Annotated in this window: 53 protein-coding genes, 5 tRNA genes and 1 pseudogene (1 of these 59 running past the window's edge); 25 read left to right on the top strand and 34 right to left on the bottom strand. The window is 66.1% G+C overall.

The annotated features are described in order from the left end of the window. Window positions 1-221, top strand: partial view of a DUF695 domain-containing protein gene (locus tag GQ56_RS0110480; protein WP_031398607.1) — the 3' portion only. Its footprint begins 523 nt before the window's first position; 221 of the gene's 744 nt are visible here — the last part of the coding sequence; its start codon lies beyond the left edge, outside the window; its stop codon occupies window positions 219-221. Window positions 222-1039: 818 nt separating this feature from the next. Here the strand turns inward: GQ56_RS0110480 and GQ56_RS0110475 are convergent. Beyond that, window positions 1040-1426: a hypothetical protein gene (locus GQ56_RS0110475; RefSeq protein ID WP_031398606.1), complete on the bottom strand. Its 387-nt coding sequence runs from the start codon at window positions 1424-1426 to the stop codon at window positions 1040-1042. 325 nt (window positions 1427-1751) lie between these two features. Here GQ56_RS0110475 and GQ56_RS0110470 point away from each other — a divergent pair, with 325 nt between their 5' ends. Further along, entirely contained in the window at window positions 1752-2216 is a 465-nt protein-coding gene (locus GQ56_RS0110470; RefSeq protein ID WP_031398605.1) for a plasmid fertility inhibition factor family protein, read from the top strand. Window positions 2217-2301: 85 nt separating this feature from the next. Here GQ56_RS0110470 and GQ56_RS47025 read toward each other — a convergent pair. Continuing rightward, window positions 2302-2817: pseudogene (locus GQ56_RS47025) on the bottom strand (N-acetyltransferase family protein). A 669-nt stretch (window positions 2818-3486) separates the two neighbouring features. Between GQ56_RS47025 and GQ56_RS0110455 the strand changes: the two are divergent. Next, the gene (locus GQ56_RS0110455; RefSeq protein ID WP_031398604.1) at window positions 3487-4005 is read left to right on the top strand and encodes a VUT family protein; all 519 of its coding nucleotides are present in this window, start codon (window positions 3487-3489) and stop codon (window positions 4003-4005) included. A gap of 55 nt (window positions 4006-4060) precedes the next feature. Here the strand turns inward: GQ56_RS0110455 and GQ56_RS0110450 are convergent, their stop codons facing one another. The 9 genes from GQ56_RS0110450 to ssuD form a co-directional block, all read right to left on the bottom strand. After that, window positions 4061-4999 (bottom strand): phosphatase PAP2 family protein, encoded by a 939-nt coding sequence (locus GQ56_RS0110450; protein ID WP_081894886.1) that lies wholly within the window; start codon window positions 4997-4999, stop codon window positions 4061-4063. 801 nt (window positions 5000-5800) lie between these two features. Then, window positions 5801-5876 (bottom strand) — tRNA-His (locus GQ56_RS0110440). A gap of 56 nt (window positions 5877-5932) precedes the next feature. Continuing rightward, window positions 5933-6919 carry a tRNA dihydrouridine(20/20a) synthase DusA gene (dusA, locus tag GQ56_RS0110435; protein ID WP_031398602.1) on the bottom strand — a complete coding sequence of 329 codons (987 nt, stop codon included), beginning with the start codon at window positions 6917-6919 and terminating at the stop codon, window positions 5933-5935. A 133-nt stretch (window positions 6920-7052) separates the two neighbouring features. Then, window positions 7053-7298, bottom strand: a complete 246-nt coding sequence (locus GQ56_RS0110430; protein WP_031398601.1) for a hypothetical protein — start codon at window positions 7296-7298, stop codon at window positions 7053-7055. A gap of 55 nt (window positions 7299-7353) precedes the next feature. After that, window positions 7354-7551 (bottom strand): hypothetical protein, encoded by a 198-nt coding sequence (locus GQ56_RS0110425; protein WP_031398600.1) that lies wholly within the window; start codon window positions 7549-7551, stop codon window positions 7354-7356. Window positions 7552-7691: 140 nt separating this feature from the next. Continuing rightward, window positions 7692-7907 (bottom strand): TOBE domain-containing protein, encoded by a 216-nt coding sequence (locus GQ56_RS0110420; protein WP_006476104.1) that lies wholly within the window; start codon window positions 7905-7907, stop codon window positions 7692-7694. A 57-nt stretch (window positions 7908-7964) separates the two neighbouring features. Further along, entirely contained in the window at window positions 7965-8924 is a 960-nt protein-coding gene (locus GQ56_RS0110415; RefSeq protein ID WP_031398599.1) for an ATP-binding cassette domain-containing protein, read from the bottom strand. Further along, window positions 8921-9733 (bottom strand): aliphatic sulfonate ABC transporter permease SsuC, encoded by an 813-nt coding sequence (gene ssuC, locus GQ56_RS0110410; RefSeq protein WP_031398598.1) that lies wholly within the window; start codon window positions 9731-9733, stop codon window positions 8921-8923. Before ssuC ends, GQ56_RS0110415 begins: the two co-directional genes overlap by 4 nt. Window positions 9734-9750: 17 nt before the next feature. Further along, a complete protein-coding gene (gene ssuD / locus GQ56_RS0110405; RefSeq protein ID WP_031398597.1) occupies window positions 9751-10908 on the bottom strand; it encodes an FMNH2-dependent alkanesulfonate monooxygenase in 1158 nt (385 codons plus the stop codon). Window positions 10909-11248: 340 nt separating this feature from the next. Here ssuD and GQ56_RS0110400 point away from each other — a divergent pair, with 340 nt between their 5' ends. Further along, window positions 11249-11677, top strand: a complete 429-nt coding sequence (locus GQ56_RS0110400) for a hypothetical protein (protein ID WP_031398596.1) — start codon at window positions 11249-11251, stop codon at window positions 11675-11677. Window positions 11678-11798: 121 nt separating this feature from the next. Here GQ56_RS0110400 and GQ56_RS0110395 read toward each other — a convergent pair whose 3' ends face one another. The 3 genes from GQ56_RS0110395 to GQ56_RS0110385 are packed head-to-tail and all read right to left on the bottom strand — an operon-like array spanning window position 11799 to window position 13824. Beyond that, entirely contained in the window at window positions 11799-12953 is a 1155-nt protein-coding gene (locus tag GQ56_RS0110395; RefSeq protein WP_031398595.1) for an enoyl-CoA hydratase/isomerase family protein, read from the bottom strand. Between the two features lie 31 nt (window positions 12954-12984). Continuing rightward, a complete protein-coding gene (locus GQ56_RS0110390) occupies window positions 12985-13323 on the bottom strand; it encodes a DMT family transporter (protein ID WP_031398594.1) in 339 nt (112 codons plus the stop codon). Window positions 13324-13326: 3 nt separating this feature from the next. Further along, window positions 13327-13824, bottom strand: coding sequence for a heme-degrading domain-containing protein (locus GQ56_RS0110385; protein ID WP_031398593.1), 498 nt, complete (start codon window positions 13822-13824; stop codon window positions 13327-13329). A 197-nt stretch (window positions 13825-14021) separates the two neighbouring features. Here GQ56_RS0110385 and GQ56_RS0110380 point away from each other — a divergent pair. From GQ56_RS0110380 to GQ56_RS0110350, 7 genes are all read left to right on the top strand, one after another. Next, a tRNA-Met gene (locus GQ56_RS0110380) sits at window positions 14022-14098 on the top strand. 183 nt (window positions 14099-14281) lie between these two features. After that, window positions 14282-14827 (top strand): NUDIX hydrolase, encoded by a 546-nt coding sequence (locus tag GQ56_RS0110375; RefSeq protein ID WP_031398592.1) that lies wholly within the window; start codon window positions 14282-14284, stop codon window positions 14825-14827. Window positions 14828-14838: 11 nt separating this feature from the next. Beyond that, window positions 14839-15603 (top strand): leucyl/phenylalanyl-tRNA--protein transferase, encoded by a 765-nt coding sequence (gene aat, locus GQ56_RS0110370; RefSeq protein WP_031398591.1) that lies wholly within the window; start codon window positions 14839-14841, stop codon window positions 15601-15603. A 33-nt stretch (window positions 15604-15636) separates the two neighbouring features. After that, window positions 15637-16467 (top strand): arginyltransferase, encoded by an 831-nt coding sequence (locus tag GQ56_RS0110365; protein ID WP_031398590.1) that lies wholly within the window; start codon window positions 15637-15639, stop codon window positions 16465-16467. Window positions 16468-16564: 97 nt separating this feature from the next. Beyond that, entirely contained in the window at window positions 16565-17602 is a 1038-nt protein-coding gene (locus GQ56_RS0110360) for a quinone-dependent dihydroorotate dehydrogenase (protein WP_031398589.1), read from the top strand. A gap of 100 nt (window positions 17603-17702) precedes the next feature. Continuing rightward, window positions 17703-18497: a cystine ABC transporter substrate-binding protein gene (locus GQ56_RS0110355; RefSeq protein WP_031398588.1), complete on the top strand. Its 795-nt coding sequence runs from the start codon at window positions 17703-17705 to the stop codon at window positions 18495-18497. 122 nt (window positions 18498-18619) lie between these two features. Continuing rightward, window positions 18620-19312 carry an amino acid ABC transporter permease gene (locus GQ56_RS0110350; protein ID WP_031398587.1) on the top strand — a complete coding sequence of 231 codons (693 nt, stop codon included), beginning with the start codon at window positions 18620-18622 and terminating at the stop codon, window positions 19310-19312. Between the two features lie 52 nt (window positions 19313-19364). Here GQ56_RS0110350 and GQ56_RS0110345 read toward each other — a convergent pair whose 3' ends face one another. The 6 genes from GQ56_RS0110345 to rnr all read right to left on the bottom strand — a co-directional run bounded on the left by GQ56_RS0110345 (window position 19365) and on the right by rnr (window position 26567). After that, a complete protein-coding gene (locus tag GQ56_RS0110345) occupies window positions 19365-20351 on the bottom strand; it encodes a Gfo/Idh/MocA family protein (RefSeq protein WP_031398586.1) in 987 nt (328 codons plus the stop codon). A gap of 100 nt (window positions 20352-20451) precedes the next feature. Further along, window positions 20452-21168: a FadR/GntR family transcriptional regulator gene (locus GQ56_RS0110340; RefSeq protein WP_031398585.1), complete on the bottom strand. Its 717-nt coding sequence runs from the start codon at window positions 21166-21168 to the stop codon at window positions 20452-20454. A 278-nt stretch (window positions 21169-21446) separates the two neighbouring features. Continuing rightward, a complete protein-coding gene (gene rpiA, locus GQ56_RS0110335; RefSeq protein WP_031398584.1) occupies window positions 21447-22142 on the bottom strand; it encodes a ribose-5-phosphate isomerase RpiA in 696 nt (231 codons plus the stop codon). A 91-nt stretch (window positions 22143-22233) separates the two neighbouring features. Next, complete coding sequence (locus GQ56_RS0110330) at window positions 22234-23106, bottom strand: N-acetylmuramoyl-L-alanine amidase (protein WP_031398583.1); 873 nt, start codon at window positions 23104-23106, stop codon at window positions 22234-22236. A gap of 91 nt (window positions 23107-23197) precedes the next feature. After that, window positions 23198-23941, bottom strand: a complete 744-nt coding sequence (gene rlmB, locus GQ56_RS0110325; RefSeq protein WP_031398582.1) for a 23S rRNA (guanosine(2251)-2'-O)-methyltransferase RlmB — start codon at window positions 23939-23941, stop codon at window positions 23198-23200. A gap of 148 nt (window positions 23942-24089) precedes the next feature. After that, window positions 24090-26567 (bottom strand): ribonuclease R, encoded by a 2478-nt coding sequence (rnr, locus tag GQ56_RS0110320; RefSeq protein ID WP_031398581.1) that lies wholly within the window; start codon window positions 26565-26567, stop codon window positions 24090-24092. A gap of 249 nt (window positions 26568-26816) precedes the next feature. Here rnr and GQ56_RS0110315 point away from each other — a divergent pair. From GQ56_RS0110315 to GQ56_RS0110300, 4 genes are all read left to right on the top strand, one after another. Beyond that, window positions 26817-26903, top strand: a tRNA-Leu gene (locus GQ56_RS0110315). Continuing rightward, on the top strand, window positions 26863-27564 hold the full coding sequence (locus GQ56_RS44135; protein ID WP_152601712.1) for a hypothetical protein: 702 nt from the start codon (window positions 26863-26865) through the stop codon (window positions 27562-27564). Before GQ56_RS0110315 ends, GQ56_RS44135 begins: the two co-directional genes overlap by 41 nt. After that, a complete protein-coding gene (locus GQ56_RS0110305; protein WP_031398579.1) occupies window positions 27561-28550 on the top strand; it encodes an aliphatic sulfonate ABC transporter substrate-binding protein in 990 nt (329 codons plus the stop codon). Before GQ56_RS44135 ends, GQ56_RS0110305 begins: the two co-directional genes overlap by 4 nt. A gap of 110 nt (window positions 28551-28660) precedes the next feature. After that, a tRNA-Leu gene (locus GQ56_RS0110300) sits at window positions 28661-28747 on the top strand. Window positions 28748-28939: 192 nt separating this feature from the next. Here the strand turns inward: GQ56_RS0110300 and GQ56_RS0110295 are convergent. Next, on the bottom strand, window positions 28940-29503 hold the full coding sequence (locus GQ56_RS0110295; RefSeq protein WP_031398578.1) for a flavodoxin family protein: 564 nt from the start codon (window positions 29501-29503) through the stop codon (window positions 28940-28942). A 434-nt stretch (window positions 29504-29937) separates the two neighbouring features. On the opposite strand from GQ56_RS0110295, the gene GQ56_RS0110290 reads away from it, so the two are divergent. From GQ56_RS0110290 to GQ56_RS0110270, 5 genes are all read left to right on the top strand, one after another. Then, a tRNA-Leu gene (locus GQ56_RS0110290) sits at window positions 29938-30024 on the top strand. 313 nt (window positions 30025-30337) lie between these two features. Beyond that, window positions 30338-31585: an ROK family protein gene (locus tag GQ56_RS0110285; RefSeq protein WP_031398577.1), complete on the top strand. Its 1248-nt coding sequence runs from the start codon at window positions 30338-30340 to the stop codon at window positions 31583-31585. Then, on the top strand, window positions 31572-33125 hold the full coding sequence (locus GQ56_RS0110280; RefSeq protein ID WP_031398576.1) for a sugar ABC transporter ATP-binding protein: 1554 nt from the start codon (window positions 31572-31574) through the stop codon (window positions 33123-33125). Before GQ56_RS0110285 ends, GQ56_RS0110280 begins: the two co-directional genes overlap by 14 nt. A 40-nt stretch (window positions 33126-33165) precedes the next feature. Beyond that, a complete protein-coding gene (locus GQ56_RS0110275) occupies window positions 33166-34203 on the top strand; it encodes an ABC transporter permease subunit (protein ID WP_031398575.1) in 1038 nt (345 codons plus the stop codon). Window positions 34204-34286: 83 nt separating this feature from the next. After that, window positions 34287-35231, top strand: coding sequence for an ABC transporter substrate-binding protein (locus GQ56_RS0110270; protein WP_031398574.1), 945 nt, complete (start codon window positions 34287-34289; stop codon window positions 35229-35231). Window positions 35232-35444: 213 nt separating this feature from the next. Here GQ56_RS0110270 and GQ56_RS0110265 read toward each other — a convergent pair whose 3' ends face one another. The 3 genes from GQ56_RS0110265 to GQ56_RS0110255 all read right to left on the bottom strand — a co-directional run bounded on the left by GQ56_RS0110265 (window position 35445) and on the right by GQ56_RS0110255 (window position 38498). Next, window positions 35445-37181, bottom strand: coding sequence for a SulP family inorganic anion transporter (locus GQ56_RS0110265; protein WP_031398573.1), 1737 nt, complete (start codon window positions 37179-37181; stop codon window positions 35445-35447). A 24-nt stretch (window positions 37182-37205) separates the two neighbouring features. Then, window positions 37206-37832 (bottom strand): ParB-like protein, encoded by a 627-nt coding sequence (locus GQ56_RS0110260; protein WP_031398572.1) that lies wholly within the window; start codon window positions 37830-37832, stop codon window positions 37206-37208. A 123-nt stretch (window positions 37833-37955) separates the two neighbouring features. Then, entirely contained in the window at window positions 37956-38498 is a 543-nt protein-coding gene (locus GQ56_RS0110255; RefSeq protein ID WP_031398571.1) for a GNAT family N-acetyltransferase, read from the bottom strand. Window positions 38499-38779: 281 nt separating this feature from the next. On the opposite strand from GQ56_RS0110255, the gene GQ56_RS0110250 reads away from it, so the two are divergent. From GQ56_RS0110250 to hfq, 5 genes are all read left to right on the top strand, one after another. Further along, window positions 38780-40000: an MFS transporter gene (locus tag GQ56_RS0110250; protein WP_031398570.1), complete on the top strand. Its 1221-nt coding sequence runs from the start codon at window positions 38780-38782 to the stop codon at window positions 39998-40000. A gap of 214 nt (window positions 40001-40214) precedes the next feature. Continuing rightward, the gene (locus GQ56_RS0110245) at window positions 40215-41036 is read left to right on the top strand and encodes a TetR/AcrR family transcriptional regulator (protein ID WP_031398569.1); all 822 of its coding nucleotides are present in this window, start codon (window positions 40215-40217) and stop codon (window positions 41034-41036) included. A gap of 158 nt (window positions 41037-41194) precedes the next feature. Continuing rightward, complete coding sequence (locus GQ56_RS0110240) at window positions 41195-42949, top strand: AMP-binding protein (protein ID WP_031398568.1); 1755 nt, start codon at window positions 41195-41197, stop codon at window positions 42947-42949. Between the two features lie 29 nt (window positions 42950-42978). Continuing rightward, window positions 42979-43896, top strand: coding sequence for a DUF1571 domain-containing protein (locus tag GQ56_RS0110235; RefSeq protein ID WP_031398567.1), 918 nt, complete (start codon window positions 42979-42981; stop codon window positions 43894-43896). A gap of 449 nt (window positions 43897-44345) precedes the next feature. Beyond that, window positions 44346-44954 (top strand): RNA chaperone Hfq, encoded by a 609-nt coding sequence (gene hfq / locus GQ56_RS0110225; RefSeq protein WP_031398566.1) that lies wholly within the window; start codon window positions 44346-44348, stop codon window positions 44952-44954. Window positions 44955-45036: 82 nt separating this feature from the next. Here the strand turns inward: hfq and GQ56_RS0110220 are convergent, their stop codons facing one another. From GQ56_RS0110220 to GQ56_RS0110175, 10 genes are all read right to left on the bottom strand, one after another. Beyond that, on the bottom strand, window positions 45037-45744 hold the full coding sequence (locus GQ56_RS0110220) for a DUF2968 domain-containing protein (protein ID WP_031398565.1): 708 nt from the start codon (window positions 45742-45744) through the stop codon (window positions 45037-45039). A 54-nt stretch (window positions 45745-45798) separates the two neighbouring features. After that, window positions 45799-47190: a sigma 54-interacting transcriptional regulator gene (locus GQ56_RS0110215; protein ID WP_031398564.1), complete on the bottom strand. Its 1392-nt coding sequence runs from the start codon at window positions 47188-47190 to the stop codon at window positions 45799-45801. A 5-nt stretch (window positions 47191-47195) separates the two neighbouring features. Next, window positions 47196-49007 carry a TadG family pilus assembly protein gene (locus GQ56_RS0110210; protein WP_031398563.1) on the bottom strand — a complete coding sequence of 604 codons (1812 nt, stop codon included), beginning with the start codon at window positions 49005-49007 and terminating at the stop codon, window positions 47196-47198. A gap of 12 nt (window positions 49008-49019) precedes the next feature. Then, a complete protein-coding gene (locus GQ56_RS0110205; RefSeq protein ID WP_031398562.1) occupies window positions 49020-49340 on the bottom strand; it encodes a DUF3613 domain-containing protein in 321 nt (106 codons plus the stop codon). 23 nt (window positions 49341-49363) lie between these two features. Next, window positions 49364-50191, bottom strand: a complete 828-nt coding sequence (locus GQ56_RS0110200; protein ID WP_031398561.1) for a tetratricopeptide repeat protein — start codon at window positions 50189-50191, stop codon at window positions 49364-49366. A 29-nt stretch (window positions 50192-50220) separates the two neighbouring features. Next, on the bottom strand, window positions 50221-51216 hold the full coding sequence (locus GQ56_RS0110195) for a type II secretion system F family protein (protein ID WP_031398560.1): 996 nt from the start codon (window positions 51214-51216) through the stop codon (window positions 50221-50223). 4 nt (window positions 51217-51220) lie between these two features. Beyond that, window positions 51221-52201, bottom strand: coding sequence for a type II secretion system F family protein (locus GQ56_RS0110190; RefSeq protein ID WP_031398559.1), 981 nt, complete (start codon window positions 52199-52201; stop codon window positions 51221-51223). Beyond that, entirely contained in the window at window positions 52194-53537 is a 1344-nt protein-coding gene (locus GQ56_RS0110185; RefSeq protein ID WP_031398558.1) for a CpaF family protein, read from the bottom strand. Before GQ56_RS0110185 ends, GQ56_RS0110190 begins: the two co-directional genes overlap by 8 nt. A gap of 3 nt (window positions 53538-53540) precedes the next feature. Further along, entirely contained in the window at window positions 53541-54779 is a 1239-nt protein-coding gene (locus tag GQ56_RS0110180) for a fimbrial protein (RefSeq protein ID WP_031398557.1), read from the bottom strand. Window positions 54780-54854: 75 nt separating this feature from the next. Further along, window positions 54855-56195: a type II and III secretion system protein family protein gene (locus GQ56_RS0110175; RefSeq protein ID WP_031398556.1), complete on the bottom strand. Its 1341-nt coding sequence runs from the start codon at window positions 56193-56195 to the stop codon at window positions 54855-54857. Window positions 56196-56261 lie beyond the last annotated feature (66 nt).

The following is a 56261-nucleotide window of genomic DNA, read 5'->3' as shown; positions in this document are numbered from 1 at the left end:
CGAGCGACGCGCACCAGTTCGCGGACTGGGCGGAAGCGAAAGGCTATCCGGTCGAATCGGTCGCACCGACCGAAGACGGCAGATCGGCCGTGCGGTTTTCGCACGAAGGCACCATGGCACTGGCCGACATCACGCGCCATACGGTTGCGATCAGTCGCGAGGCGCGTTCGCTCGGAGGAGAATACGACGGATGGGAAACCAGCGTCGAACAGGCTGGCTGAGCGGTTCGGCGGAGCACGCCGCGCGCGCCGTGACGTGACGCATTCGATGTAAAAAATATCCCGGCGGCACTGCTGCACGCCGCCGGGACCAACGCATCGCCGGCCGGAACCGGCAATGGGCCTGAGGGTTCGCTCAGGCACGAGGAAAGCAATCCATGCGGATCAGGCGAACGGGTGCCGGGGTGCGCAATCGGTGCGATCACACGGCAGCCGGACGAACGCCTGTCCGGTTCCGCCGACGCGGCCTTTCGGCGTCGGACGGGCAAAAAGCCCCCGCTCCTGCGCGAGCGAGCGGGGAAACGGTTGACCGGGCCGGGGAAGAACGGTCAACCGGCCAGATTGTGAGCGTCGGTCGCGCAACGATCTGTGCGGCAACTCACCATTTGGTGACAATGTCGCCGCGACCGGCAACCCTGCACGGCGCCCGTAGCGCGCCGACGTGCCCGGGCATGTCGAAGATGGCGTGATATTTCTGCCGGCCGCACCGACAACAAATCGGTCGACGGTATTTTCGTATCTACCTTATTCGAGCCCCATTGCATGACAATGCCGAGTGCCGCTGCCAACGCAAGGAATCTTGCCGGCCGTCGTCACTTTTCTTCCTTTCATGTCCGCCGTTGTATTTTGTTTTGATTCAAGCCGATATTTTCTGGCCCCGGCGCAGTGTCCGGTAACGCGCAAGTATTGTCAAAGCAGCGATACTCTATTTTTTCATCACTGCAATTTCAACTTCATTTCCGTTTGTCGCATTGCACCTGAAGGTGCTTCTCGAACACCTCAACCCGCACCATGACAATCCTGTTTCGTCATTTGGCGAGTCAGTTGGAAAGCCAATCGGCGATCGCCTCGATCCAGTCGAGATCGGCGACGATATCAAGGACAGTTTCACTGACGCCTTCGGCCGTCGATCCGTCCGTCGACACTGCTCCGGAAGCCGCCGCGCCCGCCTTCGCGATCCCGGCCGACGCTCCGGAACGTGGATCGGCAAGCTGCTCGAGCCAGTCGACGATATTGGCGCGCGCATCCTCTTCATCGGCGAAGTCATGCCGCTCGAGAAAGCGGTCGAACGCGCCCCACGCAAGCGCCTGGCTCCGCGAACCGGATGCGAGATGCCAGTCGACAACGCGTGTACGGCCTGATTCTCCGATTTCGAGCGTCGCGGTGAAACAGTAATCGAGATACTCGATTTCAAGTTTCGATGCCATGGGTTTCTCCAGTCAATCTGCCCTCTCGGCTCTTATGACAATCCGCATGCACGTCACTCCTGAACGTGTCGTCAATCCTGCATGAATTTTGCGCGCACGTCATTCCAGGCAGCAGTATCGCGATATTCCCGCAACTCGTCGATATCAACCGCCGGACGCATGATCGAGGCCGGATTGCCAACGACTCGCGCCGCGCTTTCGCTCGCGACGCCGGTTTCGCTGCGAGTCGCGTCGTTTTCCCGTTCCGGGTATCGACCTGCTCCGCCGTTGGGTTCGGACTGCTAGACTTTAACCACGAAGACCGCTTGCGACACCAGAGGGACTCATGGCAATCGCCCGCATACACCAGAACGGCATGGAGGTCTGGATTATCCGGCTTCCCGGGCATGCCCCCTACGCCTATGCACACCTGAAACGGGTATTCGCGTCCGACGACTCGCGACATCGCGTCGTGACGATCGACGTGAAAAAATTGCTGGCCTGCGCCGACCGCGACACGACGGATTACGTGCTGCCGTCGGTTCAGTACTGGGCCCCTGGAAAAGCCGCCGGAATTCGCGAATTCCTCGATCCGGGCCAGGACAGGATTCCCGACATGCCGTTCATCACGTTTCGCGAGACCCGAACCCGGACACTGCTCGGCATCCCCGGCCTGTCGAAAGTCGGCGTCGTGTCGTTCCGCAACGGCCAGCATCGCGCGCGCTATCTTGCCTATGCCGGCGCCACGGCGCTGCCCGTCGAGGTGCACGAGACGGAGGCCGATCTGCTCGTGCGGTATTGCGGCGAATGACCGCGACGCACGTTCGGGGTTCGCCCGGCATCCCGGCGCGGCCGCATGTCGCGCGTTCCGGCCTGCGGATGCCGCCGGCGGGCCGCTAGGCCTGTATCACGTAGATTCGATCGGTGACCTGCGTCCTGCCGATACGACCCGTTTCGATCCCCGCCGGTTGCCAGCCGTTGTGCTCGTAGAAAGCGATCGCGTGCCGGTTACCCTCCAGCACCCGCAGTTGAACCTGGTCCACGCCGAGCGTTCGCGCCCATGCGCGAACGGCTTCGATCATGCGTTTGCCTGCCCCGCTTCAGTGATGCGAGGGATGGACATGCAGGCAGTCGAGCAGCACGCCGGCCTCAGGATCGACCGGGCGCTCGGCACTGACGAAGCCCACCGGCTCGCCATCCGACTCCACGATCAGCACGAGGCCCCACTCGCATTCGTCGCGATCGAGATAGTTGCGCCACCGAACCGCGTGTTCCGCCGGCACCTCGTCGGACAGATAGGCCGCCGGCAGGATATGGCTGTATGCGGTTTGCCAGCTCAGCGTGTGCAGGCGCGCGATGCGATTTGCGTCGTGCGTTGTCGCGGCGCGTAGCGTGATCGGGGTTTCCGGCATCGTGGGCCACTCCTTCTGCTCGTTCTCGTTCTCGTGATCGGGACGTCTCGTCGCGAATATACCGCGCATGACGGCATGTACCGCTCGACTTCGCCGTGCTCGCGCGATGCTCCGTCGGCGCAGTTCGTTGCCGCTGCAACGGCGCGTCGGCAAAAAAAAATCCCGACACCACCATTGGTCGTCGGGATCGAACGGCCCAGCAAAGCATGAGGGCACGAGGAAGTCGATACATTACACGAACGTAAGACTGTTGCGCTTTGTCGATTTTCGCCAGGCTCCTGTCCTGTTCCGCCATTCAGGCTGCGGCTTGCCGCCGTAAACGAAAAAAGCCTGCTCGCGCGACACGCGAGCAGGCAAGGAAACGGATCAGCATTCGAGGCACGAGGGCTGTCCATAAAAGATAACGGCACGACGCGCACAAACCTTAGCCGGAACAGCAAACTGCACAAGATCGCAGCCGGATACCGCCATACAATCTCGCGTTGCGGTTGCTTTGGTGCAACCCGGCTGCAACCCGGCGTTATGCTGTCGTTCCGCGTCCGGGCCCATCGGCAATCGCCTGCATTTCGGCCCGGGTTGCCGGCAGCGCATTCCGCCGTCGAAGCGGTCGCATCCGGCTCACTCCGGCGTCGAATCGACGCAACCCGCACTCATCACCGCAGAGGAACCATGTACGTCTTGATCTATATCGCAGCAGTCGCTGTCGCGAACCTGATGGTCGCTCACTTCGGTCCTGCTGCCACACCGATCATCGCGTTCCTTCTGATCGGACTCGATCTCGCGATCCGGGATCGACTCCACCTCGACTGGCGCGGCCGCGCGCTCTGGTCGCGCATGTTTGGGTTGATCGCGGCGGCTGGCGTCGTCAGTTACATGCTCAATCCCGCGGCCAAGGAGATCGCCCTTGCATCGCTCGTGGCATTCGGATCGGCAGCCGTAGCGAGCGCGATCGTGTTTCAGCTCGCGCGGCGCTTCCCGATACTGGCACGCGCAAACGGCGCGAACGTCGCGGGTGCCGCAGTCGATTCCCTCATCTTTCCGCTGATTGCATTTGGAGCGGTTTTCCCGACGATCGCCGCGTTGCAATTCGTCGCCAAGGTGGCGGGCGGCGCCTTGTGGTCGTGGGTGGTTTTTCGAAATACGCGAACGGCCCAGGCGGGGATCGCCGGCAACGTAGTCGATCGTTGAAAACGGGCGGGGTGCCGGGAGGCAATCGTTGGTTGACGAGGTCGTTGTCGGTTCGTCAGTTGTTCAAGACCGGCCACTTCCGTGCCGCATAGACGGAGAACCAGTGGCGCATCCACCAGATCGTCGCGATGCCCACCATCACGCCCGCACCGATGTCGGCCAGGTAGTGACCGCCGACCGAGAACGTCGATACCAGCATCAACCCGTTCAGCCCCAGTGAAACGCCAAGCAGCACACGAAAGTTGCGCACGACGTAGATCAGCATCAGGGCAAGCACCGCGTGGAAAGACGGCATCGAAACGATGCCCTGGACCGCGAAGGGATCGATGACCTTCAATTCTCCGCGTCGGACATGATAAAAATCCGTCACTTGCGACACGGTGCCTGGATCGGTAATGCCGAAATGGGCAAACGGACTGGCGGCCGGATACAGGGCGGCGACAGGCAGCACAATCAGCAGCGAAACGACGAAAATCAGCATCATTTCGCACAGCTCCTGCCTTCTTCGCAGCAGCCCGAACAGGAAGCAATAGACGATCATCTGGATGAATGCGCTTCCGTATGCAATTCGCAATATCGGCTGCAGGCGCTTGTATTCACCGATCCAGCGATACGTTTTCAGCCAGTCGAATCCGACAGACCGCTCCCAGCCCAGCAGTACGTCCTGCACCGCAGGCCTGCCGAGTGCCGCTGCGACATATGAGGCAATGGCGGCTGCCTGCCCATACACCGCTATCGTCAACAGGCAGAAAATGGCGAGCGCCAGATCCCGACAGCGGAGACGTTGCGCAACGGAGCGATAGCGTTGAATACGCTCGACATTGAACAGGCAGCAGCACAACAGGGCTGATATCACACCCAGCTTCGCAAACCGGGGAAACCAGTCGGGTCTGATGGACAATCCGACCGAACCCATCGTCGTGAAATCGATCGTGAACACGGCGGCTATCAGCATCCACGCAATCGCGTACGACGCCCAGATTTTGTGTTTCACCCCGGCCCCCGACGAATAATTATTCGACAAAGTCTATCCCATGGGTTTCCGAGAAAAAAGGTCGCTCGGCCTGCCCCGCTTCGGCGCGGTCTTGGTCGCCGGCTCGCCGGCAGACAACTGCGGCATTGCTGTGTCGGCACCGACGTTCGTCGTGGGACCCACTCGTCCGGTCGCCCGGTCGCTGGACTTCGGCAATCGCTGAAGGTCGTGCGCAGGTGAAGGAGTCGTACCTTCACGATTGCGAAGCGGACCAGGCACGCATCGATACGCGTCTGGCATGTGGCGATTTCCGGATCGCATCGACAACGTGTGCGGGCACGGCTGAAATGCGGAGCGCGTAGGCGCGGGCCGTCGAATTCAGCAGGAACGCCGCCGGGTACGACGCAGCGAGACGCAACTGCACAGCGGAACGGTCGCCCCGTCCGGCTTCAAGGTGGTAACGAACATGCCGAGTTCGCCGGCAACCGCAAGATTGAATTTCTCGACTGACCGTGGCTGCAGGTCGATTGGATGGCCGGACACATTCGCATGCAATGGCGTGGCGATGCCATCGAGCAGATCGAAATCACACTGCCGTTCGCCACATGATCCCGATCTGCAGCGACCAAGGCATATAGGTACGTCTTTATGACGCAATACGGCTTGCACTACGCGCGCGGCGACAGCACGCCGCGTCGACGATCGAAACGAATCGCAATGCGGAAAGCACCGTGAATTCCATTTTTGGAATGCCAAAACAAAAACGGCACTGTCTTTTGGGACAGTGCCGTTTTTCACTACTTGATACTGCTTGGAATTCTTTGGGGTGGCTGATGGGACTCGAACCCACGACGACAGGAATCACAATCCTGGACTCTACCAACTGAGCTACAGCCACCACTGTTTTACTGCCTTTCTTTCTTCGCTGCTCTGTTTCAGCAGCGAAGAACAAGATTATACGAAGTCTTTTGAATCTTGCAAAGCTTTTTTTTCAAAAATTTCTTCGGCTTCGTTCAGATGCGCGCGCGCCTCGTCGAACACGGCCAGATCGCCGCGCGCGAGCTTCTTGTTGTCGGACAGCACGCGACGCCAGCCGCGTGCGCCGGGCATGCCGCGATACAGTCCAAGCGCGTGCCGCACGATCGCGCCGAGATAGGTGCCGCGCTTCAGTTCCGCCGCGCAGTATTCGATCAGCAGCGCCTCGGCCTCCTCGCGCGTCCGCGACGCCGCGGTCGATCCGTAGAAGCGCGCATCGACCTCCGCGAGCACATACGGGTTGTGATACGCCTCGCGGCCGAGCATCACGCCGTCGACGTGCTCGAGATGCTGCTCGACCTCGTCGAGCGTCTTGATGCCGCCGTTGATGACGATCTCGAGCGCCGGAAAATCGCGCTTCAACCGATACGCATAGTCGTACTTGAGCGGCGGGATCTCGCGATTCTCCTTCGGCGACAGCCCCTTCAGGATCGCATTGCGCGCATGCACGACGAACGTTTCGCAACCGGCCTCGGCCACCGTGCCGACGAAGTCGCGCACGAACGCGTAGTCCTCGACCGCATCGACACCGATCCGGTGCTTGACCGTAACCGGCACCGAGACCGCATCGCGCATGGCCTTCACGCAGTCGGCAACGAGTTGCGGCTCGTTCATCAGGCACGCGCCGAACGCACCGCGCTGCACGCGCTCGGACGGACACCCGCAATTCAGGTTGATCTCGTCGTAGCCCCACTGCTCGCCGAGCTTCGCGGCGCGCGCGAGATCGTCGCGCTCGCTGCCGCCGAGTTGCAGCGCGACCGGCGATTCGTTCGGCGTGAACGCGAGATGCCGCTGGGCGTCGCCGAACAGCAGCGCGCCCGTCGTGATCATCTCCGTATACAGCCACGTATCGCGCGTCAGCGTCCGGTGGAACGAACGGCAATGACGATCGGTCCAGTCGAGCATGGGCGCGACGGATACGCGGCGGGGAGGAAGCGAAGACGGCGGTACGGACATGGATTTCGGGCGACAGGCCAGACGGCGCGGAAACAACCGGACATTTTACCGCAACACGGGCCGAGCCTGCCCGGCATGTGCACTATCCGTCGCCCAGCTCCGCATCGACCGCCCGCCGGGCCTCGTCGAGCACCCGTTCGAGCACGCGCCGTTCGGTCAGCAACATCCCGTCGACCTTGACGAGGCGCCAGTCGATCCGCACGTTCTCGCCCTCGAGCACACGATAGTGCGCATGCTCGCCGTTCCACACCTGCTCGGTCTTCACCTCGATTTCGAAGCCGCGGTACGGCTCGCTGAAATCGCCGAGGTCGCTGCCTCTCGGTTCCATCGCACGCTCCGTGGCGACGCAGCGCCAGGCCGCCCGCGCAGCCGGCGCCGCACGCTCAGTCGTATTCGTCGGACAAGAAGGACCGGCCATCGGCCGTCAGGTCGACCCGGTCGGCCGTCGCCTGGTAGATCAGCCCCTCGTTCAGCAACGCATAGACGACGTCGTCGAACGCGGCAGGAACCGGCCGGCTTTCGCCGAACTGGTCGATCCACTTCAGCGCCTCGATGGCTTCGGGGGAAAGGATGGGGGTCATGCATTGGCCTCCGGCATCGGTGTCGTTCCATCCTAGCACTTCGGCCGGACGTCGAATACCAAGGCAAGCACAACGCAAGCGCCGGGCGGCGCCAGCGGGCAGGCTGCCCGCGGCACCGCACCGGCACGGGACACCCGGGCTCAGAGGCGCGCGATCGATACTTCCGTCGATTTCACGAGCGCAACGACCTCCGCGCCGACCTTCAGTTCGAGTTCGTCGACCGAACGGGTCGTGATCACCGACGTGACGATGCCGAACGGCGTCTCGACGTCGACCTCGGAGACCACGGACCCGCGGATGATCTCCTTCACCTTGCCCTTGAACTGGTTACGTACGTTGATTGCAGTGATGCTCATCGGGTTGATCGCTCCGAAGAAAAAAGTCTCAGAACGGGCGGCCTGCGCCGCCCGGATTTAAACGGCCCAGCGGATCTGCCCGACCGGTCGAACGCTGTCTGCCTGATGCTCCGCGGGCTGGTCGGCCGCGCCGGGTCCGCCGGCGAGCACGCGTTTCAGCACGCGATCCTCCAGTGCCGCGAACGCGGCCGATGCGCGGGCGCGCGGCCGGTCTAGCGGCACCGGCTGGTCCAGCGCCACACGCCCCTGCTCGATCAGCAGGATGCGGTCGCCGAGCGCGACAGCTTCCTGCACGTCGTGCGTGACGAGCAGCGCGGTGAACCGGTGTTCGCGCCACAACCGCTCGATCAGCGCATGCATCTCGATGCGGGTCAGCGCGTCGAGCGCGCCGAGCGGCTCGTCGAGCAACAGCAGTTGCGGCCGGTGCACGAGCGCGCGGGCCAGTGCGACGCGCTGCCGCTGTCCGCCCGACAGTTGCGCGGGCCAGTCGTTCGCCCGCTCCAGCAGGCCGACTTCGTCGAGCACCGCGCGCGCCTGGTCACGCGCGCCGCGCCCGAGGCCCAGCATCACGTTCTGCAGCACGGTCTTCCACGGCAGCAGGCGTGCATCCTGGTACATGATCCGCGTATCGAGTTCGCCACCGCCGTCGCCGCGCGTCACGAGCGCGCCGCTGCTCGGCTGTTCGAGCCCGGCGACGAGACGCAGCAGCGTCGACTTGCCGCAGCCGCTACGGCCGACGATCGCAACGAAGCTGCCGCGCGCGATGCCGAGCTCGACGTTGTCGAGCACCGTGCGCGTGCCGAAGCGTTTGCTGACACCCGACAGCGTCACCGCATCGTCGGTTGCCGGGCCGCCGGGCCGCCGCCGCGCGAGCGGGACGACCGAGGCGCTGCCGTCACGTTCGAGGATCGCCGCGTCTCGCGCGTCGCCGTCCGCAACGCGCGCCTGCGCAAGCTCGGCCTCGAGATCTGCGCCGGCAAGCGGGCCGTAGGCGGCCGCCGAAGTCGTCGCATTCATGCCTTTGCTCCAGATTGATAGGCGGGGTGCCAGCGCAGCGTCACGCGCTCGAGCCATTTCGCCAGCACGTCGGCCAGCTTGCCGAGCACCGCGTACAGCAGGATGCCGACCACCACCACGTCGGTTTGCAGGAATTCACGTGCGTTCATTGTCATGTAGCCGATACCCGACTGCGCGGAGATCGTTTCCGCGACGATCAGCATCACCCACATCAGCCCGAGCGCGAAGCGCACGCCGACGAGAATCGACGGCAACGCACCCGGCAGGATCACGTCGCGGTACAGCGCGAAACCGCGCACGCCGTAGCTCTTCGCCATCTCGATCAGGTTCGCGTCGACCGAGCGGATGCCGTGATACGTATTGATATAGACCGGAAAGAACACGCCCAGCGCGACGAGGAACAGCTTCGCCTTCTCGTCGATGCCGAACCACAGGATCACGAGCGGGATCATCGCGAGCGCCGGGATGTTGCGGATCATCTGGATCGTCGAATCGAGCGCGACCTCGGCCGCCTTCGACAAACCGGTCGCGAGCCCGAGCGCGAGGCCGACGCCGCCGCCGATCGCGAAACCGAACAGCGCCCGCCACGTGCTGACCTTCACATTCGCCCACATTTCACCGGAGGTGACGAGCGACCACGCCGCCCGCACGACCGCAATGGGCTCGGGCAGCACGCGGGTCGACAGCCAGCCGGTGCGCGCACCGACTTCCCATACGATCAGCAGCGCAAGCGGCACGAGCCACGGCGCAACGCCGCGCCATGCGCGGGCGGCCACCGCCGCCCCCGTCACCGACGATTTCGTTGTCATCCCAGACCTCCTGTCGCTCAGCTCTGCGCGGCTTTCGGCAGATAGCTGTTGCCGACGATTTCGCCGAACGGGCCCGACAGCGGGCCGGTCGCCTTCGATGCAGCGCCGCCCTTGATCAGCGGGAACACGAGTTCCGCGAAACGGTACGACTCTTCCAGGTGCGGATAGCCCGACAGGATGAAGGTCTCGATACCGAGATCCGCGTATTCGCGCATGCGCTCCGCGACCTGCTCGGGATTGCCGACGAGCGCGGTACCCGCACCGCCGCGCACGAGGCCGACGCCGGCCCACAGGTTCGGATACACCTCGAGCGCGTCGCGGCCGCCGCGCTTGCCGCCGTGCAGCGCGGCCATGCGGCGCTGGCCTTCCGAATCCATGTTCGCGAACGCCTTCTGCGCACGTGCGATCGTTTCATCGTCGAGCCGGCTGATCAGGCGTTCCGCGTCGCGCCACGCTTCGTCCTCGGTTTCGCGCACGATCACGTGCAGCCGGATGCCGAACTTGATCTTGCGGCCGCGCGCCTCGGCACGGGCACGGATATCGGCAATCTTCTTCGCGACGGCCTCGGGCGGCTCGCCCCAGGTCAGGTAGGTGTCGATGTGATCGGCCGCGATCGCATGCGCGGCCGGCGACGAACCGCCGAACCACAGCGGCGGATGCGGGCGCTGCACGGGCGGATAAAGCGCCTTGCCGCCCTTCGATTGCAAGTGCTTGCCGATGTAGTCGAAGCCGCCGTTGTCGTGCGACGCGGACAACAGGCCGCGCCAGATGTTCAGGAAGTCGTCGGTGATTTCGTAGCGCGTGTCGTGATCCGCGAACAGGCCGTCGCCTTCGAGCTCGGCGGCATCGCCGCCCGTCACGACGTTGATCAGCAGGCGGCCGCCGGACAGACGGTCGAACGTCGCGGCCATGCGCGCCGACAGCCCCGGCGATGCGATGCCGGGACGAATCGCAACCAGGAACTTCAGACGCTGCGTCGCCGGAATGAGGCTCGACGCAACGACCCACGCATCCTCGCAGGAGCGGCCGGTCGGCAGCAGGACACCCTCGTAGCCGAGCGTATCGGCCGCAACCGCGACCTGCTTGAAATAATCGTAATCCGCGGCGCGTGCACCTTCGGCCGTGCCGAGATAGCGGCTGTCGCCATGCGTGGGGATAAACCAGAACACATTCATCTGCTGCTCCTGCTTGACTGTCCTTGCCGAAATTTGAAAAAACACCGCCCTGCTCGCGTCGCGGCTGGGCGACGCATGCATGGTGTGCGTTCGAATCGGGGTGGTTCGCCGGTCGCACCGTGCAGCGGGCGAGGACGCGATTGCACGGCTGTTTCTGGGAAATCAGTCTAGGGATCGGTGCAGGGCTTTGGAACGATTTTTTTTAGCTTAGGTTTTCCGCTTTCGTGATTAGCACGACGCTGGAGCGAATATCGCGGCGGCCGGGCCCTATAATGGCGCAACTGTCCGAATAACTCCGCGCGCACGGCCCCGGTCATGCGCGCCTGCGGTGCACTCATCGATGCAGAAAGTCATCCTGCCATTCCTGTCCGGCTTCCTGGCCGCCCTGTTCTTCCGCGAAGCCACGCTCGCACTCCTGCATACGGCCGACCTGATCGCCGCAACCGGCTTCTCCACGCAGCCGTTCGCGCCGCTCGGCATTCCTGAATTTGTCGCGAATGCGCTGATCAGTGCGTGCTGCGCGGTCCCGATGGCGTGGTTGTTGCGCGTATCGCCGGAACGCGAGGCGTCGTGGGTCGGCGCGCTGGTGTTCGGCGGCCTCGTACTGACGGTCGCCCGCGTATTCGCGATCGATCCGCTGCGCGGCATCTGGCCGACGGGCAACATGATGCCCGTTCTCGCCGCCGGCTTCGCGACGAACGCGGTCTGGGGCTTCGGCGCGCTCGTGTTCATGCGCGCGTTCATGTCGGACGGCGCGGGCGACGAGTAACGCCGGCGCCCTCCTCACGCCGCTTCGACCTCGGCCGAAGCGGCGCCCGCAAACGAACAGGCCGCCTGCACACGCAGGCGGCCTGTTCGTTTCGGCATCCGCGGTATCCCGCCCGCCTCAATCAGTCCCGCAGATTCCGCAGCGGATGCGTGTCGGCCGTCCACGGGCTGTCGAACATCGCGAGCACGTCCGCGCGCCCGACATCGGCGACCGCGCCGAAACGCCAGACCGGCCGGTGATCCTTGTCGACGATCAGCGCGCGCACGCCCTCGATCACGTCGCCGTGCGCGAACGTCGAACGCGTGAGATCGAGGTCGCGCCGCAGGCAATCGGCCATCGTTGCACCGCGCGCGCGCTCGACGACTTCGAGCGACACGGCCATCGACAGCGGAGACAGCTGTTCGCGCATGGCATGAACGGCCTTCCCGACCCATCCGTCGACGGCCGCGCAGTCCTGCTCGGCATCGAGCGACGCGAGGATCGCGCCGATATCGGGCTGCGCGAAATGCCGGTCGATCCCGGCGCGCGCATCGGCCAGCGCCGACGTGTCGGGCGTCGGCACGACCTTGTGCTCGGCCGCGGCGGCAGCGACGCAGGCGACCGCCTGCGCGCCGCTGTCGATGCGCGCGCTGCGCAGCGTGTCGAGCAGCGCCGGCAGTGCGGCATCGGGCAGATAGACGTCGGCGAGCTGCGCGTACAACGCACCGGCCGCGTCGAGCGTCGCGCCGGTCACCGCGAGATAGCGGCCGATCTCGCCGGGCGTGCGTGCGAGAAACCAGCTCATCCCGACGTCCGGGAACAGGCCGATGCGCGTTTCGGGCATCGCCATCTTCGTCGAGTCGGTCACGACGCGCAGGCCGCCCGTATGCCGGGCCGCCTGCGAGATGCCCATCCCGCCGCCCATCACGACACCGTGCATCAAAGCGACATACGGCTTCGGATACGTGAAGATCGTGTGGTTGAGCGTGTATTCCTCGATGAAGAACGTGTCGACCGCATCGCGGTCGCCGCGCTGCCATGCATCGTGGAAGAAGCGCACGTCGCCGCCCGCGCAGAACGCGCGCGGATGCGGGCTGCACACGACGACCGCGACGACCTCGGGATCGTCGCGCCACGCGTCGAGCGCCTGCTGCATCAGCCGGATCATGCCGACCGACAACGCGTTCAGCGCTTTCGGCCGGTTCAGTTCGAGAAAGCCGATGCGGTTCGCAACATAAGCGCGTACATCGGGCTGGGCGGTTTCGGCGGAAACGGCAGCGGAAGTGGAATCGGTCATGAGGGCCATCCGGCAAACGGCAGTCGCACGTTCAGTGCGCCTGCATCTTCGAGAACAGGTTCAGCACCACGACGCCCGCGATGATCAGCCCGAGGCCGATCACCGCCGGCAAGTCCGGCACCTGGCGATAGAGCAGCATCGCGACGAGCGTGATCAGCACGATCCCGGCGCCCGACCAGACTGCATAGATGATGCCGACGGGCATCGTGCGCAACGTGAGCGACAGGCAGTAGAACGCGATGCCGTATCCGGCGACGACGAGCATCGACGGCCACAAGCGCGTGAAGCCGTCCGCCGCACGCAGCGCGGACGTGCCGACCACCTCCGCGACGATCGCGATCGCGAGCCATGCGTAACCGGGAAGCTGCATCCGTCAGATCCTTGCCAGCGCGAGCGCGGCGTAGTCGTGGCCGAGTTCGGCACACAGCGTCTCGACGACGAATTCGTGATCCGCGCGCTGCGGCAACCCGGACGCGGTGATCGAGCCGATCACGCCGGCACCGGCGACCGTCAGCGGAAACGACCCGCCGTACGGCGAATACTCGCCGATCGGCAGCCCGTGCTTGTCCGCGAGCGTCGCGCCGGACTGCTGGATGCGCAGGCCGATCGCATACGAGCTGCGCCGGAAGTGCGCGACGACGTTGCGCTTGCGGCGCACCCAGTCGGCGTTGTCGGGCGTCGCGCCGGCGAGCGCCGCGTAGAACAGCGGCTGGCCGAACGTGACGATGTCGATCGCGATCGCATGGCCGCGCGACGTCGCGAGCGCATGCATCCGGTTGCCGAGCGCCCATGCGCGCGCCGGGTCGAAATGGGGAAACACGAGCGCCTGTTCCTGCGCGTCGATCGATTGAAGATCGTGAGCGATGTCCATGAATCCGTCGATGCAATAAAGAGAGTCGCAGCAGCGCCGACGCGATCGCGCACGGCGTCGCTGCCGAAGATACGAAACAAACCGCTCGATTCTAGCGCACGCGCCCACCGTACCGTCCCCACAAGACGCGACATGCGATTGTCAGAAAGTGCTTGCACTCGTTCGGGTATCTCCTTATAATTCATTTCTTCGACGGACGCGGGGTGGAGCAGTCTGGCAGCTCGTCGGGCTCATAACCCGAAGGTCGTAGGTTCAAATCCTACCCCCGCAACCAAACGTCCAGATTCGTGCAAAAAGCCCGGCCCAGTGCCGGGCTTTTTGTTTTTCCGTCGTGTTCCCCGCCCCGCTTCACGCGGCCGCCCCTGCACTGCGTGCGCCATGCCGCCCGCATGCGCGTGCGTTCGAGAATGCCGCGCCCCGGTGATACACTCGCATCACCTCGTCCCTTCCATTCGACATGAAATTCTGCTCCGTCTGCGGTCACGAAGTCATCGCGCGCATTCCTCCGGGCGACAACCGCGAGCGCTTTGTCTGCGATCACTGCGGCACGATCCACTATCAGAATCCGCGCAACGTCGTCGGTACGGTCCCGGTCTGGGGCGATCAGATCCTGCTGTGCCGTCGCGCGATCGAACCGCGCTACGGCTTCTGGACGCTTCCCGCGGGCTTCATGGAAATGGGCGAGACGACGGCCGAGGCGGCCGCACGCGAAACGCTCGAGGAAGCCGGCGCGCGCGTCGAGGTGCAGAACCTGTTCACGCTGCTCAACGTGCCGCACGTGCACCAGGTTCACCTGTTCTATCTCGCGCGGCTCGTCGAGCCGGGTTTCGAAGCCGGCGAGGAAAGCCTCGAAGTGAAACTGTTCGACGAGGCCGACATCCCGTGGGACGAAATCGCGTTCCCGACCGTCAGCCAGACCCTGCGATTCTTCTTCGCCGATCGCGCCGCCGGCGATTACGGCGTGCACACCGGCGACATCTTCCGCTCGCTGCGCAACGGCTGAGCCTCCGCCCCATGGTCCCCTGGCTCGGCCCGGACGATCCGTTTCCGCCCATCGAGCGCGCGCTCGGTCCCGCGACCGGCGCGCCCGGGCTGCTCGCCGCCAGCGCCGACCTGCTGCCGTCACGCCTCATCGACGCATATCTGCGCGGAATTTTCCCGTGGTACTCCGACGGCCAGCCGGTACTGTGGTGGAGCCCCGATCCGCGCATGATCCTCGTGCCGGCCGAATTCAAGGTGTCGCCGTCGCTGCGCAAGACGCTGAAGCGCGTGCTGCGGGAGCCCGAATGGGAAGTGCGCGTGGATCACGACTTTCCGGGCGTGATGCGGGCCTGCGCGCAGGCGCCGCGCCGCGGGCAGCGCGGCACGTGGATCACGGCCGAGATCATCGACGCGTACACGTCGCTGTACCGCACCGGCAACGCGCACAGCATCGAGACGTGGCGCGACGGGCGCCGCGTCGGCGGCCTGTACGGCGTATCGTTCGGGCGGATGTTTTTCGGCGAGTCGATGTATGCGGATGCGACCGACGCATCGAAGATCGCACTGGCCACGCTCATCGCGCACCTTCGCGGGCAGGGGCTGGAGATGATAGACTGCCAGCAGAATACGTCGCATCTAGCGTCGCTCGGCGGCCGCGAGATCGCACGCAAGGCCTTTGTCGCTCACGTGCGCAGCGCGGTAGCCGAACCGCCGATTCCGTGGCAGTTCGACAAGCGCGTGCTCGCCGCGCTGACGGGCCCCGCCGAAACGGCGCCCCCCTCCGGGATCGAGCGCTAGCGCGGCACTCCCTCCCTGCAACGAGAGCTGCCCATGACTCACCCGACTGAGCTGCCGCTTTCACCGCTTTCGGCGCTGCAATTCTATGCAACGGCGCCCTATCCGTGCAGCTATCTGGACGGCCGCGTCGCGCGCTCGCAAGTCGCGACGCCGAGCCACCTGATCAACTCCGACATCTACACCGAGCTCGTCAAGGCCGGCTTCCGCCGCTCGGGCGTCTTCACGTATCGCCCGTACTGCGACGGCTGCCGCGCGTGCGTGCCGGTGCGCGTCCCCGTCGGCGCATTCGCGCCGTCACGCACGCAGCGCCGGATGTGGAAGCGGCATCGCGCGCTCGTGGCAACGGTGTCGCCGCTGCACTACGACGAAGAGCACTACGCGCTCTATATGCGCTACCAGTCGGCGCGTCATGCGGGCGGCGGCATGGACCGCGACAGCCGCGACCAGTACGAGCAGTTCCTGCTGCAGAGCCGGATCAACTCGCGCCTCGTCGAATTCCGCGACCTCGATGCACCGGGCGGCGAGTCCGGCAAGCTGCGCATGGTCAGCATGATCGACATCCTCGGCGACGGGCTGTCGTCCGTCTACACGTTCTTCGAGCCCGACGACCTGCATACGAGCTACGGCACCTACAACATCCTGTGGCAGATCGAGCAGGCGAAGAGTCTCGGCCTGCCCTACGTATACCTCGGCTACTGGATCCGCGAGAGCCCGAAGATGGCCTACAAGGCCAACTTCCATCCGCTCGAAGGGTTGATCGACGGCCGCTGGAAGATGCTCGATCCGGAACGGGTCGACCTGCCGCCCGTCGACGCGGCGCTGGCCCGCGCGCCGCTGCCGGGCGGGCATTCCGGCTCGAGCTGACGCCGGCGCGGCGGCAACGAAGCGAAGCGCGCCCCTGCCGCACAACTCCCGGTAAAATAGCGGGTTGTCATTCATTCCGGCCGTCCGCCCTATTCCCGTGTTCAGTTCCCTTTATCCGCTGGCCCGCGCATCCCTGTTCAAGATGGATGCGGAAGACGCTCACCACCTCACGCTGCGCGCGCTCGGCGCGGCCGGCCGCACGGGCCTCGCCTGCGCGCTGTCGGCGCGCGTGCCCGACGCGCCCCGCACCGTGATGGGGCTCACGTTCCGCAATCCGGTCGGCCTGGCGGCCGGCCTCGACAAGGACGGCGCAGCGATCGACGGCCTCGCGGCACTCGGCTTCGGCTTCATCGAGGTCGGCACGGTCACGCCGCGCCCGCAGCCCGGCAACCCGCGCCCGCGGATGTTCCGCCTGCCGCAGGCCGAGGCGCTGATCAACCGGATGGGCTTCAACAACCACGGCGTCGACCAGTTCGTGAAGAACGTCCAGGCCGCCCGCTATCGCGGCATCCTGGGCCTGAACATCGGCAAGAACGCCGATACGCCGATCGAACGCGCCGCCGAGGACTACCTGTACTGCCTCGAGCGCGTGTACCCGTTCGCCAGCTACGTGACGATCAACATCTCGTCGCCGAACACGAAGAACCTGCGCCAGTTGCAGGGCGCGGGCGAGCTCGACGCGCTGCTCGCGGCACTGAAGGACAAGCAGCAGCGGCTTGCCGACCTGCACGGCAAGCTCGTGCCGCTCGCGCTGAAGATCGCGCCCGATCTCGACGACGAACAGGTCAAGGAAATCGGCGACACGCTGCTGCGCCACAAGATCGAAGCGGTCATCGCCACCAACACGACGCTGTCGCGCGCCGCCGTCCAGGGCCTGCCCCATGCCGACGAAGCCGGCGGGCTGTCGGGCCGCCCCGTGTTCGACGCGTCGAACGAGGTGATCCGCAAGCTGCACGCCGAAGTCGGCAGCGACGTGCCGATCATCGGCGTCGGCGGCATTTTCTCGGGCGAGGATGCCCGTGCCAAGCTCGCGGCCGGCGCGGCGCTCGTTCAGCTCTATACGGGCTTCATCTACCGCGGCCCCGCGCTCGTCGCCGAATGCGTGAAGGCCATCGCCCGCGAGCGCGCCGCGTAATATAGGCATAAACAAACGGTATTTAGAGATCGATTGCGTTTTTGCTATGATCGGCGCCGTTACCAGAATCAATGACCCGGACAGGGCAAGGAAACACACGATGAAGATTGCGCTGCTGAAGAAGCTGCTGGCTGCCGGCCTGATCGGCACGTCGCTCGCCGCCGCCACCGCCCATGCCGCCGACCTCCTCGACCAGGTGAAACAGCGCGGCGCGCTACGGGTCGGGCTCGAAGGCACGTTCCCTCCGTTCAACTCGAAGAACCCGCAAGGCGAACTCGTCGGCTTCGACGTCGATATCGCGAAGGCCGTCGCCGCGAAGCTCGGCGTGAAGGCGGAATTCGTGACGACCGAATGGAGCGGCATCATCGCCGGCCTGCAGGCCGGCAAGTTCGACGTGATCGCCAACCAGGTCGGCATCACCGACAAGCGCAAGGAAACGCTCGACTTCTCGCCCGCGTACACGTACTCGTCCGCGCAGCTGATCCAGCGCAAGGACGACACGCGCGAGTTCAAGTCGCTGGACGACCTCAAGGGCAAGAAGCTCGGCGTCGCGCTCGGCACGAACTACATGGACATGGCGAAGTCGGTGCCCGGCATCGACGTGAAGACGTATCCGGGTGCGCCTGAGTACCTGCGCGATCTCGCGGCCGGCCGACTCGACGCGGCGCTCAACGATCGCCTGATGCTCGCCTACCTGACCAAAAATTCGCAACTGCCGCTGCGGCCGGGTGCGAACGTCGGTTCGGCGAACCCGTCGGGCATCCCGTTCAAGAAGGGCAACCCGAAGTTCCAGAAGGCGATCGACGACGCGATGGCACAACTCGAGGCCGACGGCACGTTCACGAAGATCTCGGACAAGTGGTTCGGCATCGACGTGACCAAGCCGATCAAGTAAGTACGCCTGCATTTCCCGCCTGACGGCGGACCGGACGGGGCGGCATCCACAACGATGCCGCCCTTTGTTTTATTCGTCCGGTTTATGATTGCGTTTTCGCGCACGCATTCGATTCGTATTCCATGTCGACAACGTCCCTGCTCGTCCAATCTCTGCCGGTGCTCGCCCAAGGCGCCGTGCTCACCGTCAAGTTCGCCGTGCTGTCGATGGTGTTCGGGCTGCTCGGCGCCGTCGTACTCGCGATGATGGGCGTCCGGCAAAGCGAAGCGCTCGAAGGCTTCGAACGCATCTGGGTCAACGCGCTCGCGTGGGTGGCGCGCGCCTACGTGAGCCTGATGCGCGGCACGCCGCTGCTGGTACAGATCTTCGTCATCTATTACGGACTGCCGAGCCTCGGCATCTCGCTCGACCCGACACCGGCCGGCGTCATCGCGCTGTCCGCGAACGTCGCGGCCTACATGTCGGAAAGCATGCGCGGCGCGATCAGCGGGATCGCGCGCGGCCAATGGCTCGCCGCATACAGCCTCGGGTTGTCGTGGGGGCAGACGCTGCGCTACGTGATCGGTCCGCAAGCGTTGCGCATCGCCGTGCCGAGCCTGTCGAACAGCCTGATCAGCCTGATCAAGGACACGTCGCTCGTGTCGGTGATCACCGTTACCGAACTGCTGCGCAGTGCGCAGGAAGTGATCGCGGCGACCTACCAGCCGCTGCCGCTCTATCTCGCCGCCGCCGCCGTGTACTGGATCCTGTGCCAGATCCTCGAATGGGTGCAGCGCTGGTACGAAAGGCGCCTGTCGCTGCCGTCGCGGCATTGAGCGCACACGGCGGGCCGGGCCGCGCACACGCGCCCGGCCCGCTCCTCGCCGCTCATTCGCCCGAATAGCGCACACCGAGTGCGGCCCGCGCCGCATCGGTCATCGCGATCATCTGGCGCGAGCGATCGTGCGTCATGATCGGGCTTTCGGTGGCTCCCGCGCGCAGCAGGTCGCAGAAATGCGCGGTCTCGTAGTTCAGCCCGCCGCCTTCGGCCAGCGCATCGAGCTCCACAGTGCGCCCGTCCGCATAGCGGATCGTCGCGTGCGACGGGTTCCACCACTTTTCGTGAATCGTCACGTGGCCGCCGGCGGCGGCGATCAACGCGTCGCCGCGCCCCATCACGTCCAGCCCGCAAAAGAGCTGCGCGATCCCGCCGTTCGCATGCACGCTGTTCAGGCTCGCGAACAGGTCGACACCCGTCGGGCCGACGCGGCCGAGCGTCTGCACGTTGAGCGCCGCACCGAGCCAGTCGACCGCGAGAAACGTTTCGTAGATCCCGATATCGAGCAGCGCACCGCCCGCGCGATCGAGGCGATACACGGGATGATCGTCCGGCACGGACGACGACGCGCACCCTGCCCGCACGAGCCGGATCTCGCCGATCGGATCGTCACGCAGATGCGCACGCAACTGACGGTACAGCGGAAAGAACGGCGGCTTCATCGCCTCCATGAAGAGCCGTCCTGCTGCGCGCGCCGCATGCAGCACCGTGTCGAGCTGCGCGGCGTTCAGCGTCGCGGGCTTCTCGCACAGCACGGCCTTGCCGGCGGCAAGCGCGGCCAGCGTGTACTGCGCGTGACTGTCGTGAAGCGTGGCGATGTAGACCGCGTCGATATCGCTCGCGAGGAGCGCTTCGAGGCTCGTGGCGGGCGTGCCGCCGCACGCCCCGCAAAAGTCTGCCGCGGCATCGGCGCGGCGGGCCCAGGCACCGGCGAGCGTGGCGCCCGGCACATGCGCGAGGCTTTGCGCGAAGCGGCGCGCAATGCTGCCCGCGCCGACGATGCCGAAGCGCACCGGGCGATGGTCGTTGTCGTTCATCCTGATCTTCCGTGTCGGTCGTATGACGGCGGCCGGCACGCTGCCGGTCGTCCGTCATGATAAACGGCTCGCCGGCACACGATGAACGACACGCGCGATGTCAGGCACGCACGGGCACGTCGACCGAAAAATCGCGCGAGATCTCGTCGGCGCTGAAATCGATCAGCGCGAGCGACGCGGCTTCGGCTTCGCGCGGATCGCGACGCTCGATCGCGTCGACCACACGCGCATGCGCCTTCACCACGACGTCGTGCGCGCCCTCCTTTTGCGCGACGCGCGGATTCACGAGACGCACCGCGCCTCGCACGATCGTCGCCATCTGCTGGAAGAACTGGTTGCCGCTCGCCTGGACGATCCGCGTGTGCAACAGCTCGTCCGCCGTGTCGTAACCGAGGTCTCCCGGCTGCAACACCTTGAACGCATCGAATGCTTCGCGGATGCCCGCGATGTCGGCCGCCGTCGCGCGTACCGCCGCCTGCGCGGTCGCACGCGGCTCGATCAGCATCCGGAATTCGATGACGTCGCGCATGAATTGCGGATCGGGTTTCGCCCTGAACCGCCAGCTCACGACGTCCTCGTCGATCATGCGCCAGTCGCGCATCGGCCGCACGCGCGTACCGACTTTCGGACGCACGTCGAGCATGTCGCGCGCAAGCAACATCGACAGCGCCTCCCGCATCACGGTGCGACTCACATCGAACTCTTTCGACAGCACGTCCTGCGGCGGCAGGATGCCGCCGTACTTGTCCTCGACGATACCCGAGACAAGCCCATCCATCACTTTCGCGACCAGTGACCGGTCTTTGCCCTGCTCCATGACACCTCCCCGTGCGTCGATTTGCGAACACCTGCTCCGCAGTTCCGCCGGCCCTGGTTACGACTGTTCTTATGATCTATAAGTTGATGAGTTCGAGGATATTTCGCTATCTGGTAAACACCTGACAGGGTTATCCCTCTTTTTGTCGGGGTGATTTATACGACTAAAAAAAAGGCCCGGGAAGCGCTCTGCGCCTGCCGGACCCCGATTTCCACAAGATTTAAACATTCAATCCGTTACGGCATATGACACGCGCTACGGACTGCTTGTCATTTCTTTCAATTGGCCGAATAAACGATCGTTTCAACGCCGCTTTCCGTGCCGAGCAAGCACAGATTCGCACCGCGCTCTGCGAACAGGCCGACCGTCACGACGCCCGGCCACGCATTCACCTGCGCTTCGAAACCACGCGGATCGGCAATCTGCAGCCCCTTCACGTCGATGATCTCGTTGCCGTTGTCGGTGATGTACGGCGCACCGTCCTTCGTCACGCGCAACACCGGAACGCCGCCCAGCGCAGTCACGCGCCGGCCGATCGCCGTGCGCGCCATCGGCACGACCTCGATCGGCAGCGGGAACGCGCCGAGGACCGGCACACGCTTGCTGGCGTCCGCGATGCACACGAACGTATCGGCCACCGAAGCGACGATCTTCTCGCGCGTCAGCGCGCCGCCGCCGCCCTTGATCATCGCGCCGCTCGCGTCGATCTCGTCGGCGCCGTCGACATACACCTGCAGCGAGTCGATCTCGTTCAGGTCGAACACCTTGATGCCGTGCGATTTCAGGCGCTCGGTGGTGGCGACCGAGCTCGATACGGCGCCGCGATAGCGCGACTTGACGACGGCGAGCGCGTCGATGAAGCAGTTGGCGGTCGATCCGGTGCCGACGCCGATCACGGCGCCTTCCGGCACGTTCTGGATCACGTAATCGGCGGCGGCCTGGCCGACGAGGCGTTTGAGTTCGTCTTGAGTCATGGAGTGGGAATGCTGCGGGATTGCGGAAAACCGCCAGTTTACCGGACTCGGATGACGATCCGCGTTTTTCGGCGCGCGGCGCGCGCTGGATTCAGGGTGCGCCCGCCGCCGGCGCGTTGTCCGCCGGCCGGGTGTCGGGGAAATACTTGTCGAGCAGCGCCTGCGCGATCGCATCGGTTTCGGCGTCCGGATTGCCGGCATAGTCGGACGGCCTGAAATGCATCTGGAACGCCGCGAATACGCGCCGCGTACCTGCGTCGAGCACGCCGTCGGTCGACACGTCGTAGCCGTAGCGCGCCAGCTTGAGCTGCAGCGCGCGCACATCGACCGGCGCATGCGGATCGCGCCCGCCGAGCCGCGCGGCCACGGTCGCGTCGTCCGGCCACGCGCCAACGCCGGCCAGCGCCAGCGCATGCCATGGAAACAGCGGCCCCGGATCGATCTTGCGTTGCGGCGCGATGTCGCTGTGTCCGACCACGCGCGTCGGCGGAATGCCGTAGCGCGCGACGATGTCCTGCGACAGGCGGGTCAGCGCGGCAACCTGTTCCGGCGGATACGGCTGCCAGGTGCGGTTCTGCGGATCGAGCGGGCCGCGGTTCACGTTCTCGATGCCGATCGACACCGCGTTCAGCTCCGTCGTGCCCTGCCACTCGCTGACGCCCGCGTGCCACGCACGTTCCGATTCCGGGACGAGCTGGTAGACGACGGGCATCCCGTGCTCGATGCGCGGTTGCGGCGGAATGACGTAATGCACGCTGACCGAATCGCCCGTCAACGTGCGCAGCGATTTTGCCTCGTCGCTTTCGGTGTAGTGCATCACGAGAAAGCGGACCCGCGAATCGGCACTGCGCGCGTGCAGGCTCGTGTCGGCGTAGTAGGTGCCGCGCTCGACGAGCGACGGCGACGTGCAGGCGGCCAGCAGGCACAACACGGCGCAGGATGCGCCGACGCGGAACAGGGTCATGGTCGCGGGCTCCGGAGAGCCGCGTGCCGCGGCGCGGCACGCGTCGTTGGGAACATTCGGGGCCCGCGCCCGGCGCGCGGGACGAACGGCGTCAGCCTTTCACGCGCCGCTGGCGCACCGCTTCGTACAGGCACACGCCGCTGGCGACCGACACGTTCAGGCTTTCGACGCTGCCGGCCATCGGGATGCTCATCACTTCGTCGCAGGTGTCGCGCGTGAGCCGGCGCATGCCTTCGCCTTCCGCGCCCATCACGAGCGCGACGGGGCCGTCGAGCTTCGTTTCGTACAGCGTCGACGACGCCTCGTCCGACGTGCCGATGATCCAGACGCCGGCGTCCTTCAGCTCGCGCAGCGCACGGGCGAGGTTCGTTACCGTGATGTACGGCACCGTATCGGCCGCGCCGCTCGCCACCTTGGCCGCGGTCGCGTTCAGGCCGACCGCGCGGTCGCGCGGCGCGATCACCGCGTGTGCGCCGGCCGAATCGGCGACCCGCAGGCACGCGCCGAGGTTGTGCGGATCGGTCACGCCGTCGAGCACGAGCAGCAGCGCCGGGCCCTGGATGCCGTCGAGCAGTTCGGACAGGTTCTGTGCGAGCGGAATGTCCTCGACCCGCGCGACGACGCCCTGGTGGCGCTCCGTATGGGCAAGGCCCCACAGGCGCGTTTCATCGGCCGCGATCAACCGCACGCCCGCTTCCTTCGCGGCGTGCAGGAAGTCCTGCATGCGGCGGTCGCGACGCGTCTGGTCGTACAGCACCTCCGCAACCGTCGATGCATCGTGCCGCAAACGTGCGGTCACCGCATGAAAACCGTAAAGAACCTTCAGACGTGACATGACTGGAACAACCTTCGCTCAAACATGCGGCCGCGCGACACGCGCAACCGCGATCCATGGAAAAGGAAAGCGCCGCGTGCCGGCCGATGGCCGGTGACGCGGCGTCTCTCGATACTGCGGGGCGTGCGCTTGCGCCGCCCCCGAACGCTCAATACTTCTTGCGGGCGCGCGCCTTCTTCGCGGCCGGCTTCGGCGCCGCCCCGCCATTGCCGCCGCTCTTCTTCTTCGCGGCGGCACGGGCGGCGCGCGCTTCCTTCACCGCGACGCTCGGCGCACTCGCGGCCTTCTTGCGACGCGGTGCGGCTTCCTCCGCCTGCGGCAGCGCGCGGACGCGCGGGCCGTTGCGGTCGACGCCGCCGCCTGCCGCGGCCGGCGCGGGCGACGGGCGCGGCGCCTTCACCGGCGTATCGCGCACGAGGCGGAAATCGATCTTGCGCGCGTCGAGATCGACGCGGCTCACCTGCACGCGCACGCGATCGGACAGGCGATAGCGGATGCCCGTCCGCTCGCCGCGCAGCTCGTTCTTGATCTCGTCGTACTGGAAGTAGTCCGAGCCGAGTTCGGTGACGTGCACGAGCCCCTCGATGAACAGCGTGTCGAGCTGCACGAAGATGCCGAACGACGTGACGCCGTTCACCATCCCGCCGTACTCCTCGCCGAGCTTGTCGCGCATGAAGTAGCACTTGAGCCACGCCTCGACGTCGCGCGAGGCTTCGTCCGCGCGGCGTTCGTTTGCCGAGCAGTGCAGGCCGAGCTCTTCCCAGATCGCCGTGTTCGGGCGCGCGCGGCCGCGCGTTTCGTCGTCGGCCTGCTGCATCGCGCGGGCGCGCGGCGACAGCGCGGTGTTCAGCTCGAAGCCGTCCGGCGCCTTCGGCACGTATTTCTTGCCGGACAGGATCGCGTAGATCGCACGGTGCGTGAGCAGGTCCGGATAGCGGCGGATCGGGCTCGTGAAGTGCGCATACGCCTCGTAGGCGAGGCCGAAGTGACCGATGTTGTCCGGGCTGTAGACGGCCTGCTGCATCGAGCGCAGCAGCATCGGCTGCAGCATCTGTGCGTCGGGCCGGTCGCGGATCTGCGCCATCAGCGCCGCGTAATCGCTCGCATGCGGCTTGTCGCCGCCGCCGAGCGACAAGCCCATGCCGCGCAGGAACGCGCGCAGGTTCTCGAGCTTCTCCGGCGTCGGGCCCGCGTGCACGCGGTACAGGCCCGGATGCTTGTTGCGCTTCAGGAAATCGGCCGCGCAGACGTTCGCGGCCAGCATGCATTCCTCGATCAGCTTGTGTGCATCGTTGCGCTGGCGCGGCACGATCTGCTCGATCTTGCCCTGCGAATTGCAGACGATGTAGGTCTCGGTCGTATCGAAGTCGATCGCGCCGCGCTTCTGACGTGCGGCGAACAGCGACTTGTAGACGCCGTACAGATCCTGCAGGTGCGGCAACAGATCGGCGCGGCGCGCGGCCTCCGGCCCCTTCGTGTTCGACAGCACGGCCGCGACTTCGGTATAGGTCAGACGCGCAGCCGAATGGATCACGGCCGGATAGAACTGGTACGCCTTGATTTCGCCGCGCGCGGTGATCACCATGTCGCACGCGAGCACGCAACGGTCGACCTGCGGATTCAGCGAGCACAGGCCGTTCGACAGCTTCTCCGGCAACATCGGGATCACGCGGCGCGGGAAATAGACCGACGTGCTGCGCTCGAGCGCATCGGCATCGAGCCCGCTGCCCGGCTGGACGTAATGCGACACGTCGGCGATCGCGACGATCAACCGGTAGCCGTCGCCGCGACCGACCTTGACCGGCTCGCAGTAGACGGCGTCGTCGAAGTCGCGTGCGTCTTCGCCGTCGATCGTCACGAGCGGCACGTCGCGCAGGTCGACGCGGAAGCGCAGGTCCGTCGGCCGCACCTTGTCCGGCAGCGCGGCGGCTTCGTCGAGCGCAGGCTGGCTGAATTCGTGCGGCACGCCGTACTTGCGCACCGCGATTTCGATTTCCATGCCCGGATCGTCGATGTCGCCGAGCACCTCGACGACACGGCCGAGCGGTTGCGAATGACGGCTCGGAAAATCGGTCAGCTCGACGACGACGACCTGCCCGACCTTCGCCTTCTTCACGTTCTGCGTGATCAGGATGTCGTGGCCGATGCGCTTGTCTTCCGGCGCGACGATCAGCGCGCCGTTCTCGTTGAGCAGGCGGCCGATCACGCGCTTGTTCGCGCGCTCGGTGACTTCGACGACGTGCCCTTCCGGGCGGCCGCGGCGATCGTAGCCGACGATCCGCGCGAGCACGCGATCGTTGTGCATCACCTTCTGCATCTCGCCGTTCGGCAGGAACAGATCGTCCTGGCCGTCGTCGCGGATCACGAACCCGTAGCCGTCGCGATGCCCCTGCACGCGCCCGGCGACGAAGTTCGACGGATGGGTCAACTGATAATGGCCACGCTTGTCGAGGCGGATCTGGCCGTCGCGCTCCATCGCGGCGACCCGTCGGAAGAACCCCTCGCGCTCCTGACGCTTGATCGACAGGGCTTCGGCGATGTCGTTGGCGGCCAGCGGCGCGTCGCTCGTACGCAGCACGCCGAGAATTTCTTCACGGCTCGGAATGGGGTACGGATATTTGCTCAAGGGTTTGTCGATGATTGTTCTCGTTGCGTTGGCTGATGGTGCACGGCATCAACATAGAGGTGTCCTTCAGACAGTTCTATATTGACGGCGGCGGGTCATTCTATCACCCGCCCGTGTCGCCAAATGACGGGAATGCCGCGCGCGGGCGCGACGGCAGCCGGTTTGCGATGCATCGCAAAAAAGTGTTGACACAATTAATTGGGGCGCTATAATTTCACTTCTTTGCAGCACATAGCTACTGCAAAACGTGCCCAGGTGGCGGAATTGGTAGACGCACTAGGTTCAGGTCCTAGCGGTGGCAACATCGTGGAGGTTCGAGTCCTCTCCTGGGCACCATCTGTTTTATGAAAAGGCCGGCTTATGCCGGCCTTTTCTCATTTCCGGCCACGCACATCGGCACGGCAAATCGCTCGAGATACCCTGGCGCGATTCGCCGAATTCGTCCTTCGAGGATTTCCGCAACTGCGCATCGGGCCCTGCCTGCGCGATCGCCGGAATCCGTCTCGCCAACCACCCCGCTTCCATCTACGCGCGATCCATCGCACATCGATCGATCGCACTGCGCGCACGCTCGGCCAGCCCCGCCCCGTCGATCGACAGCTTTCGGGCCGACGCAACGCGGTTGCGATGGAACGCCCGGATCGTGGCGGCGAACAACCCGCCTGTCACGTTGACGCAAAAGATCCACGACCAGCGTTGGTCGCCTGCGATCCAGCCGCCGCACACTGCTCGACCAACTCACTCACCCTCGGCGATCGGCGCGCCGAGATTGCCGGAAATGGCCGGAGTCGCGACGTCGTCGATAGTCGATAGACGTGTAAAGCGCAGATCGATCGCCCAGCGCACGCAGGTGCAGCGCGATCCCGGCCGGGCATTCACGCTTATGCCCAACGGTCGGATCGTTAGCAGAATTTATCGGTTATCGTCCGCCGCCCCGGTTGGTAGGTTTGCCGGTTCGATCCGCTGCAACGAACCCAACCAGGAGTACGACTCATGACGTCGATGAACCGCCGCGCGTTCGCGCGCACGATGCTGGCCGCCGGCCTCGCTGCCGCTGGCGTCCGCGCGCACGCCGCAGATACCCCGGACGCGCTGCGCATCGGCTACCAGAAATCGTCGACGCTCATCACGTTGCTCAAGACCCGCGGCACGCTCGAGCAGGCGCTGGCGCCACTCGGCCTGCGCGTATCGTGGCACGAGTTCGCGAGCGGACTGCCGCTGACCGAAGCGCTCAACGTCGGCGCCGTCGACTTCAGCGCCGATGTCGCCGACACGGTGCCGGTTTTCGCCCAGGCCGCGCATGCGCGTTTCGTGTATGTCGCACAGGAAGCGCCGTCGCCGAAAGCCCAGGCGATCGTCGTCAAGCAGGACGGCGCGCTCCGCACGCTCGCCGACCTCAAGGGCACGCGCATCGCGACGACCAAGGCGGCCGGCAGCCACTACCTGCTGCTCGCCGCGCTCGAACGCGCGAAGCTCGCGCCCGCCGACGTCGCGATTCACTACCTGACGCCCGCGGACGGCCGCGCGGCATTCGAGCGCGGCAGCGTGGACGCATGGATCACATGGGATCCCTACGTCGCATCGGTCGACAGGCATCCCGACGTGCGGATTCTGGCCGACGGCAGCGGGCTCGCGTCGTACCAGCGCTACTACCTCGCATCGAGCAGTTTCGCCGCCGCGCGACCCGACGTCGTGCAGATCCTGTTCGACCGGTTGTCGCAAGCCGGCACGTGGCTGCGCGATCACCCGCAGGACGCCGCGAACACGCTCGCGCCGATCTGGGGACTCGACGCGACGACGATCGCGCGCGCGAACGCGCGACGCAGCTACCTCGTTCGCGCCGTCGTCGCGCAAAACTTCGGCGAACAGCAAAAGATCGCCGACACGTTCCTCGCAGCCGGACTGCTGCCGACTCGCGTCGATACGGGACAGGCGCTGCGCTGGAATTTCGCGACGAAACGCGCGGAGTCGGTCGGCGCATGAGGCTCGCTCACGCGTGGGTCGAATATTTTTATCGCCCAGGATGAAATTGTGTTGACAGCCTTTGAAGACACGCTACAATAGCGGTCTTCGCATCGCAGCAAGCGAAACGTGCCCAGGTGGCGGAATTGGTAGACGCACTAGGTTCAGGTCCTAGCGGTGGCAACATCGTGGAGGTTCGAGTCCTCTCCTGGGCACCACTTATTTGAAAAGGCCGGCTTTTAGCCGGCCTTTTTTCATTTCCGGTTCGGGCATCCCGGGCAGCATCGGCGCGGCGAGTTCTCGGCGCTCGACATCCGCAGCCGACACCCATCGAGCACCTCGATCGCGCATCGGCCCCACCCGCCCGGCTACCGGACAGCCGCCGGCGGATGCCTGCCCGGCCGCCGACCTCAGACGCCGTTCCAGCGTTTCGCCGCAATCGCGACACGCTCGCCCAGCACTTCGGCCGTCTTCCGGTCGCTCTCGAGAATCGCGTCCCCACCCTGGTCGGCATTCGCCTGCGCCATCGCGCCGAGGAACGACCCAAGCCGGTTCAGGTCGTTGACCGAGCCCGTGCTGCTGTTGTTGCCGGGCATCAGGCCAAGGCTCACCCACAGCATCTGGTGCTGGGCCGCGAAGACGGACAGTTGCTGCAACGTCGCCAGTTTGTCGCCGCTTTGCGAAGCCGACACGGTAAAGCCGGCCGCCAGCTTGTCCCGCCACTTGCCCCAATACTTCGACGATGCGTCCATGAAGCCCTTGAACGGCGCGGACGCGCTACCCATGTAGGTCGGCGAACCGAAGATGATCGCCTTCGCATCGCGCTCCAGATACTCCCAGTGCTCGTCGATCGCGTCGACCGGGATCAGCTTGACCGACGCGCCGTCGACTTTCTCGACGCCACGCGCGACCGCATCCGCGATGACGGCCGCGTGGCCGTAGCCGCTATGAAAAACCACTGCGATTTCAGACATGAAGGACTCCTTATCGCGGATCACTCCGCCTCAACAAAAAAACGTTACCGCGATAGTAACAGAAATGAGCGTAACGCAAGCGACTTCGCTCGCATCCGTCACGTGCCACGTGACGACCGACAACCGGACGCTGAACGCGGCACCGCCGGGCAGCCACCGCCTGCACACGCGAGTCGGCGCGGCACGACGGGCACCCGTCGACAATGACAATAAGTCCTCCGGCGAAAAACGAGAACCCGCGCCCAGGAAATTCGCTCGTTCCTGTTCGGCGGCAATCGCTGGAATCGGGACCGTTCACGCGGCAGCGTTCAGTCACAGTGCATCGGACACGCGCCCCGTCGGCGCATCACATCAAGGATTCGACGAAATCTGTTGACACGCCCTTCAGTCACGCTATAATTGCTGTCTTTCGCGATGCAGCAAACGCGAAACGTGCCCAGGTGGCGGAATTGGTAGACGCACTAGGTTCAGGTCCTAGCGGTGGCAACATCGTGGAGGTTCGAGTCCTCTCCTGGGCACCATCTGTTTCATGAAAAGGCCGGCTTTTAGCCGGCCTTTTCTCATTTCCGGCCCCGCGTCGCATCCCCCTCGCGACGTGACATCCCCCTGCCTCTCTCGCCATCTTCCGCGCAAGCCGACGTTGCCACGTCCGCAACTACGCCGCCACGCGAACCCAAACGCGATCGATCCCCGTTCCCCGAAGTTCTCAGGCCGCCCTGCTCCACGACAAAACCGGGATTTCCCTAGGCTGACATGCCCGCATTCACGCGGTTAAATAAATCAACGTGATTTATTTAATGCGCCCTCCAGCGGCGCATCATGGAAGGAGACGCCATGAGAAGCCCGCACTTCGGCCAGGGAAGCAACTCGGCCAATGTGCGCCGTTATAACGAGCGCCTGCTGCTGAAGACGCTGCGCCGCGCAGGCAGCGCTTCGAAAGCCGACCTCGCCCGCCTCGCGAACATGACGGGCACGGCGGTCGGCAGCATCATCGCGTCGCTCGCCGACGCGAAGCTGATCGAATTCGCCGGCCGCACCGAAGGCCAGCGCGGCCAGCCGGCCTCGCTGATCCGCCTCGACCCGCGCGGCGCGTTCGGCATCGGCGTCCATCTCGACCGGATGCGCATCGAGACGGCGCTCGTCAATTTCGCCGGCGACGTGCTCGGCCGCCGCTCGCACGATACGCTGCTGCCGCCGCCTGCCGAGGTGCTCGAGATCGTCCGTCACGACATCGACGCGATGCAGGCCCTGCTCCCCGACCACGAACGCGCCCGCCTGACCGGCATCGGCGTCGCCCAGCCCTACAACCTCGGCGCATGGATGCGCGAACTCGGCCTCGCGCCCGACACGTTCCGCGCGTGGGAAGACGTCGATTTCGCAGCCGACCTCGGTCGCACGCTGTCGCTGCCCGTATTCGGCGAAAACGACGGCAACGCGGCCGCGATCGCCGAACTGTTCTACGGATACGGCCGGCAGTGCGACGACTTCGTCTACTTGTTCATCGGGCCGGCGATCGGCGGCGGCATCGCGATCGACGGCGACTGCCTGCGCGGCGTGACCGGCAATGCGGGCGACGTCGCGGTGATTCCCGTCCCGCCCAGCCGGCTCGCATCCGCACCGCCGCCGCGCGGCCCGTGGGACATCCTGCTCGCGCGCGCGTCGCTGCATGCGCTCGTGCGCCATTTGCGCCATCACGGCGAGACGGTCGAGAACCGCGCCGATCTCGAAACCTGCATCGCCCGCGGGCTGCCGGCCGTCGACGAATGGATCGACGACTGCGTCGATGCGCTCGCGCCGGCGTTGCGCGCGGTGCTGTGCGTGGTCGACGCGCCGGTGGTGGTGCTCGACGCCGATACCGACGCCGGCCTGCTGGACGCGGTCTCGACGCGCCTGCGCTCGGCGCTGGTTGCCACCGCGCCCGAAGCGCGCGGCACGCCGACGCTCGTGCGCGGCACGTTCGGCGCCGACGCCGGCGCGATCGGGGCCGCCACGCTGCCGATGTATTTCAACTTCTCCCCGCGGGCCGGCATCCTCAAGGGCGCCCGCACCGACTCGCAGGAGGTCAACCATGTCGCGATCTGAGTCGCCTCGCCCATTGCTCGAAATGCGCGGGATCAGCAAGACGTTCCCGGCCGTGCGCGCGCTCGACAACGTCAGCCTGACCGTCTATCCCGGCGAGATCCATTCGCTGATGGGCGAGAACGGCGCGGGCAAATCGACGCTGATGAAGATCCTGTCGGGCGCGTACCGCGCCGACGCCGGCGGCGAGATCCTGATCGACGGCCAGCGCATCGACGTCGACGGCCCGCTCGCCGCGCGCGACGCCGGCGTCGCGGTGATCTATCAGGAGCTGTGCCTGTCGCCGAACCTGACGGTCGCGGAGAACATCTACATCGGCCGCGAACTGCGGCGCGGCAACCGGCGCTGGGGCACCATCGACCGCGCGGCAATGGCGCGCGGCTGCCAAGATGTGCTCGCGCGCCTGGGCGCATCGTTCGGGCCCGACACGCTCGTCGACACGCTGTCGATCGCGGAGCAGCAGCTCGTCGAGATCGCACGCGCCGTGCACACCCGCGCGCGCATTCTCGTGATGGACGAGCCGACCACGCCGCTGTCGTCGCGCGAGACCGAGCACCTGTTCCGCCTGATCCGCCAGTTGCGCGAGGAAGGTCTCGCGATCATCTACATCAGCCACCGGATGGCGGAGATCTACGAACTGTCCGACCGCGTGTCGGTGCTGCGCGACGGCGCCTACGTCGGCACGCTCGAACGCGCGTCGCTGTCGGCCGAGCGTCTCGTCGCGATGATGGTCGGCCGTGACATCTCCGGCTTCTACAAGAAGGAACACGCGGCGTACGACCCCGGCCACCTGCTGCTGTCGGTCCGCGACGTCGCGGACGGCGCCCGCGTGCGCGGCTGCAGCCTCGACCTGCATGCCGGCGAGGTGCTCGGCATCGCCGGGCTGGTCGGCGCGGGCCGCACCGAACTCGCGCGACTGATCTTCGGCGCCGAACCGCGCGTGCGCGGCGACGTGAAGATCGGCGAGCGCACGTTCGGCGCGCATTCGCCGCGCGACGCGATCGACGCGGGCCTCGTCTACCTGACCGAGGACCGCAAGCGCCAGGGCCTGTTCCTCGACATGAGCGTGCGCGACAACATCAACATCTCGGTCTGCAACCGCGATGCACGGCTCGGCGCACTCGATCTCGCGCGCGGCGCCGAACGCGCGCGCGACGCGATCGCCTCGCTGTCGATCCGCGTCCCCCACGCGAACGTCAACGTCGGCGCACTGTCGGGCGGCAACCAGCAGAAAGTGCTGCTGTCGCGCCTGCTCGAGACGAAGCCGCGCGTGCTGATCCTCGACGAACCGACGCGCGGCGTCGACATCGGCGCGAAATCCGAGATCTACCGGATCATCAACGAGCTGGCCCGCGCCGGCGTGGGCGTGATCGTGATCTCGAGCGAACTGCCGGAGATCATCGGCGTTGCCGACCGCGTGCTCGTGATGCGCGAAGGCGAGATCGCGGGCGAGCTCGGCGGTCACACGCACACGCCCATCACGCAGGAAGCGATCATCGCGCTCGCAACCGGCTCGCAGGCCGAACTTGCCGACGCGCACTGAGCGCCGCTCTTTCATTCCCCTCTACCTTCAGGTTAGCGAAATGATCAACCCGACCAAGCAGCGGAACCTCGCGTCCGCGACGGCCCATCCGGTGGGCGATCGTACTCCCCAGTTGCGCGCCACCGATCATCGCGCCCGCATGCAGTCGCTGATCCGCACCGCCGGCATGCTGCCGGTGCTGCTGGCCCTGTGCGTCGGCTTCGGCTTTCTGACCGACGGCTTCTTCACGCTGCAGAACCTGTCGATCGTCACGCAGCAGGCATCGATCAACATCGTGCTCGCCGCCGGCATGACCTTCGTGATCCTGACGGGCGGCATCGACCTGTCGGTCGGCTCGGTGCTGGCCGCCGCGGCCGTCGCGGCACTGCTCGCGTCGACCATCCCCGGCTGGGGCTGGCTCGGCGTGCCGTTCGCGCTCGTCGTGGGCCTCGCGTTCGGCGCGATCAACGGCGGCCTGATCTCGTTCCTGCGCCTGCCGCCGTTCATCGTCACGCTCGGCGCAATGACGGCCGTACGCGGCGTCGCACGACTGATCGGCAACGACACGACCGTGTTCAATCCGCAACTGCCGTTCGCGTTCATCGGCAACGGCACGATCCTCGGCGTGCCGTGGCTCGTCGTGATCGCGTGCGCGGTGATCGCGATCTCGTGGTTCATCCTGCGCCGCACGGTGCTCGGGATGCGGATCTATTCAGTCGGCGGCAACCCGGAAGCCGCCCGCCTGTCGGGCATCAACGTGCGCGGGATCCAGATGTTCGTGTACGCGGCGTCGGGCCTGCTCGCCGGCCTCGGCGCGGTGATGTCGGCCGCCCGGCTCTATGCGGCCAACGGCCTGCAGCTCGGCCAGTCCTACGAACTCGACGCGATCGCCGCGGTGATTCTCGGCGGCACGAGCTTCGTCGGCGGCGTCGGCTCGATCGTCGGCACCCTGATCGGCGCGCTGATCATCGCGGTACTGACGAACGGGCTCGTGCTGCTCGGCGTATCCGACATCTGGCAATACATCATCAAGGGGCTCGTGATCATCGGCGCCGTCGCGCTCGATCGCTATCGCCAGCGCGATTCGGCGCGAACCTGACACCCCGCTCGCCCATTCGCCTCGCGGCGCAGGCAGGCTCGCCCGCGCCCGTTCATATACCTACCTCACGGAGACACCACGACATGTTCAAGCACAAAGCCGCCCTGAGCGCCGTCGCCTGCGCGCTCGCCTTCGGGACTTGCGCCGCGCACGCGGCCGACAAGCCGCTCAAATCGATCGGCGTCACGGTCGGGTCGCTCGGCAACCCGTACTTCGTCACGATCGTCAAGGGCGCCGAAGCGCGCGCCAGGCAGATCAATCCGAACGCGAAAGTCACGGCCGTGTCGGCCGACTACGACCTGAACAAGCAGTTCACGCAGATCGACAACTTCATCTCCGCGCATGTCGACATGATCCTGCTCAACGCGACCGACCCGAAAGCGATCGAGCCGGCGGTCAGGAAAGCGCAGGCGGCCGGCATCACCGTCGTCGCGGTCGACGTCGCGGCGGCCGGCGCCAACGCCACCGTGCAGACCAACAACGTGAAGGCCGGCGAGCTGGCGTGCGACTACATCGCGAAGAAACTCAACGGCAAGGGCAACGTGATCATCGAGAACGGCCCGCAGGTATCGGCCGTGATCGATCGCGTCAACGGCTGCAAGACCGTGCTCGGGAAAAACGCGGGCATCAAGCTGCTGTCGAGCGACCAGGACGGCAAGGGCTCGCGCGAAGGCGGAATGAACGCGATGCAGGGTTACCTGACGCGCTTCCCGAAACTCGATGCGGTCTTCACGATCAACGACCCGCAGGCGATCGGCAGCGATCTCGCCGCGAAACAGCTGAACCGTCCGGGCATCGTGATCACGTCGGTGGACGGCGCGCCCGATATCGAGGTGGCGCTCAAGAGCAACACGCTGGTGCAGGCATCGTCGAGCCAGGACCCGTGGGCGATGGCGCAGCAGGCCGTCAACGTCGGCTACGGGATCATGAACGGCCAGAAGCCGGCCAACCCGATGATCCTGATCGAGCCGACGCTCATCACGCGCGACAACGTGAAGGGCTACAAGGGCTGGAGCACGCCGCGCTGATCGCACCCACCGCCGCGTAACCCGGCGCTGCCGCGGCGCGCATTGCCGCGCGCGTCGGCACCGCCGGGCATCGGCACGATTCCGCCGCGTGTGCGGCGGTCGCCTGTGCGCACACTGGCGCCTATGCCCCGACGGCGGCCGAAGTCGGGGACATGATCGATCGCGCCGCCGAAGCCGCGGCATCGTGGCAAGCCGCGCCGGCGCGCCAGCGTGTCACGCGGCGGGCGTTCCGCCGCTGCCGTTCGGCGGGACGCCCGCCTGCAGCAGTTGCAGGCTCTCGTCGACGCTCAGCTCGGACATCGCATCGTCGCGCAGCGTATCGTCCGCCGCGCGGCGCAGCGCATGCAGCGCGTGCACCTTGAGCCGCACGATTGCGAGCCGCAGCCCGCGCGCCGTGCACTCCGCCGCGAACGTGCGCAGCGATTCGATCGTCGTGCCGTCGACGTCGGGCGTTTCCTCGAGACTCAGCATCACGGTGCGCGTGTCCGGCGCGGCGGCCATCAGCGCACGCACGCGGTTCAGCATCCGGTCCGCGTTCGCGAAGAACAGCTGCGCCTCGGGCCGCACGATCAGTACGCCCGGCACCGGCTTCGCATCGGCATGGCTCGCGACGTCGACGAAATCGTGACTGTCGCGCAGCCTGCCCAGCACGCTGACATTCGGCTCGGAAAGCTTGCGCAGCGTCAGCAGCAGGCTCACGCCGATGGCTGCGAGCAGGCCGTGCAGCACGCCGAGCACGAGCACCGCGAGCAGCGCGGCAAGCACGACGAGCCGGTCGCGATGCCAGGCCCAGTAAGGCCGGAATACGGACGGATGCAGCGAGTGGCTGACCGCGAAGATCACGATCGCCGCGAGCACCGGCTCCGGCGTGCGCGCGAGCTGCGGCAGCAGCAGCCAGACGATCAGCGCGACCACGCCCGCCGCCCACAGGCCGGCAAAGCGCGACTGCGCGCCGGCCGCCTCGTTCGCCGAGGTGGCCGAATAGCCGGCGCCGACCGGCATCCCGTGCAGCAGGCCGGACACGAGATTCGCGCAGCCGAGCGCGACGAGGTCGCGGTTCGGCGACACGCTGTCGCCATGCTTCAGCGCGAAATTGCGGATCGATCCATACGATTCCGCATACAGGATCAGCATCAGGGCAAACGCCAGCTCGACCGTCTGCATCCACCCGTTGCGGTCGAGGTTCGGCAGGCCGAACTCGATGTGCCGGAAGTCGATATGGCCGACGACGGCGATGCCGTACCGCTGCCAGTCGATCGCGTAGCCGGCCGCGATCGACAGCACGATCACGACGAGCGTCGCGGGCACGCGCGAGCGCCGCCCGAGCACGAACAGCAACGCCAGCGCGGTCGCGCCGAGCGCCACGCTCGCGAGGTTCGCATGCGGCGCGCCGGTGATCAGGTCGAGCGCGACATGCGGCGCATCGCTATGCGCCACCGAAATCGCGAGAATCTTCGGCAACTGCTTGATGACGATCGTCAGCGCGAGACCGAATGTGAAGCCCCGCAGCACCGGCCGCGCGACGAAGTCCGACATGCCGCCGAGCCGCGCCGCGCCCGCCAGGATGAACAGCACGCCGGTCATCGCGACAAGCGCCGCCGCGAGAGCGAGCTGCGCGGCGAGCGCCATGCCCGACTCCGCGAGTACGGTCGCCGCGAGCACGGCGGCCGACGACGACGTCGACGACACGATCGCGAAGCGGCTGCTGCCGGTGCACGCATAGACGACCAGCCCCGCCAGCAGCGCGATGAGACCGGCCTGCGGCGGCAGGTTGGCCAGCCCCGCATACGCGACCGCCTCGGGTATCAGCAGGCCGGCGATCGACAGGCCGGCCAGCGCATCGAGGCCGAGGCGCCGCGAAGGCGGCGGCGGCGACGACGCCGCGTCGCGCACGGAAAAATGGTCGGCATGCTGCGGGCCGGCATCGGGGCGGATCGGAGCGGTCGTCATGAGGCGGTCGGCGCCGGGCGGCGGTCAGGGTTTGACGGCGATGACGCCCGACCAGCCGGGCAGATAGCGTGCGTCCTGTTCGTGCGCGCGATGCAGTGCGATATCGAGCGCCTTCGCGAAGTTCTTGCGGATCTGGTCGAGCGACACGTGCTGGCGCAGGTAGTCGGCCCACAGGAATTCGCTGAACGGCGTCGCGTCCTTCGCATAGCCGCCCGCCGTGCGCAGCTCGCCGGCAAGGCTGCGGTACGGGTCGTCCTCGAGCGCCGTCAGCGCCTTGGGCAAATGCGCATAGTCGCGCCGCGACCCGTCCGGGCCGAACGGATGCACCCACTGGTTGTGTTCCATCATCCGCCAGAAGATCGTGTCGTCGAGCCACGACAGGTCCTTCAGCAGCATCGCGTTGACGCGCGACTCGCCTTCCTCGATCAACGCAAGGCCGAGATGGTGGTGATCGGTGATGTAGTGCAGCCCGTCCGGGCCGAGGACGGCCGGGAACCAGTGCGATTCGATCGCGGCCTTGCGCGCGCGCTTGTTGAGCGCCTTCCAGTGCTTGCGCTTCGCCTTGACTTCACGGTATCCCACCGTCATCTGCGTCGGACGCAGCGCGTCGAGCCGGACGGGAATGAGATGAACGTCGTTGCCCAGTGCCATGGTCGTACCCCATGTTGCGAAATTCCGGCAACGATACTCCTGATCGCACGAATCGTTAAGACGTATTGACCTCGTACACGTTCGATTGACGATCTCTGACAACCCCGCGCGCGGCACGCTGCGCTACGTACGCAGATCGTTGCGCTCGAGACGATGCCGGATGTAAGGGATGCCGTCGTGCACGACGCTCACGCGGCGCATGCCGAGCTTGCGCGCGACGTTCAGCGAACCGCTGTTGGCCTCCGCGATATCGGCGATCACGCGCGGCAGGCGCACGGTGTCGAACGCGTGGCGCACGACCGCCGCCGCCGCCTCGCTCGCGAAGCCGCGCCCCCAGGTCGCGCGCACCAGCCGCCAGCCGATCTCGACGTCACGCGCGCCGCCGGCGTAATCGGGAATCAGCAAAATCCAGCCGATGAACGCATCGGGCGCGGCCTTCTCGAAGATCGACCAGTAGCCGAGGCCCGGCGGGTAATCGCGCGTGATCCGGTGCACGACGAAACGCCGATGCTCGACGGGATCGTTCCACGGACCCGCGATGTGCCGGGTGACCTCGGGATCGCGATCCATCGCGATGCACGCATCGAGATCGGCGAGCACGCGCGGACGCAGCCACAGCCGGGCCGTCTCGAGCACCGGCAACGCGGCGGCGGAAGGTTCGATCATCTGGACTCCTGAGTCGGTGGCGAGGCGCGCCGGGCGAGCGACAAAACAATACGAATCGCCTTCCGGAATGATACAGATACCTGTCATTCCGCTCGCGCGGCACCGTTTCCATTTTCGCAACAGCACATTTCCTAGGGATTATTCCCGATTCGACGTTATCGCGCCCCACATCGTCCTGTACCGCGGCCTACACTCGATCAATGCCCCCCGCACCGCGCGCAAGCCGGGCCGGTATCCGCATGCACATCGCGAGCGCGCAAGCCAACGAGGAGACCTCGGACATGAGCTGGACACGCGAGCAACGCAACGTCACGATCGCCGCCTACCTGGGCTGGACGCTCGATGCGTTCGATTTTTTCCTGATGGTTTTCGTCTTGAAGGACATCGCCGCCGAATTCGGGTCGACGATCCCCACCGTCGCGTTCGCGCTCACGCTGACGCTCGCGATGCGCCCGCTCGGCGCGCTGATCTTCGGCCGGCTCGCCGACCGCTTCGGCCGCCGCCCGACGCTGATGGTCAACATCGCCTGCTATTCGCTGCTCGAACTCGCGTCGGGTTTCGCACCGAGCCTGACCGCGCTGCTCGTGTTGCGTGCGCTGTTCGGCGTCGCGATGGGCGGCGAATGGGGCGTCGGCTCCGCGCTGACGATGGAAACCGTGCCGACCCATGCGCGCGGCGTCGTGTCGGGGCTCCTGCAGGCCGGCTATCCGAGCGGATACCTGCTCGCGTCCGTCGTGTTCGGCCTGTTCTACCAGTACATCGGCTGGCGCGGGATGTTCATGGTCGGCGTGCTGCCCGCGCTGCTCGTGCTGTACGTGCGCTCGCACGTGCCCGAATCGCCGGCGTGGAAACAGATGGAGAAGCGTCCGCGTCCGAGCCTCGGAACCACGCTGCAGCAGAACTGGAAGCTCACGATCTACGCGATCGTGCTGATGACCGCGTTCAATTTCTTCTCGCACGGCACGCAGGATCTCTATCCGACGTTCCTGCGCGAACAGCATCACTTCGATCCGCATACCGTGTCGTGGATCACGATCGTGCTGAACCTCGGCGCGATCGTCGGCGGCCTGTCGTTCGGCGCGATTTCGGAGCGGATCGGCCGGCGTCGCGCGATCTTCATCGCCGCGCTGATCGCGCTGCCGGTGCTGCCGCTCTGGGCGTTCTCGAGCGGCCCGGTTGCGCTCGCCGCGGGAGCGTTCCTGATGCAGATCTCGGTACAGGGCGCATGGGGCGTGATCCCCGTGCACCTGAACGAGATCTCGCCCGACGAAATCCGCGCGACTTTTCCCGGCGTCGTCTATCAGCTCGGCAACCTGCTCGCATCGGGCAACGCGACGATGCAGGCCTCGCTCGCCGTATCGCACAACAACAATTACAGCTTCGCGCTCGCGCTCGTGGCCGGCATCGTCGCCGTCGCGATCGCCGTGCTGATCCTGTTCAGCCGCGAGCGGCGCGGCATCGACATGACGCAATCGGTCAATACGCGTAGCACGGTCGGCTGAGCCCGCGCATTGCCGCATCGCATCATCGTGCGTGCCCCGCCCTGCGGGGCCACGCGCGATAGTTTCCGCATCCGCACATCGAACTAGAGGAATTTGTCCAGATTCCCCGCTTGCCCGCCCCGCCCGCGATTTTTTATCTTAATAAAAACGACTGTTTGAATCGGACAATCAAATCACCTGTTCGCGGCCGGGCAACCGGCATGGGAGGCGGAACATGGCAGTAAGTCAGGAGGGACGTCCATCCGCGGGACGACCGTCCGGGGCGCGGTCATCCGGCACTCGGCAGACCGGCGGGACGAAGGCGCGCATCCTCGATGCGGCCGAGGATCTGTTCATCGAGCATGGCTTCGAGGCGATGTCGATGCGCCAGATCACCTCGCGCGCGGCGGTCAACCTCGCCGCAGTCAACTATCACTTCGGCAGCAAGGAGGCGCTGATCCACGCGATGCTGTCGCGCCGTCTCGATCAGCTCAACCAGGAGCGCCTCGGCATCCTCGACCGCTTCGATGCGCAGCTCGGCACGCACATCACCTGCGAGCACGTGCTCGGCGCGATGTTCATTCCGGCGCTGAAGGCGTCGCGCAACCCGGAACGCGGCGGCCCCGGATTCCTGCGGCTGATCGGCCGCGCGTACACCGATCCGTCGCCGTTCGTGCGCAACTTCCTGACCGCGCACTATGCCAGCGTGGCAGGCCGCTTCTTCGATGCATTCCAGCGCGCGTTGCCGCACCTGCCGCGCACGGAGCTCGGCTGGCGGCTGCATTTCGCGATCGGCGCATTGTCCGGCGCGCTTGCCGGCGCCGAAACCGAAAGCCTGATCGACGAGTTCTCGCAAGGCCGTACGATGAACGACGTGCAGATGATCGCGCGGCTGTCGTCGCTGATCGTCGCCGCGCTGAAGGCGCCGATGCCCGACAGCGCGCAACTGTCGATCTTCGCGGCGGTGCTGGACGACGCAGGGGCAAGCGAAGCGCTCGGGCTGCCGTCGTCGGGCGCGGCCATCGCCGATACGGCGACACTGCATTCCACGAACTGAGCGCGCGAGGCCACGCGCAGCTTTCCGTTCACGATTTGATTGAAACGCGCGGTCAGGCAGGGCGTCGAGGCGCCCGCGCCGGTCGACCGTGCAGCCACGAGGCGCGGGCAGGCGCGCAACGCCCGCCCTCGCCGAGAGCCCAAGACCGGAGACATGTCATGTCATCTTCCGCAGCAACCGCAGCGGCCCAGGTTCCGCCAAATACCGACGGCATCTGGTACGCGTCCTACCCGCCCGGCGTTCCGCACGACATCGACGTCACGCAATACGCGTCGCTCGTCCAGTTCTTCGACGAATGCACGACGCGCTTCGCCGACCGTGTCGCCTACGTGAGCGCAGGCGCTTCGATGACCTATCGCTCGCTCGCGCACAAGGTCGACGCATTCGCGTCGTACCTGCAAAGCCTCGGCGTGAAACCCGGCGACCGCGTCGCGATCATGCTGCCGAACACGTTCCAGTACCCGGTCGCGCTGTTCGGCACGCTGAAGGCCGGCGCGATCGTCGTCAACGTCAATCCGCTCTACACCGCACGCGAACTCAAGCACCAGCTGAAGGACAGCGGCGCGCAGACGATCGTCGTGTTCGAGAACTTCGCGCGTACGCTGCAGGACGCGCTGCCGGAAACTCAGGTGAAGCACATCGTCGTCACCGCGCTCGGCGACCTGCTCGCCGACGGCTTCAATGCGAAAGGACGCCTGATCAATTTCGTGCTGAAGCACGTGAAGAAACTCGTGCCGGCCTACCACCTGCCGCAGGCCACCCGGCTGCGTTCGGCCCTCGCGCTCGGCGCGCGCGGCACGCTCCGGCCGGTGCAGCCGACGCGCGACGATCTCGCGTTCCTGCAGTACACGGGCGGCACGACCGGCGTCGCGAAGGGCGCGATGCTCACGCACGGCAACCTGATCGCGAACCTGCTGCAGGCGAAGGCATGGATCGCCGACCAGGTGTCGGGCGACGTCGAGACCGTGCTCACGCCGCTACCGCTGTATCACATCTATTCGCTGACGGTGAACGCGTTCATCTTCATGGGACTCGGCGGGCGCAACATCCTGATCGCGAACCCGCGCGACATGAAGATGGTGATGAAGATCATCCGCAACGAGACATTCACGGGAATCACCGGCATCAACACGCTGTACAACGCGTTCCTCGACAACGAGGAATTCCGCAACCGGGATTTCTCGAAGCTGAAGCTCGCGATGGCGGGCGGGATGGCGATGCAGCGTGCGGTCGCGGAGCGCTTCCAGCAGGTGACGGGCCGGCCGGTCGTCGAAGGCTACGGCCTGACCGAATGCTCGCCGATCGTCACGATGAACCCCGTGGACCTGAACGACATGGCCGCGTTCAGCGGTTCGGTCGGCCTGCCCGCCCCGTCCACCGTCGTGCGCTTTCGCCGCGAGGACGGCACCTGGGCCGCCATCGGCGAGCCGGGCGAGCTGTGCGTGCACGGTCCGCAGGTGATGCGCGGCTACTGGCAGCGCCCCGACGAGACGGCCAAGGTGATCGACGCCGACGGCTGGCTCGGCACCGGCGACATCGGCGTGATGGACGAGCGCGGCTTCATCCGCCTGATCGACCGCAAGAAGGACATGATCCTCGTGTCCGGCTTCAACGTGTATCCGAACGAGATCGAGGAAGTGCTCGTGATGCATCCGGGCATCAGCGAAGCCGCGGCGATCGGCATTCCGGACGAGGTGCAGGGCGAACGGATCAAGGTGTTCGTGGTGCGTCGCGACCCGTCGCTGACGGTCGACGACGTGCTCGCGCACTGCCGCAAGAACCTCACCGGCTACAAGATGCCGAAATTCGTCGAGTTTCGCGACGCCCTGCCGCAGACGAACGTCGGCAAGATCCTGCGCCGCGCGCTGCGCGACGAGGAGCTCGCCAAAATCAAGGCCGCGAAGCAGGGCTGAACGATCCATCGCTCCGGGAGACGCCGTCGATGAACGAAGGAAGCAAGCGCCTCGCACGGCATGCCGCCGTCGCGGCAGTCGCATGCCTGCTGGCGCTCGTCCAGGCCGGCCCGCATGCCCAGGAAACGGCCGACGCCGCAAGCACGCCGCCGGGCGTCGCGCTGCCGGCGGAACTCGCGAGGGTCGTGCGCGACCCGGTCGCGCAGCAGGCGCGCTGGCTGCGCGCGGCCGCGCAACGCGGCACGCTCGCGCAGCTCGACGACGCGACGCTCACGGCGCTCTTCAGGGCGCTCGATCCGCTCGCCGTGCCGCTGTATATCCGGAACGGTCCGAACGGCTATCCGTCCTACCAGTTCACGATGGTGCGCCAGGAGCGCATCAGCGGGAAATGGTCCGATACGCCCGACCGCATGCTCGTGAAGACCACGCGCGAGCCGCTGCGCGTCTATGCGAAATGGCTGCCGGGCGGAGCGCATGCCGGACAGGAAACCATCTACGACTCGACGCAGCGCAAGGACGAGATGTACGGCCATCTGGGCGGCCTGCTCGGCAAGATTCCGCTGTGGACGGCGATCGACGGCGCACTCGCGCGCGCCCAGTCGAATCACCAGGTGAAGGATCTGGGTACCGAGTTCATCACGAACCTGTACCTGACCGAAGGGAAGAAATACCTGGAAGCCGGCGTGCAGCGGCCGACCGACGTGGAGGCCCGGACCGTCGGCGGCGTGCGCGTCGTCGCGCTCACCTACGAAACGCCGGGCGGCCGGCCGCAGTTCTACGCGAAGAAGGAAGTCCTCGGTCTCGACCTGCACGCGCCCTATTTCCGGACCGTCGAATCCTACGACAACGACGGCAGGATCTTCGAGCGGATCGTCATCGAGAAGATTGCGCCGGCGACGCTCGACGACACCGCATTCGATCCGAAGAACCCCGACTACGCGTTCTGATGCCTGCCGGCAGGATCGGCGTCGGGCTCCATCGATGCCGTCGTCGCGGCCGCCTTCATGGCCGGTTGCGGCGCCCGCGTGAATCGCAGCAACCGGGCGGCCGGCACCGGTCGCCGGGTCGACAGGCCGCCCGCCCCACCCGGCTCGCCGCCTGTCGTTCATGTCCCGGATCCCCGACAGGCCGCCCGTCAGTCGTCTCCTTGGTTGCCGCTCGCGCACCAACGCGATGCAGCGTTGCATGAGTCGTAACGCAGCGTAACGAATGCACGCCTGTCATTCGGTCTAATCGCGAAAATGCGCCGAACCGTCTATAGTGGGTTACGGTTCGACACAATCGTGACTGCGCGCTTCCCGATCGAACAGGGTAAAATCCCGCCAAACACCTTGTGGACGAACACGCCACACACACGCACAACATATTCTCTGACGCAGGCTCCTGCCGCACCTCAATGGCCAATCCCGCAGAATCCCATCCGCAAAACGACTTCATCAATTCGGCGCGCAAGGAACGCAAGCGCGTTGAAATCTATCTCGTCAACGGCATTCGTCTGACGGGATGTATCGAGTCGTTCGACCAGTACCTGGTGATGCTGCGCACCCCTGTGGGTCTGCAAGGCATCTACAAACGCGCCATTTCCACGATCCAGCTCGACACCGGCGGCTCGCGCCCGGGCGGCGGCGGCCCCCGCGGCCCGCGCACCGGCGGGCGCCCCGGCGGCCGTGAAGGCGGCGGCCACAGCCCGTACGGCTCGCACGGCGGCCCGCGCGAATCGCGCGGCGACGGCGGCGGCTACGGCTCCCGCGAGCCGCGTGAAGGCTATGGCTCACGCGAACCGCGCGAGGGCTACGGCTCCCGCGAGCCGCGCGAAGGCTACGGCTCCCGCGAGCCGCGCGAAGGCTACGGCGCACCGCGCGAGCCCCGCGAACCGCGCGAAAACTACGGCGCGCCGCGCGACAGCGGCGACGCATCCGGCCACGCATCGCCGTCGGATTCCCGCAGCGGCAACGGGCCGGTCATCGTCACGCGCCGCCGGCGAATCGTGCCGGACGGCCAGTAAAACAAAAGGGCAAGCCAACCGGCTTGCCCTTTTTACTTGGCCGGCCGGCGCGGCATGTCGCCGCACCGCCGATCGTTTCAGCTCAGCGCGCCGTCGTCGGCAGGCCGGCGTCGGCCTCGCGCTGCAGCGAACGCACCTGCTGCTGCAACGCCCGCAGTTGCGACTGAAGCTCGGCCTGTTGCGCCTGCAGGGCGGCCGTCTCGCCGCGTACGCTCTTCTGGCGATCCGTGACCGCCGCCTGCTGCTGGCGTGCGATCGAGATATCGGCCTGCAGGCGCCGCGCGCGATCCTGCGTGACTTCGATCTGCTTGTCCATCTGCGCCTTCTGCGATTCCAGCTTTGCCGCCCGCAGTTCGTTCACGGCCAGCCGCTCCGCCTGGCGCGAGAAATCGCGATAGATCGCTTCCGCACGCGTTTCGTCGAAAGTCTTGATCACGCGCCAGAATGCCTTTTGCTGGAACAGCGCGATGAAGTATGCCCCGTCCTTTACGTTGAACAGCAGGCTCGCGCCATAGCTGCCGTTGTAGCTCGTGCGCATCTCCGTCAGCGAGCGCGCCTGGATCTGGCGCTGCAGGTCGTCCACCGTACTCGGCCCCGTCGTGTCGCCCGCCTGCGGCTGAATCGACGTCTGAGCCTGCGGATCGATCACCGGAATCGCTGCGACCGGCGCCGACGCCTGCTGTACCGCCGGCGAACCGCTGTCCGCCAGGCTCTGCGCATATGCGCCTTGCATGCCTCCCACCATGGCGAGCAACATGCACGCCCTTCCCAACCCCGTCATATGGTTCATGAAGTTCAATTCCCGCCCGAGTCGTTGTAATTCAGCGCGATTTTATCTCATTAATTACTCGTTTTCGCGGGTCTCGGGCTCCTCGTCGAATATCTGATACTTGCGCATTTTTTCCCACAGTACCTTGCGGCTGATGCCGAGCTGCTGCGCCGTGTCCTGACGCCGCCAGCCATTGGCGTCGAGCGCCGCGATGACGCGGTTGCGCTCGTTCATGTCCCACTTGCTGCGATCGACGAAGACCTCGGCCGCGCTCTCCACCGGCACCGGCTGCGCCGAGCTGCGCGCGTGCGCAATCAGCCGCTGCAGCCGCGCCGCATCCCACCCGCCCGTCTGCCGCACCGTCACCCCGACGCGCTCGGCGAGGTTGCGCAACTCACGCACATTACCGGGGAAATAGCTGTCCGCGACCGAATCCGTCAACCAGTACGGCAGATCGGACAACTGAGCGAGGCGGTCCTCGCCGACAACCTGCGCGACGAACGACTTGAACAGCGCGATCTTGTCGACCGCGCCGCGCTCTTCCAGCGACGGAATGCTCAGCTCGATCACGGCGAGCCGGTAATAGAGATCGGCGCGGAACAGGCCGTCCTTCACGAGTTGCGGCAGCTTCTTGTTGCTGGCCGCGACCAGGCGGAAATCGACCTTGACCGGCGTCGTCGCACCGACGCGCAGCACCGCGCCGTCCTCGAGCACGCGCAGCAGCTTGACCTGCTGGTACAGCGGCAGGTCGCCGACTTCGTCGAGGAACAGCGTGCCGCCGCCCGCCTGCTCGAAATACCCTTTATGCGCAACAACCGCGCCCGTAAACGACCCTTTCGCGTGGCCGAAGAACAGCGATTCGAACAGGCCGTCGGGAATCGCGCCGCAGTTCACCGGCACGAATTCGCCGTGCCGGTAACGCGAGTGCTTTTCGTGCAGCAGTTGCGCGATGCGCTCCTTGCCGACGCCGGTCTCGCCGTGCAGCAGTACGTTGGTGTCGCAGTCGGCGAACGTATCGACTTCGTGCAGCAGCGCCTGCATCGATTCCGAATGCGCGACGAGTTCGGACGGCTGCGACGTTTCGGCCGCGTGCGCACGCAGCTGCGTGACCAGCTTGCCGATCATGCCGCGCAGCTCGGCGCACGTGAAGTCGAGCGGCAGGATGTGCGAGTACTCGGGCGGATACTGCGACGCGTCGTGATCGCGCGCCGCGCCGACCCAGACGACCGGCATGCCGATGTTGGCCTGCCAGTCGCGCAGGAAAGCCGCGCCGATCTCGATCATCGTCACGCTGATGATCGCCAGCGACGGCCTCAATGCGGCGCGCTCGGGCGAGATCTCCGCATTGTCGGCGCGAATCACTTCGACGTCGAAGCTCGCCATGCAGCGGGCGACGCGGTCGACGATGTCCGCCTTGCCTTCCCAGACGTACAGGTCGAGCTCTTCGATTGCGGGCGTATTTCTCATCTTCTTCAATAAACCGTTTGGGCAACCCCGCAACTGAGCGAGATCTGATGGACCGTCGCCGCGCCCACCTGGACGCCGAGGAGATTCAGCAGCGGAACGAGGACGGCGTCCAGGCTCGACAGGAGCGGACCAAGCAGGCCGCTCAAGAAGGTGAGCAACGTGGACACGAAATTCCCCGGAACCGTCAGGACGGGGATGCCTAACAAGCTGAGGTTGACGCTGATATTCGCGGCCGCGAGTTGCGTCAGTGCCGAGCTGAGGGCCGAACCGAGCGCATTCGAGTTCACCGTCCAGTAGTCCGCATCGAGTCCCGGCACGCCGCTGAACGTATTCGACTGGGCGGCACCTTGCACCTGAACCGATATGTTGGACATGGAGACCGTCAACTGTGCAAGCCCGAGAACGTTGGCATTGATGATCTGCGCGGGCGACGCACAACTGTAATTCGACGACAGGCTGATCTGGCCGGACGCATTGAGCGGCGGCTTGCCGATACACAGATTGGCCACACCCGGTTGCGCGGTAATGACGACCGTGCTTGCCGCCTGCGTCGACGCGCATTGCGTCGAATTCAACGTCGCGGTGCCGGTGCCGACTTGCAGATACACCGGCAGGTTGACGTCGACATTCACGTTCAGCACGTTCAGCAACGCGCCGAGCAGCGGCAACTGTGCCGTGCCGAGGTCGACATTCAGATACACCCCCACCGCGGCGGTCGAAGCCTTGGTTCGCCAGGTTCCGGTCGACGGATCGATCCCGCCTTCGCCGATCCCGATCGCCGGCGGACTGATGATCTGCACCTGAAGCTGCGTCCCCGTCAGCCCGCCGAGATTCAGCGACGGCACATTGACCGTGATCGCCGGCTGGCCCGCTGCCGCGATCTCCGCCCCGACGAGCAGCAGGTCGAGCAGGTCCACTTGCGCGTTGACCGCCGCCTGCGTGTCTGCAAGCGCGACGTTCAGCAATCCGTTCACTCCGCCGAGGCCGATCGATGTGCCCGGAATGTTGGCATTCAGGATCGCCTGCAGCGTGGCGAGGCTCGCCTGCAGGTTCACGTTCGCGACGGCCGTCTGCGTTGCCGCATTCACCATCAGCTGCACCAGTTGCGGCAACGTGAGCTTCAGCGCGAGCAACTGGTCGACCGTGCCGACGCCCGCCGCCACGACGAGGTCGCCGACGGTCACGTTCGTACAGGCGAGCGCTTGATACGACCCGATGTTCAGGTTCAGGTTGGCGCCGAGCAGTGCACCGATCAGCCCGTTGACGAGCCCCGGATTGCCGGAAGTCGGCGCGGACCCGCCGGCGCAGCCGACGCCGCCCAGCGCGGCAAGCGTTGCGCCGACCGAGAAGGTATCGATGTTCGTCGAGCGCGCGGTCGATACCGCGGACACCGTTTGCAGCGGGCCGACGAAGAAGAACGGCACCTGGCGCGAGACGGTCACCCGGGCCGCGTTCAACTGCGTGGTCCCGGCGGTCGCGGCAGCGTAATAACTGGGGGCCGCGTTGACCGCCGTATCCCAGCGGCCGCACTGGATGGCAATCGTGTCGCCGTTCGCCGTATTGAGCCCGTTCGACTGCGCGTTGTTGGTCGCGGTGATGGTCGGTTGCCCGCAGGCGTCATCCATGCGCTGCACGGCCGCGAGCGCGGCCATGTCGGCAATCCGTTGCATGTCCCGACGCTGGAAAAAGAGATTGCCGACGCCAATGGCGCCAAGCGTCGTCACGGCAATCAGCAGCGCGATGATTGCCATCACCGAGAATGTGCCCCGCTGCCTTGACGCAAGGCGGAATGCACCGCCGCCGTGTCGGGTAGTCACCGTCTTGCTCCGTCAGTGTGCGAGGTCGCCGCCGGACTGTCCGCCGCTTCCGCCGCCGCTGCCGCCGCCGCCCGACCCCGACATCGTCCCGTACCACTGCGGAATCGGCGCCTTGAACGAATTGAGATAGCGTTGGTAGGCATACGTGCCGGCCGCGCCGTCGATCGGCTGGGGCGTGGCGGCCGCGCGATTCGAGCGCTGCAGGTCGAGCCACGCATTCGTCGCATGATCGATTTCGGACGCCGGCGGCTTGCCTTGCGCATGCGCGACGCCCGAGCAAAGCGCGAACGCGATGCACGCGGCACACATGCGGATTGGGGAAAGGTGAAACATGATGGTCTCCGTGAATAGCGTCGTTATCGCGCGAACCGCTGCAGCAGCGGCGCGGCAAGATCGAAATTGTCGCTGCTCGCAACCGACGGCACGGACGCATTGCCGGGCACGCGTACGGCTGCCAGTTGCTTCGCGCGCATCGCGGCCGCGACCTTCGTCTCGTCATCCTGAATCTCGCCGCGCACCGCGGGCGAAAGCTTCTGCTCGTCCATCAGCCGCCGCGCTTCCTTCCCATGCCCGCTCGCGAGCAGATAAAGCACGAAGTTGCTGAGGATTTTCGGATTCTTCTGCTCGAGTTCCGCGGCCTTCAGCAGCGGCACGCGTGCGCCTGCCAGATCGCCTTCACGCATCTTCGAATACGCGAGATCGGACAGCGTCGCCGCATCGGTCGGCGCCAGCACCGTCGCCTGCTCGAGCTGCTGCGCGGCGAGTGCGAAATTGCCGCGCGCGCCGGCAGTCAGGCCCAGCCCGCGATAGCCGCGCGCGGCAAGCGGCGTCGTCAGGAGCTTCGTATAGGCGGCCACGCCCTCGTCGTACTGGCCGGTCGCCCGCAATGCGTCGGCGCGCAGCAGGATCGTGTCCGGCGATGCGCCATATTGCTTCTCGTACTGGTCGATGTGCGCCAGCGACGCAAAATACAGCCCCTGGCCCTGCATCCGTTCGATCAGGCCCAGATACATGCCCGGTGTATCGGGCGGCGCGTTCTTGTCGGCAGCCGCCTGCATCAGCGCGCCGCGTTCGGCCTGCGGACCGATCCCGTACCCGGACTCCTTGAACAGCGAGCACCCGCTGGCGAGCAACGTGAACGCCGTCGCGCCTGCGATCGTGCCGATCCAGCCAAATCGTTTCATCTCGTATCGCTCCTTCCCTTCGGGCCGCGTCAGTGCTGAATCGCGGCAAGCGCGGACAGCACGGTCATGATCCCGGGCCCCGCGGTGACGATCAACAATGCCGGCAACAGCGTGATGATCATCACGCCAGTCATCTTCACCGTCAGGCGGCCGATCTGCTCGCGCAACGTCGCACGACGCCCTTCGCGCAGCCGATCGCCGAACTGTTTCAGCGGCTCCTGAACCGCGCCGCCGTGTTTGTCCACCTGGATCAGCAGCCGCACGATCGCGCGCAGATCCTCGTTGTCGAAACTGTTCGTGAGGCGTTGCAGCGATTGTTCGCGCGTGCGTCCCGCCGCGAACTGCCGCTGGGCAACGCCCAGCTCCCACGACAGCACAGGCAGCATGGTTTGAAAATCGTGCGTGACGACCTGGATGCTCTGGTCGAGCGACAGGCCGACCCCCTGCAACAGCCGCAGCATGTCGACGAGCAGCGGCAATTCGGCCGCAATGCTCTGCCGGCGGGCGGTGGCGCGCCGGCGCACGTAGATCTTCGGCAGCATGTAGCCGGCGACCAGCGCGACGGAGATCCAGAGCAGCCAGCGCCCTTCCTGACCACGACTGATCAGCACCAGCACCGCGAGCAGCGGCAGCACGATCGCGCACGCGATGCGCGCGCTGACGAACAGCGCCCTGGCACGAACGTCGACAAAGCCACATTGCTCCAGCAGTTGACGATCCTCGTCGGCGATCAGATAACGGCTGAAGCCGGTTTCGAGCCACCGCATCCCGACGTTCTCGAAACGCGCGCGCAGCCCGGCGAAACGGACGCGCGGCGCAGCGGGCGCGGCATCCCGCGCCGGTTCGGTCGAACCGGCGCGCGCGGCCGCCGCTTCCATCGCCGCCGTCCGGCGGTCGAGCGCATTCACCAGCGCGCGTTCGGCACGTTGCACAAGCAGGGCGCGCACGATCGCCAGCGCGGCAAGCAGCAGCACGCCGACCGATCCGAGCACCAGCGCAAGTGCGCCTAAACGGTTTGCATCCATCGATTCACCTCAACCGCGCGAGCCGGTACAACCAGAAGCCGCCCATCGCCTGCAACCCGAATGCCAGATAGATCAGTTGGCGGCCGGCATCGTCGCTCCACATCGCCGTGAAATAGCGCGGACTCGTGGCGATGACGAAGCTGCCGACCGCGATCGGCAACAGCGCGAGCACCCATGCAGACAGCCGGGTCTCGGCCGACATGGCGGACAGCTCGCGTTCGGCTTGCTCGAGGTCGCGCATGAACGTCGACATCCGGTCGAGCATCACGTCCGCCCGCCCGCCGTAACGGACCGACAGGCGCAGCACCGCGCCGACCAGCTCGAATTCGCGGATCCGGTACGCGTGTGCGATGTGCAGCATCGCGCGATCGATCTCGACACCGGAGCGCAGCCCCTGCGACACGTCGTCGAGGCAGCGGCGCAGCGGCATCTCGGTCGTCTGAAGCGCCGACTGGAACGCGGCCGGCACGCTGTTTCCAAGCGTCACCAGCCGCACGATCCCGTCGAGGAACGACGGCAACTGCCGGACGATCTTCAGGCGGCGCCGGCTGATGCGCGACGTGATCCACAGCACGACGATCACGCCGCCCCCCACGAGTGCGGCCGCGGCCGCAAGCACGCCGCCGGCCACGCCGGCCCACAGCACGAGCAGTGCGATGACGACCAGCGCCAGCACGAGGCCGGCGCGAATTTCATCGAGGCCGGCACGATCGGACAGCACTTTCCACGCGGCGCCCACCGACGCGCGCCAGCGCGCGAACCCTTGCTGCGACTCCTGCGCATTCGCCGTACCGGCCGCCGCGGCACGCGCATTGCGCGCGTCGCCGGCCGGCGCCGCGGCGCGCGCGCCCTGTCCCACCCGGCTGTCGAAGAACCGTTGCGCATGCGCGCGTCCCTCGCGAACCTGGCTTCCGCGCCACAACAGCAAGCCGGCCGCCGCGCAGATCAGCGCGAACATCAGTGCCAGCAAGGTGGCGCTAGACATTGAAGCCTCCGCCCCGCCCGAAGTTGGCGCCGAACCCGCCGCCGCTCGCCACGAGCGTATTGCGGAAGCGCGCGAGCTTCGGCGAATGCGGATGAATGCCGAGCGACTCCCAGTGATCGACCTCGTCGCCCTCCGGCGTGACGCGCGCCTCGTAGCGGTACAGTTCCTGGGTCGATACGATGTTGTCCGACATGCCGGTGACTTCGGTGATCGACAGGATCCGCCGGCGGCCGTTGGACAGCCGGCCGATCTGCACGATGAAATCGATCGCGTTGGCGATCTGCCGGCGCAGGCTTGCCTCGGTGCCCTGGAAACCGGCGAAGCCGGCAAGCATCTCGAGCCGGTACAGACATTCGCGCGGCGAACTCGCGTGCACGGTGCCCATCGATCCGTCGTGGCCGGTATTCATCGCCTGCAGCATTTCGAGCACTTCGCCGCCGCGCACTTCGCCGACGATGATGCGGTCCGGCCGCATCCGCAACGTGTTGCGCAGCAGGTCGCGAATCGTCACGACACCGCTGCCGTCGAAGCCACCGGGGCGGCTCTCGAGCCGTACGACGTGCGGGTGATTCAGCGACAGCTCGGCCGTATCCTCGATCGTCACGACGCGCTCCGCCAACGGGATGTGGAACGCAAGCGCATTCAGCAGCGACGTCTTGCCCGAGCTGGTGCCGCCCGACACGAGGATGTTGCAGCGCGCCTCGACCGCGGCCTCGAGCAGCCGCCCGATTTCCTCGTTGAAGGTGCCGTTGCCCAGCAGATCCTCGGGCTTCAGCGGGTCCTTGCGGAACTTCCGGATCGATACGACCGGCCCGTCGATCGACAGCGGCTCGATGACCACGTTGACGCGCCCGCCGTCGGGCAGCCGCGCGTCGACCATCGGATTCGATTCGTCGAGCCGTCGGCCGACCGGCGCGAGAATCCGTCGCACGATCCGCAGCAGATGGGCGTTATCGGTGAAACGGATCGGCAGTTTCGACAGAATCCCGTGCCGCGACACATAGATGTCGTTGTAGCCGTTGATCAGGATGTCCTCGACGTGCGGGTCGCCCAGCAGGTCCTCGATCGGCCCGAATCCGGCGAGCTCCTTCGTCAGCGCCTCGGCAACCTCGCGCACCTCGCTCTCGTTGAGCGGGATCCGCCGCAGCCGCACGAAGCTGTCGATCTCGAGATCGACGAACTGGTTGATCGCTTGCCGCGACCAGCGGCCGAATTCGGCGCCCAGTTCCTCGATCCGCGTGAGCAGATGCTCGTGCGCGGCATTCTTGATGTCGTGGAACTGTTGCGTTTGCGAGAACGGGGCTGCGCCGTCGGCAAATTGAATGTCGTGTGCCATCGCTTACGACCGCTTCGAAGAGGATTGAATGATTCGCCTGAGTGCCGAGAGGCCGCCCGCAGTCCGCGGTGCCGGCCCCGGCGTCGGAGTACCCGCGAGGCGCTCGACCAGCGGCCCGAGCGCCCGCACGTACGGATCGCGTTCCGCGACCTCTGCAATCAGCTTGCCCTGGTTCGCCGCATGCCCGATCGACACGCGTCGGGACGGCAGCGTCGCGACCAGCGACAGTTCGAGCCGCTCGGCGATCTGCGCCGGCATCAGCCCGAGCTCGGCGTCGAACTGGTTGACGACGAGCCTGATCCGCTCGGTCGCGGCGCCCGCCTCGCGCAAGCCGTCCAGCATCTCGACCGCCGACACGACCGACGCCACGCCCTGATCGCAGATGAGCCAGGCCTCGTCGGCAAGATTCACGACCTGCGCGACGAATTCCCGATTCGGGAAACCGCCGAGATCGACGATCTGGTGATCGAAAAACGCGCGCAACCGGTTCAGCAACGCCGCGCACGACGCCGTCGCCACCTCGCGCAGATCGGCGAGGTTCGGCGGCAACGTCGTCAGCGCGACGCCGCTCGCATGGCGCGCGAGTGCAGTCGTCACGAACGTGCGGTCGATGCGGCGCAGGTTGCGCACGGCCTCGACGAAATGGAATTCGCAGCGCGTATTCAGGAACAGCGCGCCGTCGCCGGCCGGCAACCCGAGATCGAGGAGCGCCGCCGCGTGAGCGGGATCGGCGGTTCGCCGCTGCATCAGTACCGACAGGTTCGCGGCCAGCGTGCTCACGCCCATCCCGGCGCGCGCACCCAGCAACGCAGTGACCTTGCCGTGACGGTTCGCCGGCTCGCCGACGTTGTCGAGCAACACGCGCGTGATGCGCAGCGCCTCGTCGGCAGATGCGGAAAAGTCGACGAAGTCGCGCACGCCCGCGCGCAGCGCGGCAAGCGCACCCTCCGGTTGCGCGAGCGAACCCAGCGCGACGACCGGCACGCCCGGGTGCGACTGGCGCACGGCGGCGACCACCGTGCTCGCCACCGCGCAATCACCCGAAAAATCGATGAATACCAGGGCCGGATTCAATACGCCGATGCGCTGCGTCAGCGCCGCGCCGTCGAGCCGAGTCCCCTCGACCGAGCCGACCGAGACCAGCGACTGGGACAGCCATTGCACATGCTCCGTCAGTGACGACGCGCATACGAAGTAGTCGGTAACGGCGGGCTCAGCCAAAGAAAAGGTTCTCGCATTCATTTCGGATACTCACGATGAAGCAAGGCATCGCGTCGCGCGCGACGGCCTGTGCTGTCCCGTAACGATTCGGCGCGCTCATTTCGAGAACCCCGGCCCGGCATCCGGCGACGCGATGCCGCCCAGATACGAACGCCACACCGGCCCGTCGCGCTGCTCGGACAGTTCGCCCGGCGTCGCCGGCAGCGGCGCGCCCTGCGCGATCGGTGCGACGAGATGCGGCGTAACGATGATCACGAGCTCCTTGTCGTTCTGCTGGTAACTCAGATTCTTGAAGAACGCGCCGATGATGGGCAGGTCGCCCAGGAACGGCACCTTGTTGACGTTGGAGGTGGTCTCGCGGTCGATCAGGCCGCCGATCACGAAGCTCTCGCCGTCGCCGAGTTCGACCGTCGTGTCCGCGCGCCGCGTCGTCAGCGCAGGCACCTGCACGCCGTTGATCGTGATCGAGTGGACGAAGTCGAGCTGGCTCGACTCGGGCGCGACCTTCAACGCGATCCGGCGCGGATTCAGCACGGTCGGCGTGACGGTCAGCCCAACGCCATAAGGCTTCCAGTCGATCGAGATCGTGCCCAGCGATTGCGGCACCGGCACCGGGATCTCGCCACCCGCGAGGAAGTTCGCACTCTGGCCGGACAACGCGACGAGCGTCGGCTGGGCGAGCACGCGGGCGAGATTGTTCGCCTCGAGAATCGACAGGTCGGCGAACAGCCCGCGCGACACCGAATTGACGACCAGGTTGAAGGCCGACGAAATCGGCACGTTCGTGTTGTACGTCAGCGCGCCGCCGGGGTTGCCGGTAATCGACGTCAGCCCGGTCGGCGCGAATGCGCCGAACGAGAAACCGTTGCTCTGCTTGAAGAAGTTGAGACCGGCCTGCTTCAGCACCGAGCGGCTGAATTCGACGACGCGCACGTCGACCTGCACGACGTTCTTGCCGGAAATCGTCGATGCATCCACGGTCGTCCCGTCCTTGCCGCTGAGCGTATTCGCCGCATGGACCGCCCGCTGATGCCCCTCGAGCGTCCCGGACGCACCGCCGATCACCGTCGCGCCGCCGTACGTATTCACGTTCGGGGTCGTGCCGTCGAGCAATGCGCGCGCCGCACCGTTCGTGACATTCACGTTGTAGATGGTCGGCTCGTCACGGCCGCGTTCCCAGATCATCACATTCGTCGTCCCTGCACTCTTCGCGACGAGCAGCACGCCGCCGCGCCCGCCCTTCACGACCAGCACGTCGGCAACCGCCGGATCGCCGACAGCAACCCGCTGCAGCTCGCGCCCCATCGCAAGCTGCTTTTGTGCGCCGATCGCCAGGCTGATCGTGCCGCTCGTGCCGTTGGTATCGGCCGCGTCCGACAGCGGCGGCATGGCCAGCGCGCTCAATGCAATAGCAAATCCAATCAGTTTCTTTTTCATTGTTTTGGAGGCATCGGACCGCCCCCCTTCTCTGGTTGTCGTCTACGTCCTGCTCAATAGGCGACC

The organism is Burkholderia paludis (assembly GCF_000732615.1).
Classification (GTDB): Bacteria; Pseudomonadota; Gammaproteobacteria; order Burkholderiales; family Burkholderiaceae; genus Burkholderia; species Burkholderia paludis.
This window is presented reverse-complemented; position numbering and strand designations above follow the sequence as displayed.

Excerpts from the sequence above, each read along its gene's own strand:
- dusA (WP_031398602.1), bottom strand. The coding sequence starts at position 6,919 with ATGCTCGACTGGACCGATCGTCATTGCCGTTCGTTCCACCGGACGCTG.
- GQ56_RS0110455 (WP_031398604.1), top strand. The coding sequence starts at position 3,487 with ATGTACGTCTTGATCTATATCGCAGCAGTCGCTGTCGCGAACCTGATG.
- GQ56_RS0110195 (WP_031398560.1), bottom strand. The coding sequence starts at position 51,216 with ATGGATGCAAACCGTTTAGGCGCACTTGCGCTGGTGCTCGGATCGGTC.
- GQ56_RS0110430 (WP_031398601.1), bottom strand. The coding sequence starts at position 7,298 with ATGGAACCGAGAGGCAGCGACCTCGGCGATTTCAGCGAGCCGTACCGC.
- GQ56_RS0110265 (WP_031398573.1), bottom strand. The coding sequence starts at position 37,181 with ATGACGACCGCTCCGATCCGCCCCGATGCCGGCCCGCAGCATGCCGAC.
- GQ56_RS0110330 (WP_031398583.1), bottom strand. The coding sequence starts at position 23,106 with ATGACCCTGTTCCGCGTCGGCGCATCCTGCGCCGTGTTGTGCCTGCTG.
- GQ56_RS0110220 (WP_031398565.1), bottom strand. The coding sequence starts at position 45,744 with ATGAACCATATGACGGGGTTGGGAAGGGCGTGCATGTTGCTCGCCATG.
- GQ56_RS0110235 (WP_031398567.1), top strand. The coding sequence starts at position 42,979 with ATGAACGAAGGAAGCAAGCGCCTCGCACGGCATGCCGCCGTCGCGGCA.
- GQ56_RS0110425 (WP_031398600.1), bottom strand. The coding sequence starts at position 7,551 with ATGACCCCCATCCTTTCCCCCGAAGCCATCGAGGCGCTGAAGTGGATC.
- GQ56_RS0110175 (WP_031398556.1), bottom strand. The coding sequence starts at position 56,195 with ATGAAAAAGAAACTGATTGGATTTGCTATTGCATTGAGCGCGCTGGCC.
- rpiA (WP_031398584.1), bottom strand. The coding sequence starts at position 22,142 with ATGACTCAAGACGAACTCAAACGCCTCGTCGGCCAGGCCGCCGCCGAT.
- hfq (WP_031398566.1), top strand. The coding sequence starts at position 44,346 with ATGGCCAATCCCGCAGAATCCCATCCGCAAAACGACTTCATCAATTCG.
- GQ56_RS0110305 (WP_031398579.1), top strand. The coding sequence starts at position 27,561 with ATGACGTCGATGAACCGCCGCGCGTTCGCGCGCACGATGCTGGCCGCC.
- rlmB (WP_031398582.1), bottom strand. The coding sequence starts at position 23,941 with ATGTCACGTCTGAAGGTTCTTTACGGTTTTCATGCGGTGACCGCACGT.
- GQ56_RS0110365 (WP_031398590.1), top strand. The coding sequence starts at position 15,637 with ATGACTCACCCGACTGAGCTGCCGCTTTCACCGCTTTCGGCGCTGCAA.
- GQ56_RS0110415 (WP_031398599.1), bottom strand. The coding sequence starts at position 8,924 with ATGAATGCGACGACTTCGGCGGCCGCCTACGGCCCGCTTGCCGGCGCA.
- GQ56_RS0110250 (WP_031398570.1), top strand. The coding sequence starts at position 38,780 with ATGAGCTGGACACGCGAGCAACGCAACGTCACGATCGCCGCCTACCTG.
- GQ56_RS0110215 (WP_031398564.1), bottom strand. The coding sequence starts at position 47,190 with ATGAGAAATACGCCCGCAATCGAAGAGCTCGACCTGTACGTCTGGGAA.
- GQ56_RS0110285 (WP_031398577.1), top strand. The coding sequence starts at position 30,338 with ATGAGAAGCCCGCACTTCGGCCAGGGAAGCAACTCGGCCAATGTGCGC.
- GQ56_RS0110245 (WP_031398569.1), top strand. The coding sequence starts at position 40,215 with ATGGCAGTAAGTCAGGAGGGACGTCCATCCGCGGGACGACCGTCCGGG.
- GQ56_RS0110205 (WP_031398562.1), bottom strand. The coding sequence starts at position 49,340 with ATGTTTCACCTTTCCCCAATCCGCATGTGTGCCGCGTGCATCGCGTTC.
- GQ56_RS0110420 (WP_006476104.1), bottom strand. The coding sequence starts at position 7,907 with ATGAGCATCACTGCAATCAACGTACGTAACCAGTTCAAGGGCAAGGTG.
- GQ56_RS0110280 (WP_031398576.1), top strand. The coding sequence starts at position 31,572 with ATGTCGCGATCTGAGTCGCCTCGCCCATTGCTCGAAATGCGCGGGATC.
- GQ56_RS0110255 (WP_031398571.1), bottom strand. The coding sequence starts at position 38,498 with ATGATCGAACCTTCCGCCGCCGCGTTGCCGGTGCTCGAGACGGCCCGG.
- GQ56_RS0110355 (WP_031398588.1), top strand. The coding sequence starts at position 17,703 with ATGAAGATTGCGCTGCTGAAGAAGCTGCTGGCTGCCGGCCTGATCGGC.
- GQ56_RS0110260 (WP_031398572.1), bottom strand. The coding sequence starts at position 37,832 with ATGGCACTGGGCAACGACGTTCATCTCATTCCCGTCCGGCTCGACGCG.
- ssuD (WP_031398597.1), bottom strand. The coding sequence starts at position 10,908 with ATGAATGTGTTCTGGTTTATCCCCACGCATGGCGACAGCCGCTATCTC.
- GQ56_RS0110200 (WP_031398561.1), bottom strand. The coding sequence starts at position 50,191 with ATGAAACGATTTGGCTGGATCGGCACGATCGCAGGCGCGACGGCGTTC.
- GQ56_RS0110385 (WP_031398593.1), bottom strand. The coding sequence starts at position 13,824 with ATGGACATCGCTCACGATCTTCAATCGATCGACGCGCAGGAACAGGCG.
- GQ56_RS0110350 (WP_031398587.1), top strand. The coding sequence starts at position 18,620 with ATGTCGACAACGTCCCTGCTCGTCCAATCTCTGCCGGTGCTCGCCCAA.
- GQ56_RS0110395 (WP_031398595.1), bottom strand. The coding sequence starts at position 12,953 with ATGACCGATTCCACTTCCGCTGCCGTTTCCGCCGAAACCGCCCAGCCC.
- GQ56_RS0110180 (WP_031398557.1), bottom strand. The coding sequence starts at position 54,779 with ATGAATGCGAGAACCTTTTCTTTGGCTGAGCCCGCCGTTACCGACTAC.
- GQ56_RS0110470 (WP_031398605.1), top strand. The coding sequence starts at position 1,752 with ATGGCAATCGCCCGCATACACCAGAACGGCATGGAGGTCTGGATTATC.
- GQ56_RS0110375 (WP_031398592.1), top strand. The coding sequence starts at position 14,282 with ATGAAATTCTGCTCCGTCTGCGGTCACGAAGTCATCGCGCGCATTCCT.
- GQ56_RS0110475 (WP_031398606.1), bottom strand. The coding sequence starts at position 1,426 with ATGGCATCGAAACTTGAAATCGAGTATCTCGATTACTGTTTCACCGCG.
- GQ56_RS0110240 (WP_031398568.1), top strand. The coding sequence starts at position 41,195 with ATGTCATCTTCCGCAGCAACCGCAGCGGCCCAGGTTCCGCCAAATACC.
- GQ56_RS0110185 (WP_031398558.1), bottom strand. The coding sequence starts at position 53,537 with ATGGCACACGACATTCAATTTGCCGACGGCGCAGCCCCGTTCTCGCAA.
- GQ56_RS0110295 (WP_031398578.1), bottom strand. The coding sequence starts at position 29,503 with ATGTCTGAAATCGCAGTGGTTTTTCATAGCGGCTACGGCCACGCGGCC.
- GQ56_RS0110190 (WP_031398559.1), bottom strand. The coding sequence starts at position 52,201 with ATGTCTAGCGCCACCTTGCTGGCACTGATGTTCGCGCTGATCTGCGCG.
- GQ56_RS0110275 (WP_031398575.1), top strand. The coding sequence starts at position 33,166 with ATGATCAACCCGACCAAGCAGCGGAACCTCGCGTCCGCGACGGCCCAT.
- GQ56_RS0110400 (WP_031398596.1), top strand. The coding sequence starts at position 11,249 with ATGCAGAAAGTCATCCTGCCATTCCTGTCCGGCTTCCTGGCCGCCCTG.
- aat (WP_031398591.1), top strand. The coding sequence starts at position 14,839 with ATGGTCCCCTGGCTCGGCCCGGACGATCCGTTTCCGCCCATCGAGCGC.
- GQ56_RS0110390 (WP_031398594.1), bottom strand. The coding sequence starts at position 13,323 with ATGCAGCTTCCCGGTTACGCATGGCTCGCGATCGCGATCGTCGCGGAG.
- GQ56_RS0110345 (WP_031398586.1), bottom strand. The coding sequence starts at position 20,351 with ATGAACGACAACGACCATCGCCCGGTGCGCTTCGGCATCGTCGGCGCG.
- ssuC (WP_031398598.1), bottom strand. The coding sequence starts at position 9,733 with ATGACAACGAAATCGTCGGTGACGGGGGCGGCGGTGGCCGCCCGCGCA.
- GQ56_RS0110270 (WP_031398574.1), top strand. The coding sequence starts at position 34,287 with ATGTTCAAGCACAAAGCCGCCCTGAGCGCCGTCGCCTGCGCGCTCGCC.
- GQ56_RS0110340 (WP_031398585.1), bottom strand. The coding sequence starts at position 21,168 with ATGGAGCAGGGCAAAGACCGGTCACTGGTCGCGAAAGTGATGGATGGG.